Genomic DNA, 41,646 nt, shown 5'->3' with positions numbered 1-41,646 from the left:
CCACATGGACGGCGAGAAAGGACAAGTGGCTCCCGCCGGGCGACAGTTGGAATCCCGTTCGCTCTGGATACCGGAAAAAATCGCGGACGTCGTAGGACTTGATAGCCGACGCAATGCATGCCGGATCTGATTGAGACCGATTCATGTTTCGTTGAGTCCGTTGTGGCAGTGACCTGCTCGGATTTTTCACCCCACCGGGATTTGCAATCTAGCTTCGGTTAGTAATCCTGCCGCAGTGACTTGGGCGGCCTGCTGCGGTGTCAAATAGCTCAGACTGGAATGCGGTCTGACGGTCTTGTAGTGCTGGCGCCAGTCCTCGATCACGATGCGTTCCTCGGTCCTGTTGCGGAACCACTCCAGGTTCAGGCACTCGTCGCGCAGCTTACCGTTAAAACTCTCGGTCGTGCCGTTCTGCCAGGGCTTGCCCGGGTCGATCAGTACGGTCTCGATGCCCTGATCCACTATCCATTGCAGCAACGCGCGCGAGACGAATTCCGGACCATTGTCCGAGCGCAGGCAGCGCGGTGCCCCTCGGTCGCTGATGATGCGGGTCAGTATCTCGATCACGCTGCGCGAATGGATCGACCCGGCCACATCAACGACCAGGCATTCTCGCGTGTACTCATCGACCAGCGTCAGGCACTTGATCTGCTGGCTGTGGCGGTCAAAAAGATCTCATCGTCGGGATTGCTTCTGCCGCTATCCCGACGATGCATTGCCATCACCCCCCGGCGTACGGCGGCAGAATCATCGTCCGGTTCACCAGCACATTGAACGTGTAGCCTGGCCGGATGTTGAGCGTCGGCTGGATGTTCAGGTTCTTGTTGAGCAGGTTCGTACCGACGGTGTTGATCTGCTGCGCAAGGGCTCCCGCTGCCTGCTGGCTGGCGCTCGGTGTGGTGAGCGCGTTGCCGGTCTGTGGCTGGCTCAACTGCGCGCCGACCCCCAGCATGCTCATCAGAATGGCGCTGCCGAAGATCCGCGCATAGTGGTTGTCCACCTGGTCGTGCAGTCCGCTCTCACCCTGCCCGTCCGCGCCGACCATGCCTTTCAGGTCGATCATCGACCCGTTCGGGAAGATCAGCCGGTTCCAGGCCACCAGTACGCGGCTCTGGCCATAGGCCACATCACTGCTGTACGCGCCGATGATCTTGGTGCCTTGCGGGATCAGGACAACGCTGGGATTCAGGCTGTCGTACACGGTCTGCCGGACCATGCCGGTAATCGTGCCGGGCAGGTCACTGTCGATCCCGGTTTGCAGAACGGCGGGGATGACCGAACCGGCGAACAGTTCGTGATTGGACGCCTTGGGCTGCACGGCGGCCTGTAGATAGCCGTTGTCAGCCTGGTTCTGCTGGGCGTTCAGGAAGCTTTGATTGCCAGATTGCGCGCCCGCGCCCCCCATGCCATTCATGCCATTCATGCCACCCAGCGAGGCCAGCAACTGGCGCACGTTGGGGTCATTCGCGGCCTGCGGATTCTGCGCCATGTCCTGCGCCAGTTTGCGTTGCATCGCGAGCAGGTCTTCCGGGCTGGTCTGAGTCCGGCTCGCTCCTGCGGTTTGCATCAGGCCCTTGCCGCCGACGCCGGTCTCGGAGAGGTGCGCGCTTTGGTCCGCCAGCACAAGACCTTCCAGACGCTTGTAGTGTTGCTCGACAAGCCACTGGTGATATTTCTGTGCGGGCGTCAGGGCCGTGGACTGACCGGGTTGCAGCGTCACCCCCTGCGGATGGGCCAGCGCATCCCCTGCCCCGCTGGCTGCCAGCGCGGGTGTTGACGCGGCCACAGCCGGCACGACGCCGCCGACTCCACGCACGGCAAAGGCGCTGGACTGAGATGCGGTCGGCGTCGGCGCGGCACTCATGCCAACCTGATCGGTGCTGCTGGCCGACAAGCCGTCCGAAGGCGCGGACTTGTTGCCCGACGTGGCGATACCGATCAGGATCAACGCGCTGAGCACGGTCAACCCGCCGAACATCATCGTCTTGCTTTTCTTGGACAGGCGCTTGCCCTGCTTGGGCTCGGCCTTGAGCTTCATGCCTTTGCCTTTGCCCTCTTTGGCGGTCTTCCCAGGCCCGATCACGTCGGCGATGGGCGGAAGCGCGGCAGAAGGCGCCCCCTCGATCGAGCCCGCGGGCTTGCTGTTTTCGTCAACCATCATGAATGCCCCTTGTGTGTTGTGGACTGTGGCTTAACGCGCCCAGCCGAAGAACCCGCTGTCCTGCCCGCCGTGCTGGCAGACCACCGTGCGGGCATCCTTGCCGACACCCAGCGTCAGATTGAATTTGCTCGGCAGGCCGTCGATGACGTAGTAGCCATGCACCAGGCGGCTGTTCATCAGTTCGGTGGCCCCGTTGCTGGTGTTGAACACCGCAGGCGCATCGGTGAACTTCATCGATTGCGGCATTTGCAGGTAGGTGTGACCGCCTCCGGCGAACACGCGCACGGGCAGCATGCTGGTGTCGTTGTCGCCGTTGTCCGCCTTGCAGGTGAAGTCGAAGTCCAGCTTGGCGGGGTCGATGTCACCCAGCGGCGCAACCACGGCCTGTTTCTTCGCTTCAGCTTTGGCCTGCTCGGCGGCGCGCGCCTGGGCGGCCTGCTGCTGCATATTGATGACGAGTTGCTGCGGGTCGTAGTAGCCGACCAGCGGCACATAGTCGTGGGCGTCGCTTTTCAGGGTCATGTAATAGACCCGCCCGGCGTCGGTCGTCACGACCAGGTTGGTGACCAGCCCGGCCTGCGTCGGCTTGACGATGACCACAGGCCGATCTCCTGCGTTGGTCGGCTGCACCAGCCAGCGCACGCTGTCACCGATGCTCAGGCTAGTGATGTGCTCGCCAGGCAGGAGGTTGATGACGCAGACATGGAGCGGCGCGCAGGTGATGGTTGGGCGGCTCTGCCCGTAGGCGTACATGACCTGGCCGTTGGTGCCGATGATGTCGTTCGCCACCCCGGTTTGCAGCCACTGCTGCGCAGCGGCGTCGGTGGCGCGGTAGGACAGTGGCACAGGCGGAGTCTGGTTCACCAGTTCATGGCTGGTCCGCCCGTTGTCGGGCGTGCCGACCGGGGGAATCGTGCCTGCTGCAAAGGCAGGGGCAAGGAAAGAGGCCGACAGGGCGGCGGCAAGAAGGGTGCGTTTCATGGGAATCACTCCGGGTGAGATGGAAATGGGGTGGATCAGGACACGCTCTGCGTCCAGTTGAGGGACTGAATGAAGATGCCCAGTGGGTTGTCCAGCATGACTTGCGGCTTGTCGGCCAGCTTGGCGTCCACGCCGACCGTGATCTGGGCTTTCCAGTGGGTCGTCGTGCTGTTCTGGCCTGGGGTGGCTTTGACCTCCGTCCAGTTCACCTGATAGGTATTGGCCCCGGTCGGCAACACGCTGTTGACCTGCGGGTTGACGGTGTAGGCGGCGCCAAACGGGCTGTTCGCCTTGAACCAGTCGCTCACGGTGCTGGCCGCGTTGCTCGACAGCATCGCGTAGCTGCGATTGAGCAGGTTCTGCTGCGCGGTCTGGTCGGGCAGCACCATGCGGGTGTTGACAATCCAGTTGGCCAGTTGCGCCTCGATGATCCGCTGGGTCACGCCTGAGCCGTTGCTGGGCTGCGCCACGGCGATCGGGCTGCCCATCTTGTCGATGGCGACCACGAAGGGTTTGATCTTGCTCTGCGCGCCGATGTAGGCCACGCCCGCCACGGCGACGGCGGCCACGGAGAGCGCGGCGATGGCGGCGATGCGCCACGAGCGGGCACGGGAGATTTGATCGCCGTAGCGCTCGTCCCACTCGCGGCGGGCATTGAGATAAGGGTTGGCTTGAGCCATGAGGATTCTCCTTTGTGAGGGTTGCTTGATCGGTTATGTGCGAGGGGCGGCAAAACGCTTTGCGACGCGCTTTGTCGGCCTGCGCTTTGCGGGCATGCCTGGATTCGCAGGCTTGCTGCCGATGCCCCAGGCCTGCTGTAGATCGAAGCCGGTCAGCCAGCCCCATTCGGAAACCTTGCGCTTGGGGCCTCTTGCGACGCCCCGCGAGGTGGGTGGTGTGAGTTGGGGCTTCATTGCAGATACAACTCGAATTCGGGCTCGGCCAGAATGGCGACCACGGACGGTTTCCACAGAATCTGGTAGCCCGAGTGCTTGCCGTTGCTGTAGGGATAGGCTTCGCCATGCAGCTTGCCCGCCTCGGTGAGTTCCCATTCGCCCCGCGCATTGCGCCGTTGCAGGCCCAGGCGCTCCAGCAGCCGGTTGGTGGTGACGGCAGGCTCGGCAATCGCGCGCCCGACGGCGGTCGCGTTCATCGTCGCCATCGGCTCGGAGTTCCGAGGCAGCGCCGCCCGAAAGCCGTCCAGGTGCAGGCCGGTTTCGCGCTCGATCACGCTCAGGGCGACGGCGGCGGCCATCGACGTCTTCACGCCGGGCACCGCAGCGATCATCTGCTGCACTCCGATCAGCGCAGCTACACGGGTTTCCAGGTTGTCGGTCAACCCGCGTTGTGCGCGAGCCTGCCGCTGGATGTCCACCAGGGTCGGGTGAACCGAGTAGGTGCCGGTCTTGCGGATCGCGGGTAGGACTTCGCTGGTCACCCAGCGCTTGAAGCGCTTGGCTTCGGGTTTGCGGCTGCCGAGGATCAGGGCGTAAACACCCGACTCGTTGATGTGGTTCTGACGCTGGCGACCACCCGCCGTAAGGGTGTCCAGTTTCTGGACATCCTCAAGATCGACGTGCGATTCGAGCGCCTGACGCGAATTGCCGAACCCCAAAATGGAGCAGACATCGCTGGCGCTGAACCACGGCAGGCCCGCGTCATCCACCTGCACGCGCACGGCGGTGGATTCAAACTGGAAGGCGATCAGGTCGCCTGGATTGGATTGCATTTCGGCATCTCCGAAAGGGTGGGGATACCGGGATATGCGCCGGGGGCGGCAAAGCGCGATGCGTACCGGGCGCTCAGGTGGGCGATGCTTTCCTTGCCCCTGCTGTTGCCTTTGCAGTTGCCTTTGACTTTGGCGTTCAAGGCGCAGCCGAGAACGCTGCCCTTCGGGTCTCGGGCGGAGCCTGAGCAGGTGGGGACGAGCGCACAAACGCAGAAAAACAAGCACGCCAGTGCGCAGGTTTTCGAGGCTTGTGGGGACGGCCCCCTACCCTGCACTTATTTTCAAACGGCGCATCCTGATGACGGTCGTCACCTAACGGCATGCCTCGTCGGATAACGAGCTTTTTCATCATAGTGCGGTGCAAATCGCGCAACGCAAGGCACCTGAACCCGCCAGGTCTGCTCGTTTCCGCCCTCGATTCCACGATGCGCGCCGACACTCGCCACCGATGCGCAACAAATCGTGCCGCCCTTACGCATATCCAATTGCGGGCATGTGCTCGCTTCATTGGAGAAAGAACATGGGAATCGACACCCTACTCAAAGCAGCACCACCCCGGTACACCGCGCAAGTGGCATCTTGGGCCGACAAGATCGACCGACTGCGTGGCACCGGCTGGTCATGGGGAGACATTGCAACGGCCTTGGCGCCAGACTTGGGATGGAGCTTGCCCGACGTTGACCAGAGCGTTCAGGCGCGTGTCCTAGGCGAGCGATTGCGCATTTCCATGCGTGGCGCACGCGCGGCCCTGGCGGCGGGCAAGCTCAGGCCCATACCGCCCGAGACACCTGCCAAGCCCCAAGACGTCAGGCCGACGCAGGAGCGGTTTGTCCGCTTGGGCAAGCCCGCTGATTCCATCTCTCCCATTCCAGAAATCTGAACGGAGCACGCATCATGACAACGAAGACGATTTACTTCTCCCATGGCGACAAGGGCGGCGTAGGCAAATCCGTGGTGGCCTCGGTCGTGACCGACTGGCTGCTGTCCCGCAATACCACACTGGCGCTCGTGGATGGCGATAACAACAAAGACGTGGCCAGTCGTTTTGCAGGCGATGCTCGAATGGAGTCGGTCTATCTGAACTTGAACGATCCCAGCGAGGCGGATGCCGTGATGGGACGTTTTGGCATCTGGCTGGAGAACAACACGGCAGACAGCGTCGTGCTCAATTTGCCCGCCAATGCTTCCCAGACTCTCGATCAGCAAGCTGAAATTCTGCGCGACATGGCCGATGCCCTGGGCTATCGCCTGGCCGCGACGTTCTCACTCGGGAAAGGGCAGGCTTGCTCCGATGCGCTCCAGGAGTCTCTGGCATCCGGGCTGCTGTCAGTGATCGATCCGGGTAACCGCATGGTGCTCTATCCAGCATTCGATATGAAGCCGGAAGAGTCCAGTTGGTATGACGTGCATCGCAAGCAGTACGCGGGGCATGAAGCGGTGTTTCCAGCGCTCAAGCCCAGAGACGCATTCACAGAGGTGCTCAATCACGCGAAGCCGTATTCGGCGCTGCTGCAGGCCCAGCCTCATGTGCTGCATCTGCATACGCGCAGCGTGCTCGCCCGCTGGGTGGCGTCGGCGCGCCGCGCGCTGGCCCCGCTTTTCCCTGCTTTGGAGGTTTGACATGAACGCACGCGATAAGGTGTTATCCAGTCTGCAACCCGACGTGAAGGAAACAGCGCTGCGCCTGGCGGTGGACGCGCAGTGGAGCGCGGACGATCCGATCTGGGAAATGGCCGCACTGATGCTGCGCACCGAAACGGCAGCCCTGTCGGTTGTCGGTGCGGTGGAACGGGTGCAGTCGTTGGAGAGCGTTCCGGCAAAGCTCGACGCCGCCGCCAGCAAAGCCACGGAACGGATGGCCTCGGCCATTGCCGCCTCGGGTTCCCGTGCAGCAGAGGCCGTCAATGATGCGGCAGATCGGCATGCAGCGCTGTTCAAGAAGCTCTCGGGTGCGGTCAAGGAAGATGCCGCAACCGGCGTCAGCGCGGCGCTACGCAACGGAGAAAAGGCGCTTCATGATGCGTTGAGCGGCGTCATCCGTTCGGCGCAGGCCGCCACAGATGCCCGCGCAGTCCTCGTGGCAACCAACGCCATGGAGCAGGCGGCTGCGGCGCTGAAAATGCGGGCGGTGGTGATGCCGACGTTGTTGGGCATGCTCACCCTGGCGCTGGTGTTTCTCGCTGGGGCCATGTTCAACGCGGTGGTCTTGCCGCTGATGGGGTGGTTGCTGGTTGCCGTGGTCTGCACGATGGGGCTGCTGTCGGTAGTCTGGTCTGAGTCCGGGTCGAAGCTGTTCCGTCTCTGGGCTACCGGTGGATGGGGCTTGGTCATCGCGGTAGCGCTACTGCATACCCTGCTCGCGGCGCGGTAACCGGCGGAAGCGCCGCACGCAGTGCAAAAGCACCCGCCTGCGGCGGCGCAAAGTCAAAAGCAGGGGCAAGGAAAAATCGACACAAACTGCACCCGCCTGTGGCGGCGCACAGGCAAGGGGCAAAGAAAAAAACAGTGGCGGAATTTCTTCGTTCGCTGCTTTTGTCTTGGTCTGCGACGAAGCTCGCAGATGCCGTTGGTTGAAATGTTTCCTTGCCCCTGCTTTTTGTTTTTTTGGGTTCAGGAGACTGGTACCGTCTATAGCTATAGATATTCTTATAGCTATAGACGGTACCAGTTCCATCAAGCCGTCGATTTTTGAGGTGTTGGTGGTTCCACTTGGGAATTCGGCACAGTCGTGTTCAGCCTTGCGATTTCCTGCAACGCAACACGGATCGCCCATTCTGCACGCCTGTCCTTCAGTCCAGCCAGTCGCCGCAGTGTTGCTTGCGGCATGTCGTGCAAGGCCAGACGAAGCGCTGAATCCCGATGTTTGGCGTAAGCCTCGGGGCGCATCGTGACCGCGCAAACTCGCCTGGACGGCACGACGCCGCCTGCCAAGGCGACTCGGAAGGCTTCGACGAGCTTGCGCAATGTGGCTTGCTCCTTTGCGGTGTTGGCGGCCTGTGTGCCCAATCCCCGCCCCTTGTTGTGCCGAAACTCGGCTGGCGACGCGCGCCATTGCGGTGCAATGCCCGTTTGCGCTTCCCAGTCCACCACGATAGCCGACGCAGCCCAGAGCCAGACGGTACGGGTTTCCTGGCTTGAGACGGCGCGCACGCGGCCAACAGCCTGCAGCAGTCGCTGGCGGAACTGGTCTGCCGCCCAGTCGCGCAGCGCAGGGTGCGTCGGCAGGCGGATCGCCGAGCGTCGGCCCTGGAAGACCGCTGGCGCGCGCGCGGCGTCCCAGCGAGGCCAGTCTGTTTCTGCGGCTCCGGCTGCAAGCGCCATAGCGCGCTCACCGAGATAATTCGCCCGCTGCGCATGCGGATGTTCGAGCGGTTCACCAAACACCACCAAATCTCTGTCCTCAAAGGCATTGGTGCCGCGTTCATGTGCAAACCAGTGACCAACCCTGCGCGCCATGCCGCCCAGCCGTTCGGCAACGGGCTCAAAGGTCAGGACGCCGATGTGTTGTGCATCGGTCATCTGCTCATCAGCCGCCAGTTGCCGCGCGGCGCGGACTTCGGTGACGCGCTGTTGCAAGGCTTCCTGGTTGCTGCGGATGTCCTTGCGCAAGCGTGGCGTGTCGGCGTAGATATTGAGGTGCAGGTTTTGCTTGACGCGTATTTCCTCGACTGTTCCGCCATGCGCGCGCACGATATGTTGGATGATGCGCGGTGCCGTGGCATCCAGCAGCAATACAGGGTGCTTGCCTGAAGCGATTGCTTCACCCAATGGCGTGGGTGCAACACATTGGATGCTCCCGGATCGGGCAAATGCGCTGTCCAGTCGCAGACTGAACCCCAGTGCGGCGGCTGCGCGCAAGGGAATAACCCAGTCTCCCGCGTTGTGGCGACTGTCGATGTGCGCCGCTTCCCACAGCGCTGCGCCGTCCTGGATAGTGACGAGGCGATCCTGCGCCCACTGCTGGACGCCTGGCTGCGGGTCGATAGGGCGGTCATCAGCGGCGTGGGCGCTCTCTGCGATCCAGTGCGCCAGCAAGGGGAGCAAGTCTTGCGCCGCCTTGCAAGACGCAAGACGCCTGTTTGCGTCCTTGATGTCGGCCTGGGCCAGCTTCCTGGATTCTTCGCGCTCCGCCATGCGCAGGAGCAGTTCCGCTTTTGTTTGATCGGCTCGGGCGCGTTCGATCGCTGGCCCCAGTTGTGCCGACCATTGCGCAATGTCCTCGCTGGTGATGGTGACGGTCTGGGCCAGTGGCGGCGTTTCATCGATCACGATCAGGCGGGGCAGATCGGGAGGGTTGAGGTCGTCTGCGCTCAAGATGGGTTGGCGCCACTGGGCCAGCGCGCTGGAGAAGCTGGCGTAGTGCGCGGCGACAATGGGTGCGCTGCGGGTGTCTCGCTGGTGCGCTATCCAGTTGCAGGCAGTGGTGCGCTCGATCTCTTCGTGGAACCCGGCGCTCTCGATGACGCTCTGGATGCGCGCGAGTTGCCGATCTGATCCGACGGCCCGGTAGAAATCGCGCTGTTCGCGCAAGCCATGTTTGCAGCGACGGCACAGTAGCGGTTGCTGAATGCGGCGCTTGGCGGCCAGACTGCGCCCGTCCTCAATGCGTTGGCAATGATGCGGCTGTCCTGGGGCGTGGGCACGGCCCGAGTAGGCTTGCGCCTGCCCGCCTGCCTGGCCCACGGCGGCAACGAATGCGTCCCGCAAGTCTCTGGTGGCAGTCAGGAACAGCAGGGGCGTCTGGCGTTGTGCTGCGATCTGCGCGATCTGGTAGGACTTGCCCAGCCCGGTGCTGGCCTGGATCAGGAGCGGCGGCGGGACGCGTGGCTTGGGCGCATTGAACGACGTGCGGGCACGACGCGCCGCCTGCGCCCTGTCTTGCCAGCCTTGCAGATCGAACAACCACTGGTCATGCGCGCCCAGCGCTTGCTGGAGCACTGCAGACAGACGGACACGGGCGGCCTGCGGCGTGCGCAGGGGCGCCATGTCAAAGCTCCTGCAGGCTGTGGCCCTTGCGCGGTCGCCCCCGGCGCGCTGGCTGCGGCAGGGTGATGGGCGTTGCAGCGCCTTCGCCTGTGGCGTGATCCGGTTGCCCGATGCGGGCGACCCAGTTCTCCAGATCGGCGACGCGGTAGCGCAGCGAGGTGTTGATTTTGACGGGCTGAGGCCAGTGCGCGGGTGGTTGCTTGCTGCGGTACGTCCAGTGCCGGATGGTGCTGTAGGAAAACCCGAGCAAATCAGCGGCGGCACGAATGTCGAGCAGGAGAGGCGTGGTGGTGTGCTGTGGGTGCGGCATGGCAATCCCCGAAAGTCTGTATGCAGGGATATGCGCAGGGGCGGCAAAACATGAAAAAGCCCGGCAGTGCGCATGGCTGGCCGGGCAAATCTCCGGGAAATCAGGGACTACAGAACTTGTTGAGGCAACTCATGCACTGGGGGGGCGCTTGCCGCTTTTTGGCACCCTTGGGACATTCCGGGGACAAAAAACGGGGGGATTCTTGGGACACTCCAGGGACAATACGGGGACAAATTGATGTCCCAAAGACGAAAAAAAGCCCACAGTGTCAGTGTGGGCTTGTTCTGTAATTCATTGATTTACTTGATATTATTTGGTCGGGGCGAGAGGATTCGAACCTCCGACCCTCTGCTCCCAAAGCAGATGCGCTACCAGACTGCGCTACGCCCCGACGAAGCTAGCCATTCTACCGGGTGATTTCCCCCGGGTCGGTTTCAGCCTGGGCCAAAGCCCAGCGGACATGCTCTTGCAGCAGCGCTCTGGCATGCGGGAGTGCGCTCTGCAGTGCTTGAGTGGCCGCCTGGCGCCAGGCCGTCTCGTGATTGCCTCGTAGGCCGTTGCCCAAGGCAACGGCGAGGTTGCGCTGCCAGCGCTCGAAGCCGATGCGGCGAATCGGGCTGCCCTCGGTGCGCTGCTCGAACTGCGCTTCGCTCCAACTCCACAGGTCGAGCAGCTGGGCCTGGTCAAAACCGTGGCGGGGATCGAAATCGGGCAAGGAGCTGCGCTGGGCATAACGATTCCAGGGGCAGATCAGCTGGCAGTCGTCACATCCGTAGATGCGGTTGCCGATCAGCGGACGCAGTTCCAGGGGAATCGGCCCTGCGTGTTCGATGGTCAGGTAGGAAATGCAGCGCCGCGCGTCGAGTTGTTCCGGGCCAAGAATGGCCTGCGTCGGGCAGATGTCGATGCATTTGCGGCAGGTGCCGCAGTGGGCACTTGCGGGGGCATCTACCGGGAGGGGCAGACCGATGAATATTTCTCCCAGAAAAAACATCGATCCGCTATCGCGCTGCAGCAGCAGGGTGTGTTTGCCGCGCCAGCCGAGCCCGGCGCGCGCCGCCAGCTCCACTTCCAGCACGGGGGCGGAGTCGGTGAACACGCGCACCACGCCCGGGTCGATCTGGGCGGCGATGTAATCGGCCAGTTGCTGCAGTTTGCGCCTGAGCACCTTGTGATAGTCGCGTCCTCGGGCATAGACGGAGATCGTGGCCGCTTCGGGTTGCGCCAGCCTTTGCCATTCCGCATCGCGCCAGTTGGCCGGGCTTGCGCACGGGAGATAGTCCAGGCGGGCGGTGATGACGCGCAGCGTGCCGGGCACCAGTTCCGCGGGGCGGGCGCGCTTGAGGCCGTGTCGCTGCATGTAGTCCATGCTGCCGTGGTGTCCTGCGGCCAGCCAGTCGAGCAGGGGCGCCTCGGCCGAGCGCAGATCGACCCCGGTGATGCCGATTTGCGAAAATCCCAGCGCACGCCCCTGCTGTTTGATGTCTTGCGCCAGCGCGCGCAGACGCTCGGGCGATGTGCTGAGTTGCTCCATCCGCGCCATTCTAGAAATCTATCCATGCCTCCTGCCGCCCTGCCCCTGCTGCTTGCCAATGAACACGACACCGAAGCGCTGGCGCAAGCCCTGGCTTTGGCGTGGGCGCAACACCCGACGCCCCGCCTACTGATCACCCTCGACGGCGATCTCGGCGCAGGGAAAACCACCTTTGCACGCGCTTTTTTGCGTGCATTGGGCGTGCAAGGGCGCATCAAAAGTCCCAGTTTCAGCCTGCTGGAAGAGTACACCCTCGACATTCCGGACCTACAATTCAAGGGAACTCTTCGGACCTCGGCCTATCACATTGATCTTTATCGCTTTTCAGACCCGCAAGAGTGGGACGATTCTGGACTGCGCGATGTCGTGGGCGGGCCGGGGGTCAGTCTGGTCGAGTGGCCGCAGCGCGCGCAGGATTTGCTGCCCGCTGCCGACTTGAGCGTGCACCTCGAACCGCTGGGAGAGCAGCGCCGGTGCACGTTGCAGGCCGGGACTGAACTGGGACAGCGTTTGTTTCGCGCCTTGCCGGAGGGTTTGAAGTCCGGTTGATGCCGTGGGTGGGCTGCTGCTCCCCCGGTTTTTGAGCAGGAGCCTGAACATGATGACCCCACCGCGCCGGCGTTTTCTCGTGCAATCGTCCAGCCTCGTGCTGCTGCTGACGGCCCCCATGATTGCGCGAGGCGCTACCTTGATGTCCATCCGCGTCTGGCCGGCGCCCGAATACACCCGGCTGACGCTGGAGTCGGACGGCCCCCTGAGCGCAACCCACCAGGTCTTGAGCGATCCGCCGCGACTCGTGGTGGACATTCAGGGCCTGCAGCTCGACAACCAGTTGCGCGATCTGGCGGGCAAAGTGAAGGCGGACGATCCCTTCATCAAAGACGTGCGCGTGGGCCAGTTCAAGCCCGACGTGGTGCGCCTGGTCATTGATTTGAAGCAGGCGGTCAAACCGCAGGTCTTCAGCCTGCTGCCGGTTGCGGCCTATCAAAACCGGCTGGTCTTCGATCTTTATCCCGCCCATTCAGGTGACCGGCTGATGGCGTTCATGCAGCAGCAAGAAGCGCTCGACCGCGAACGCCAGCTCGGCGCCGGTTCCAATACGCCGCCGCAAACCCTCGCTCAGGCCCAGTCACAACAGCCGGATTCGCTTGGCGACTGGATCCGCCAGCACCGCAGTGAACTCGACAGCCCGCAAGCCGGGCAACCGCAGCAGTTCGCCCGCGCCGATGCGCCCCCACCAGCGCAACGCCCCGACCCCGTGCGCCGCGACCGCCGCAACTTTCGCAGCGTGCTGCTGGCGATCGACCCCGGCCATGGCGGCGAAGACCCTGGCGCCACGGGCCCCAGCGGGGTGCACGAGAAGGATGTGGTGCTGCTCATCGCCCGCCACCTGCGCGACCTGGCCATGAGCACACCGCACATGGAAGTGATGATGACGCGCGACAGCGACTACTTCGTGCCGCTGTGGACGCGGGTGGAAAAGGCGCAATCGGCCAATGCCGACCTGTTCACCTCCATCCATGCCGACGGCTGGTTCACGCCCGAGGCGCGCGGCGCTTCGGTGTATTGCCTGTCCGATGGCGGCGCGTCCAGCGTGGAGGCGCGGCTGATGGCGCAACGCGAGAACGCGGCCGACGCCATTGGCGGCATCGACATCAACTCGCGCAGCTATCAAGTGGCCAAGGTGCTGCTCGATATGTCCACTACCGCCAAAATCAATGCCAGCCTGAAAATGGCCCGACCCACGCTGGGCAAAATGGGAGAGCTGGTGCATCTGCATTCCAAGCAAGTGCAGCAGGCAGGGTTCGCCGTGCTGAAGTCGCCCACCATTCCCTCGATGCTGGTGGAAACCGCCTTCATCAGCAACCCGGAAGAAGAGGCGCGGCTACAGACTCCGGCCTATCGCAAGCAAATCGCGCGCGCTATTTTTGAAGGCCTGCGCGCCTACCTCGACACCAATCCGCCCCTGGCCCGCCGTCGCATTCTGACCTGAAGCTGCTCCACGGCGCCCGTGATTTCAGAGCGCCAGCCCGAGCTGCTCGCGGCTGATGATCACGCCGTCTTCATCGGCGTAGAGCCATTCGCCGGGGCGCACGATCACGTCCTGAATCGTCACCGCGACATCGACCCTGCCTTTGCCGTGCTTTTCCGGCGGAGCGGGCATGGATGCCAGCGCCAGCACGCCGATGGGCACCTGCAGAATTTCATGCACATCGCGCACGCAACCATTGACCAGCACCCCGGCCCAGCCGTTCTGGCTGGCCAGCGCAGCGAGGTTGCCGCCCAGGAGCGCGCGCTTCATCGAGGCGGCGCCATCCACCACCAGCACCCGGGCCATGCCGGCCGACTCCAGGGTGGCGCGTACCAGGGCGTTGTCGTCGTGACACTGCACCGTGGCGATCTTGCCGCGAAAACGGCTGATCTTGCCGAAGGAGCGGAAAACCGGCGGCAGCACCCGCAGCGCATCGGTGTGCAGGGCGTCGCGGTGCGCATCGCACAGATCACAAGTTGAAAACAAGGCGTGCATGTCCATTCCTCCAGATGCATTCTCAATGTCTGCAAGCATTGAAGCAGACCCGCTTTGCGCGAAGGCTGTGTCAGGTCAAGTCCTCTACGATGTGGCTCTCAAAGGCTCGCCCTGTTTCTGTCTGATTCCATGCCCATTCTTGCGCTCAAAGTCGATGTCGATACCCTGCGGGGCACGCTCGAAGGCGTACCTGCCCTGTTGCGTCTGCTCGACAAACATCAACTCCGCGCCACCTTTTTATTCAGCCTCGGGCCAGATCACACCGGGCGCGCGCTCAAGCGGGTGTTTCGCCCCGGCTTCCTCGCCAAGGTTCAGCGCACTTCGGTGACCAGCCACTACGGCCTGAAAACCCTGCTGTACGGCACCCTGCTCCCCGGCCCGGACATCGGCCGACGCGCCGCAGATCCCATGCGAGACGCCGACCGCGCCGGCCATGAAACCGGCGTGCACACCTGGGATCACATCCTCTGGCAAGACTACGTGGTGCGCAAAAATGCCGACTGGACCCGCCGTCAGCTTCAGCTCGCTGCCAACCGCTATGGCGACATCTTCGGCCGCCCCCCGCAAGTGCACGGCGCCGCCGGCTGGCAGATGAACGACGCGGCCTATTTGCTGGAGCAGGAACTCGGCTTCACCCTGGCTTCGGACGGTCGGGGCACCCACCCCTTTCTGCCGGTGGTGCAGGGGCGCACACTTGCCGTTCCCCAGTTGCCAACCACCCTGCCGACGCTTGACGAGCTGATCGGCGTGGACGGCTTGAATGAACACAATGTGGCCGATCACCTCCTGCGCCTGAGCACCGACGGGCGCGACCATGTCTACACCCTGCACGCCGAGCTGGAAGGCGGCCGTCTTGCTCCCGTGTTCGACCGTCTGCTGCAAGGCTGGAAGGCGGCAGGCTTGCATTGCACCTCGATGCGCGGTTATGCCGACTCGCTGAACCTGGCCTCATTGCCACACCATGCGGTCCGCCTGGGCAGCATTGCCGGGCGCAGCGGCACCCTCGCCTTACAAGGTGCGGCCGTATGACGCGCACTTCGGTCGCTTCAGCGGGTCAACCCGACGACACGAGCGAGCCCGACACCCCCTGCGTCGGCGTGTGCTCCACCGGGTTCGACGATGTTTGCCGCGGCTGTCTGCGCACCGCGGCGGAGGTCGGTCGCTGGGTGGAGATGAGCCCGGCAGAAAAGCGCGCGGTCTGGGCGCGCATTCTGGCCGAGGGCTATGTTCCGCGACGGCGTGATTGAGTTCTCTTGCCGGGTGGAGTCCAACACCGCATTCCCGGTGGATGACTGCGCCGCAGCATCAATCATTCCCTTGTTAGTATCGATCTCATTTTCGACCCCACCGTCATACTCCCCATGCCCCCGACCATCACCAAAGCTGTCTTCCCCGTTGCCGGTCTCGGCACGCGTTTTCTGCCCGCGACCAAAGCCACTCCGAAAGAGATGATGCCCGTGGTCGACAAGCCGCTCATTCAATATGCGGTCGAAGAGGCCTATGCGGCGGGCATCACCGAAATGATTTTTGTCACCGGCCGCCACAAGCGCGCCATCGAAGATCATTTCGACACCGCCTACGAACTGGAGCATCAACTCGAAGAAGCGGGCAAACAGGCCATGCTCGATGTGGTGCGCAGCGTCAAACCCGACAACGTGCAATGCGTGTTCGTGCGCCAGCCCGTGGCCAACGGCCTGGGCGCGGCGGTACTTTGCGCCGAGCGTCTGGTGGGCGACGAGCCGTTTGCCGTCATCCTCGCCGATGACTTGCTCGTCGGCGAGCCGCCCGTCATGGCGCAAATGGTCGAGATTCACAGCCGCCATGGCCGCAGCGTCCTCGCCACCGAAGAAGTGCCGCGCGAGCACACCAAACGCTACGGCATCGTCAGCGGGCAGGAAATCACACCCGGGCTGACCTCGCTGTCGGGCATTGTCGAAAAACCCGCTCCGGACGTCGCGCCCAGCACCCAGGCGGTCGTGGGCCGCTACATCCTCAGCCCCCGCGTGTTTCATCATCTGCGCAACGGCAAACCCGGCGCCGGAGGCGAAATTCAGCTCACCGACGGCATCTCCGCGCTGCTGCATGAAGAAGCGGTGTACGCCTATCGCTACAGCGGCCGCCGTTTCGACTGCGGGAGCAAGCTCGGCTATCTCGAAGCCACGGTGCAACTGGGCATGTCTCACCCCGAGACCGGACCGGAATTCAGCGCCTATATCAACAATTTGTGCGCAGGCCACGCAGCAAGCTAAAGCTTGCCTAGGAGTCGGGCTCGGGGCGTGGGTAAAAATGGCGTTGCGGCACTCTGGCCGGTGGGCAGACCGAGGCCCTTCGATGCCCTATCGAATACGGGAAGCGCCCTTCGTGGGTGTGTGCGGCACCTTCAGCGCCGCCGCAGCAGGTGGTGGTATTCGCCGCCCTCGGTCTTTTGATCGACCAGGGCGTTGCCGGTCTGACGGGCGAAGGCCTGAAAGTCTTTCACCGAACCGATGTCGGTGGAGACGATGCGCAGCACCTGGCCGCTTTGCATCTGGGCGAGTGCTTTCTTGGCCTTGAGGATAGGCAGCGGGCAGTTCAGTCCGCGCGTATCCAGGTCGACATCAATCACAGGTTGCTCCACACGATTCTCCAGGTTTTGGCGCGATGGAAGCATTTTAGGGGCGCATTGCACGGCCGCACGCGCCTGCCGACAATGGGGGCAATCGCACTGTTCTTAATGCCCCAAAAATGAACCTGAGCTCGCTTTTCTCCATGCCCGGCAACACCGCCACGCTGGACTTCTCCAGCTTGAACGAGCAGCAGTTGCTCGCCCTGGCCATTTCGCTCGAAGAGGATGACGCGCGCATCTACAGCCAATACGCGCAGGCGTTGAACGCCGATTATCCCGACACGGCCGCGCTGTTCCGCGGCATGGCGGCCGAAGAAAACACACACCGGCATCGTCTGCTTGATCTCTACCGCAAACGGTTTGGCGATCGCATTCCGCTCATTCGCCGCCAGGACGTGCGCGGCTTTATCGAGCGCAAGCCGCTGTGGCTGGTACAGCCGATCGATCTGGACAAGTTTCGCGCCCAGGCCGAGTTGATGGAAGCCGAGTCGCGCATGTTCTACGCCAAGGCCGCGCGGCACGCGACCGATACCGGCATTCGCCAGTTGCTCGGCGATCTCGCCGCCGCCGAGGCGGCGCACGAGCAGAAAGCCGAAGCGCTCGGCAATCAGTTCATCACGCCGCAAGCCATACGCTCCGAGCGCGAAACCCAGCGCCGCGCCTTTGTGCTGCGCTTCGTTCAACCTGGCCTGGCGGGGTTGATGGACGGTTCGGTCTCTACCCTGGCGCCGCTGTTCGCCGCAGCCTTCGCCACGCATGACACCTGGGCCACCTTTCTGGTCGGCCTCGCAGCCGCGCTGGGCGCTGGCATCAGCATGGCGTTCGCCGAAGCCATGTCAGACGATGGTTCGCTCACCGGGCGTGGCAGCCCTTGGCTACGCGGCGGCATCACCGGTCTGATGACCGCTTTGGGCGGCCTGGGCCACACCCTGCCCTACCTGATCCCGAACTTCCACCTCGCCACCACGCTGGCCTTCCTCGTGGTCGGCGTGGAGTTGATCGTGATTGCCTGGATTCGCAAGCGCTATATGGATACGCCCTTCGGCTTGGCGGTGCTACAGGTGGTTGTCGGCGGTTTGCTGGTTTTTGCCACGGGCATCCTGATCGGCAGCGCGTAATCACAGCGAATGTTTAGGCTCTGTCAACGCCCTTGGTCTTGATCCACGCGCCGATTTGCGGCCACGCCTCGTCGAGCGTGCGCTTGCCCATGAATAGGCCTACATGTCCGCCAGGCACGATGCGCTTCTCGATCTGGCTGGCGGGTGTGCCGCAGAGGGTTTCAGCGGCGAAGACCTGCTCGTGCGGCGTAATGTCGTCTCTCTCGCCCGCAAGCAGATACAGCGGGCAGGTGATGTCTTTGAGGTGCAGCGCACGGCCCTGGCCGATGAACTGGCCTTTGGCCAGCAGATTGCGTCGGAACAGCTGGTCGATGACTTGCAGATACCAGCGACCGGGCAGGTTCAGCGGGTTTTCGTACCAGCGCTCGAAGGCTTCGGTCTTGCTCAGCCAGACCGGATCGTCGATGTGCTCGTACAGGTCGATGTGCTCCTGCACATAGTGCTGCTCGGGGTGCATGTTCTTCCAGCCGGCCAGCATGTATTTGCCCAACATCAGCCCGCCGCCGCTTTCCACCAGCTCTTCATAGAAGCTCATCGGCGTTTGCTTGACCATTTTCAGCAAGGGGCCGTGGCCGGCGTGGGTGTCGATGGGCGAGCCCGCCAGCACCAGGCTGGCGACCTTGTCGGGAAAGCGCGCGGCCAGCATCGCCGCCATCCAGCCGCCCTGGCACAGGCCGACGAGGTTGACGCGGCCGCCAAGGTCGTCGATACAGGCGAGAAAGTCGCCGAGGTATTGATCGACTTCGAGGTCTTTCATGTCCGGCGTGGCGCTGTGCCAATCGGTGAGGAATAGCGGGCCGACTCCGCTGTTTTTCAACGTCTGCATCAGGCTTTGGCCCTCGTGATAGTCGGCGATCATCGAGGTGTGGCCGGCGTAGGGCGCATTGACCAGGGTGGGAATGCCTTTGGCACCGGGCGCGGAGTAGTCGCACAGATCGAGTGTGCGCAGCTTCAGCCGCACCGTGTGCTCGGTGGCGAGCTTGGGTTTGATGCCCCCGTGCAGAAGCAACTCCTCGTCGAGAAACTTCACATTACGCGCCGCCAGCTCCATACCCTGCTCGGCCATATCGGTCGCGAGTTGCAGCGGCCAGAAAAAAGGCACGTTGAGATTGGGTTTGGCGGGCTTGGGCTTGGGGTCAGACATGGAAAACCTCCTTCAGGCAATGGCAAAGCGGCGGAACAGGGCTCGCTTGATCAACAAATCCAGCAATAGGGTGAAAACGACCGTCGCCAGTAAAACCATGCCCACGACGAATCCGGGCAAAGCGGCCATCAACACGCCGAAAGCCGCCAGCAGACAAACGATGATCACGTCGCCGATACTGGCTGCCGCCATCCACCGCGACGGAGCGAGCGACCATAGCGGGCCGTTGCTGCGCAGCAGATAGATGCCAGCCTGATTGCCGAACACCAGAATCAGGAACACCACGGTCTGCAACTGCGCCAGGCTCAGCCCCTGCGCCTGTGCCCAGACATACATGCCCCAGGCGAACAGCAGGCTCAAGACCGCGAGCACGATGGACGCGCCCATGAGTCGGCGCACCTGCCAGTGCTGCGGCTGGGCCGAGGGGTGGACACGGTCGGTGGCGATACTCATGGTGGCGAAATCGTTGGCGAACAGCATCAGCACGATGAGCAGCGGCGAGATGACGAAATGCCCGGTCAGCAGCAGGCCGAAAGTGAGGAACACCACGATTTCCAGCGTGCGCAGCACCTTGTTGAGGGTGTAGGTGAGCATGCGCCGATGCACCTGCCGCCCGGCGCGCACCACGGTGAGCACCCCGCCCAGCCCCGGGTCGGTGAGCACCACGCCGGCGGCCGCCTTGGCCACATCGGTAGCGCTGGCCACGGCGATACCCATCTCGGCCTGGCGCAGCGCCGGTGCGTCGTTGACGCCATCGCCGGTCATGCCGGTGACATGCCCGGCCTTTTGCAGCGCGGCGACGATGTGGTGCTTGTCCTCGGGCAACACGCGCGCGTAGAGGTCGCATTGCGAGGGGTCGAGTGCCAGGTCTTTCTGGATGTGGCACACGCGCGTACCCAGGCCCAGCTCGCCGCCGACGGCGCGCGCGGTTTCTTCGGCATCTCCGGTAGCCATGCACACGCGCACGCCGAGCTGCTTGATCTGGGCGATGAGGTTGGCAGCGTCTGGCCGGGGTGGATCGGACAAGCCCACCACGCCGAGCAACTGCAGCGCATCATTCGCGCCCGCCGCCACCGCGAGCACGCGCGCGCCGCTGGCGGCGAGCTGTTTCTCCGCCGCGTCCAGCGCAGCCTGCTGCGCGGCGTCGAGATGACACAGCGGACCAATGACCGTGGCGGCGCCCTTCATCGCGCGCCAGGGCTGGCCGTCCACGGTGTAGAGCCCCTCGCTGCGCCGCGTCGCGGGGTCGAAGGGGTGAAAGGCGCTGCGCGCAGGCGCATCGGCCAGCAGCCTGCGTTCGCGCGCGGGGGCAAGGAGGGCCAGATCGAGCGGGTCTTGCGTGGCATCGTCGCTGGCCAGCGCGGCGGCGCGCAGCACGGCGTTTTCATCCGCGCCTTGCACGAGCGCAGTGGCGCCCGCATAGCGCAGACTGTTCTGCGTGAGCGTGCCGGTCTTATCGGACACCAGCGTGTCCATCGCCGCAGCCTCCTCCACTGCGGGCAGCCGCGTGACCAGCACGCCCTGGTGCGCCAGCAACTGGCTGCTAACGGCCGTGGCCAGGGTGTAGGTGGCAGGCAGCGCCACCGGCACCGAGGCCACCAGCAGCATGAGCGCGAACACTGCCGTGTCGAGCAAGGGCAGGTGATGCCACAGCGCGAAGCCGATGACAATGGCCACGAGCACGAGGTCGAATACCACCAGCCGTTTGACGATGGCGAAGATGGTGCTTTGCATGTGGCTAGGTGCGTTGGAGGTACGCACCAGTTCGGCGGTGTGGCCGAAGAAGGTGCGTGCGCCGGTCGCGGTGACGACGCCCGTGGCCTCGCCCTGTCGCACGATGGCGCCGGTGTAGGCCGGTTTGCCCGCACCCGCGTCCACCGGCAGCGATTCGCCGGTGAGCGCCGACTCGTCGAGCGACACGGCGCCATCGAGCAGCCGCAGATCGGCCGGCACGATATCGCCAGCGCGGATGTGCACCACATCGCCCGGCACCACCTGCTCGGCGGCAATCTGCTGCCACTGCGCGTCGCGCCGCACGCGCGCGTTGACGTGCAACTGCTTGCGCAGCAGCGCCAGCGCATCCTTGGCGCGCTGTTCCTGCACGAACGCCACCACGGCGTTGAACACCAGCAGCACGGCGATGACCAGCGATTCCAGCCCGCGCCCGAGCAGTACTTGCAGCACGATAACGGCTTCGAGCATCCACGGCACCGGTGCCCAGAACTTCGCCAGCAGTTGCCGCCACGGCGGGACGGTCTGTTCGGCAATGGCATTGGGCCCGACACGGGCCAGCCGTGCGGCGGCCTCGCTCGCGCTCAGCCCCTTGCTGGGATCTGTCTCAGGCCAGTCGCCCGACTGCACGGGCTCGGCTTCAGCTTGGGCAGGGGTCTTTGCGGCCATCGTGGGTTCCTATAACTTGAAGGCGCGTGCGGCCTTGTTGATGCCTTCGCTGAGCATGGGATGCGGAAACACCGTATCGGCCAGGGCCTTGGCGCCGAGCCCTTGTTCGAGTGCCAGCGCCAGCGGGGCGATCAGTTGCGCGGCGTCCATGCCCGCGATCTGCGCCCCCAGCAAGCGGGCGTCCTGGCGATTGAACACCAGTTTGATGAACCCTTGCGTTTCGGCGTAGATCTGCGCCCGCGAGTCTTCGGCATAGTCGTAGCGCATCACGGCCACGGCGTCGGCGCCCAGCGCCGCTTCGGCCTGCGCTGCGGTCTGTCCTGCATGAGCCAGTTCGGGCTCGGTGAACACCGTCATGGGCACGGCGTGGAACGGCATGCGATCCACCGCCTGCCCGCCAGCAGCGATGCAGTGCGCGGCCACCAGGCTTTGCCGCACGGCGGAATGGAACAACATGCTGCGTCCATTGATATCTCCCGGCGCCCATACCTGCGGGTTGGACGTGCGCAGGGTGTCGTCCACTTTGACATGCCCGCGCTCCATCGCCAGACCGAGGTGCTCCACGCCTTCGGGCAGCACGGCCACGCGGCCGGTGGCCATGAGCACGGCGTCGCCCTGCAGGCTGCGCTCGCCGCCGCCCTGCTTGTAGCGCACGTGATAGCCATCGCCATCGCGCGCGATGCTCAGCACCTGCGCGGAGCATTCGATGCGCACGCGCTGCGACAGACTGGCATGCAGAAAAGACGCCAGTTCGGCATCGAACCCTGGCAGCACCTGAGGCGCATATTCGAGAATGCTGCACTGGGCGCCGAGGGCCTGCAGCATCGACGCCGTCTCCACCCCGATGTAGCCGCCGCCGATGATGACGAGGTGTTGCGGCAGCGGCAGATCGGCGCCGAGGCGGAACAGATCGTGCGAAGTCAGCGCCAGATCAGCCCCGAGTATGGGCAGGCGCGCAGGCGCCGAGCCGGTGCCGAGTATCAATTGGCGAAAGCGGACTTCGCGCGAACCGCTGCCATCGCCAGCATCGATGCGCGCGCGACCCGGCGCGACGATCACGCCGCGCCCCTGCACGAAGGCGACGCCGCCCGCGGCGATCTCGCGCGCATGCTGCGCGTAGCGGGTGTTCTGCACCCGATCCTTGTGCGCCAGCACCGCGCCCCAGTCCACCGCGGGCTTGCCGCCGCGCAGACCGAAGCCGTCGAATTTGTCTGCCAGACTGCGCACCAGCGCCGCCTCGCGCACCGCCTTCGAAGGCACGCACCCCTCGGCCAGACAGTCGCCGCCGAGATTGCCGATCGGGTCGACCATCAGCACCGACCACCCGGCTTTGGCGAGAAAAAAGGCCCCTGGATACCCTGCGCCACCGGCGCCGAGCACGAGCACATCCACGTCGTCGCTCAGGGCGGTCAGCGGGGTTGAAAATTCGAGTGCCATTCCATCCTCCAGACTCTATGCAGAATGCAAAGCATTGGATTGCGGCGGCGCAACATGGCGTTTGACTTGCATCAAGCTCGCCAGACCTGCGAATGTCAGACACGCTCCAAAATGCAACGTCGTTAATCGTTGCCCGGCGGCATGTTTTCAGGTTGTTCCAAACCCAATGCAGCGCGTCGGCGCAACGCCAGCCAAGCCAGCACACAGCCAACGATCCACGCCACGGCGCGCGCGGCCAGCAGCATGCCCGGCGAAAACCCGGTCAGCGAGTCGCCCCCGAATTCCTGAACCCAGCGTGGATCGACCGCGCCCGAGGTCAGCGCGCTGATCAGTGCAATCAGCAGCAGGCTGATGCCCCACACGGCCCAGGTTCGGGCGATAAAGGCATACAGCAGGCGAAACGCCACCGCGCCCAATAGGGCAAACAACAGGCACTCGATGATCAGCACGCGCAACATGATGAGGTCTCCTTGGGAATCACCCCATCAGTCCATGCGGTGACGGAACAGCCAGGCGGCAAACGCCATGCTGACGACGCCGATCAGCGCCAGCGGCCAGTATTGCGACATCAGGTCGCTCACCCCATAGCCTTCGAGATAGACCCCGCGGGTGATGATGAGTGGCAATGGGCGTGGCAAAGCCGGACAGAATGATGGACGGCACCAGGAACATGAACACGCCCAGCAAACCCTGCTGCTGGGTCACGGCGATGGACGAGATCATCAGCCCGATGCCGGTGGCGGCGAGCAGGAAAAAAAACAGCCCGACTCCCAGCGCCAGCACGCTGCCCACAAACGGCACCCCGAACCAGAGTATGGTGACGATGGCGATAAAAGCGGCCTCCAGCCCGCCGATGATGAAACCTGGCAACGCCTTGCCCAGCAGAATTTCCACCGGACGCAGGGGCGTGACCAACAACTGATCGAAGGTGCCCATCTCGCGTTCGCGCGCCACCGACAGCCCGGTGACCAGCAAGGTGACCACCAGGGTGAGCAGAGCCACGATGCCCGGAAGAATGAACCAGCGCGACAGCAGATTGGGGTTGAACCAGGAGCGAATTTCCAGCCTCGCCGGCGGGCCGCGCCAGCCGTGTTGCGCAGCCCATTGCTCATTGAAAGCGAACAGCACACTATTGGCATCGTTCAGCGCCAGCGATGCGGTGTTGGAGTCTCGGCCATCGACCAGCAGTTGCACTTTGGCCGGTTGATGCCGCAGCAAATCGCGGGTGAAGTGCGGGCCGATGTGCAGCACCAGCAGCGCATCCTTGTTGTCGATCAGCGGGGCGATCTGCGACTCGTGGGTGATGGTGGCCACCTGGCGAAAGGTGTCCGTGCCGGAAAAGCGCGCGATCAGTTCGCGCGAGGCGTAGCCCGGGTCTTCGTTGTAAACCGCATAAGGAATGTGGTTGAGGTCGAAGCTGGCTGCATAGCCGAACACCAGCAGCTGAATGAGCGGCGGGCCGATCAGCACCGTGCGGCTGGCCGTGTCGCGCAGCAGCATGAGCAGTTCCTTGATGACGAGTGCAACGACGCGGCCCCACATGGTTCAGTCCAGTCTCTTGTGCGATTTGCGCCAGGCAATGCCCATGAATATCGCCCACATCACCATGAGCGCGGCGCTGTTGCCCAGAATCACCGGCCAGACATTACCCGCCAAAAACACGGTCTGCAAAATGGCGACGTAATAGCGCGCGGCGACCAGATGCGTGAGAAACTGCACCACCGTCGGCATGGAGTCGATGTCGAAAATGAACCCCGACAGAATGAAGGCCGGCAGGAAGGTGACGATGACCGCCACCAGCGCGGCGACGAACTGGCTGTTGGCCAGAGTGGAAATCAGCAGCCCCATCGCCAGCGCCACCAGCAGGAACAGCGCCGAGCACAGCACCAGCAGCCACAGACTGCCGACCAGCGGCACGGCGAACAGCCACACCGCCATGGCCACCGACAGCGCCATGCCCCCCATGCCGAGCACGAAATAGGGAATCAGTTTGCCCAGCAGGATTTCCGCCATGGTCACCGGGCTGGCCATGAGCGCTTCCATGGTGCCGCGCTCGCGTTCTCGCGCGATGACCAGCGCAGTGAGCAAGGCGCCGATCAGGGTCATGATGACGGCAATCAGCCCCGGCACCAGAAAGTCGCGGCTGCGCACCGCCGGGTTGAACCAGATGCGCGCCTGCACGCTGACGGGCAGGAGCAAGGGCTTGCCCTGCCGCTCGGCTTCGAGCTGCAGCCAGTTTTGCCAGACGCCTTGCAGATAGCCCTCCATGATGCGGGCGTTGTTGGCGTCAACGCCGTTCATCCACACCGCCACGGGGGCCGAGCGGCCGGTGAGCGCCAGCCGGGTGAAGTCGCCCCGCAGCCAGACAATGCCGTCCACCTGGCGGGACATCAGCGCATGACGAGCAGCGGCGATGTCGGGGTAGGTCGTCGGTGCGAAGTACGCCGATTGCTCCAGCCCGCCGACAAAACTGCTGGTCTGCGCACTGGGCTGATCGACCACCACCGCCAACGGAACGCCACGGGCGTTGAGCGACACGCCGTAGCCGAACAGCAGCAGCAGCAGTACCGGCAAGACAAAAGCGATGGCGATGGCGGAGGGGTCGCGGATGATCTGCAAAAACTCCTTGCGCACCAGTCCGCGCAGACGTTGCCGGTTCATCGGGCCTGTCTCCTCATGCCGCGCGGCGAATCTGCGCCTCGTGCGACTGAATCAGGGCGATGAAGGCGTCTTCCATCGTCGGATCGGGCAGCGCGTCGGTGCGAATGCGCCCGCGAATCTCACGGGGCGTGCCAAAAGCCAGGATCTCGCCCAGAGACATCAGCACCAGATGATCGCAATACTCGGCCTCGTCCATGAAGTGGGTGGTGATCATGACGGTCACCCCCGATTCGGCCAGATGGTTGATGCGCTGCCAGAACTCGCGCCGCGCCAGCGGATCGACGCCGGAGGTCGGCTCATCGAGAAACAGAATGGACGGCTCATGCATCAACGCGCAAGCCAGCGCCAGCCGCTGCTTGTAGCCCAGCGGCAGGTCCATGGCCTCGGCATCGGCATACTCGCTCAGGTCGAACTCATCAAAGGCCCAGGCCAGCCGCTGTTTGCGCCGTGCGCCGCGCAGGCCATAGGCCGAGGCGAAAAAATTCAGGTTCTGCCGTGCAGTGAGATTGCCGTAGAGCGCAAATTTCTGCGACACATAGCCGATGCGCTCGCGCGCGTCTGCGCTGGCCGTGCGCAGATCGGCGCCCGCAACACGCAGCGTGCCGGAAGACGCTGGCAGCAGGCCGCAGAGCATGCGAAAAGTCGTGCTCTTGCCCGCGCCATTGGCACCGAGCAAACCGAAAATCTCGCCCTTCCCCACGTTGAAGCTGATGCCCTTGACCGCCTGAAACGCCCCGAAAAAGCGGCGCAACTCTTTCACTTCGATCACGGTGGACGCCGCATCATCGGGCTTGGCCGCGATGGCGACAGTAGCAACGGCCGCCTCAACCTTGGGCGCAGCCTGCGTCTGCGGGGCAGGCAGACCCGTGTGCAACAAACTGACAAAGGCATCCTCGAAACGCGGCTCGACGGCCTGCCAGTCTTCGCCGGGCTGCTGCAGGGGCTGGGTGTCCTGCAACACCACCCGCACCCCTTCGGCCTGCACCAGCGCGTCGACCACTCCGGCGCGCGCATGCAGCGATTCCTGCAACGTGCGGCGATGCCATTGCGCATGCCGCACTACAAACACATGACCTTTCAGGGGTGCCCGAAAAGCCAGGGGCGGCTGATGCGCCAGCACATTGCCCTCGTGCAGCAGCACGATGTCGTCGCACTGCTCGGCCTCGTCGAGATAGGCGGTGCTCACCAGCACGGCGACATTCTGGCTGCGCAAGAGTTTGATGATGCTCCAGAGCTCACGCCGCGAAATGGGATCGACCCCGACAGTCGGCTCATCGAGCAGCAGCAGCCGCGGCGCGCGCAGCAGGGTGCAGGCCAGCCCCAGCTTTTGCTTCATGCCGCCGGAAAGCGCCCCCGCCCGTCGATGCGAAAACGGGCCGAGCGCGGTGAGCTTGAGCAAATCGTCGAAGCGCGATTGCCGCTCTGTGGCTTTCAAACCTTGCAGATCGGCATAGAGGTCGAGGTTTTCCTGAACGGTGAGGTCTTCATAAAGACCGAAGCGCTGCGGCATGTAGCCGATCATCTGCTGAATGGCCGAGGCCGATTGCCGCACGTCCAGGCCCAGCACCCGCACCTCTCCAGAACTGGGCAGCAGCAAGGCGGCGGCAAGGCGGATCAGCGTGGTCTTGCCCGCGCCGTCTGGCCCGAGCAAGCCGGTAATGCGGCCCTGCTGAATGCGCACATCGACGCCCTTGAGCGCATCGATCACACTGTTGCCCTGCCTGAACTGCTTGTGCACCGCCGCGAATTCAAGCGCCGCGTCGGACGGCACTGCGACCTGCTCAGACCGGGCCGAAGTCTCAGTGTTGGCAGACATGCTCGGGAACCGATTGCGGCGCGTTGTTCAACAAAGGCACCTGCACGGTAACCGGCATGCCCAGGCGCAGTTTCTGATCGGGATTGCAGGCATACACCCGCACCCGATACACCAGTTGCGCACGCAACTCGGTGGTCTGCACCGACTTGGGCGTGAACTCCGCCGTGGGGGAGATATTGCCGATCCAGCCCTTGAACGGCTGGCCGGGAAAGCTGTCGGTCAGAATGTCGGCGCGCATGCCTGGAGCGATTTTGCCCAGCTCGGTTTCCGGCACATAGGCGCGCACCCAGACCGGGTTGTTCACCGCGATGGTCATCACCGGAGTTTGCGGTGCGGCCATGTCGCCCACCTCCAGAATGCGGTTTTCCACCACGCCATTCTCGGGCGAATACAGCACCGCATCGGTCAGTTGGCGCTGGGCCAGCGCGAGCGCGGATTCATCGGCCTTGACCATCGCCTCAGCCGCGGCGATGTCTTCCTTGCGCGGGCCTTGCACCGCCAGGCTCAGCGCCTGGCGCGCGCGCTGCACACCGGCGGCTGCCGTATCGAGCTGCTGGGTGACGTTGTCCAGACTTTGCCGAGGCAGGAAGCCCGATTCCACCAGCGTCTTTTGCCTGGCATAAGTCGCCTTGGCGTTGGCTTGCGCCGCCAGCGCCGCGTCCACCCCGGCTCGCGCCTCGGCAATTTCCTGCGGACGGCTGCCCGCCTTGAGCTTGGCCAGCACATTCTGCTGCGCGAGCAATGCCGCCTGCGCACGGTTGACCGCGTCTTGGTAGCGCACCGCGTCGATGCGGGCCACCACTTGCCCCTTGCGCACGGCATCACCTTCCTGCACCAGAAGTTCAGACACCCGCCCGGCATCGTTGAACGCGAGCTGCACCTGCCGAATGTCGATGTTGCCGTAAAGCGTGAGCGTGTTCGAGACCGGCTTCGCCCGCTGGGTCCACCAGTAAGCGCCACCGGCGACGAGCACGATGAGGAGCAATACCACAATGATCAAGGGCCGCTTTTTGTTTTTCATGGGAGTGCGAAGACTGTGTTGAGACGGGCGAGCGGACGGATGTTTCATTGTCGCGCCAGCTTGCCGCCCGGGCATGACTTACATCAATCATGCCTGTGCCGTGGGGCGTAGCATCGATTGCACCACTCCTCTTCCCAACATTCCCGATGGCAACGTCAGTTTCCTCTGCCCGCCGCTGCGCGCGTGGCCTGCGTCACGTTCGGCTCCTGCGCGTCGTCTGTTTTATCGCCGGCGTGGTCGGCGGCGGCTTGGCCTTTGCGGGAGCGTCCAGCGCAGAAACTCTGGCGCAGGTCTTCACGCTGGCGCAGCAGCACAACCCGGCGCTGCGCAGTGCGCAGGCGAACTATCAAGCCGCCTTGTCCGGCGTGCCGCTGGCGCGGTCGAAGTTATTGCCGCAACTGGTGGCGGGCGCCAATTTGAGCGCCAATGCGCAGGCCAACAGCGACAACCCGCTGCTGCAGAAATTCGGCATGCCCACCCAGTGGAACTACACCTCGCGCGATGTCAATCTGGTGGCCACGCAGGCGCTCTATCAACCCGCCGATCATCTCGGCGTTGAACAGGCGGATGTCGCCGCACGCATCGCCTACCTGAAATTCGTGCAGCAAGACCAGGATCTGATGCTGCAAGTCGCTGCGCGCTACTTTGACGTGCTGGCCGCGCAAGACAGCCTGCATTCGCTCGAAGAACAGCAAAAAGCGGTGATCCAACAGGTCAAATCGGCACAGGCCAATTTCGACGCGGGCAACGGCACCATTGTCGATGTGCGCGATGCTCAGGCGCGCGTCGATCTCACCGCCGCACAAGTGCTGGCGGCTGAGAACCAGCTTGAACTTACGCGCAACAGCCTGCAACAGTTAGTGGGCACCACCGTGCAAACGCTCGCGCCGCTGCCCAGCAGCACGGCACTGCAGGCGCCGCTCGGCGACATGCACGCGTGGAGCCGCAAGGCCGAAGAACATAACCTCGGCGTCGATGAGGCGCTATTGGGCGTGAAGCTGGCGCAACTCAGCGCGAAAAAGGCCGACACGGGTTATCGGCCTACCGTCGCCGCCTATGCCCGCCTCGACCACAACGCGACGACGGGCGGCAGTCCGCTGTTTCCCTTCAGCAACCGCGCCAATGTCGCCAGCGTGGGCGTGCAGATGCGCTGGCCGTTGTTCACCGGCTATGCGGTGCAAAGCGATGTCGAACAGACGGCGCATCTGCTCGAAAAATCGCAATCCGATCTGGATTCGGCCCGCCTCGCTGCCGCGCAGCAAGCGCGCGCTGCTTACCTCAGCGTGCAATCCGGGCTGGCGCAGGTGAAGGCGCTCGATGCGGCCATTGCCTCCAGCCGTAGTTCACTGCAGGCGAATGAAACCGGGTTCAAAGTGGGCATGCGGGTGAATATCGACGTGCTCAACGCGCTGTCTCAGCTCTACGAAACCCAGCGTCAGGCCGACAAGGCACGTTATGACGTACTGGTCAACACCCTGCGCCTGAAAAACGCGGCAGGTGAGCTTGACCGCCGGGACATCGACACCCTGAGCGCCCTGCTCGAACCAGCGCGCGAATAAAACAGGGGTTGATCGAAATCAAGCCAGCTTGAGCGCAGCACGTTTGGCTGCGGGCTTGTGGCAAGACGATGCGGGCAGAGTCGCTGCCCCGTCGAGCCAGGTGCGCAATGGGTCTTCACTAAGAATCTCGATCAATCGCTTGTCCACCCGCACTACACCCAGCTCTTGCAAGTGCGAAAGAAGGCGGCTGATGGTTTCCATGCTCAGGCCAAGGTAGCTGCCGAGTTCTTCTCGGGTCATCAGCAACTCGAACTGATCGCACTCTTCCCCGGCTTGACGCAATTGCTCCTGCCTGTGCAGCAGAAAGCTGGCGATTTTTTGCGTGGCACTCATGCTGCCGAGCCTGAACTGGTCATGCTCGGCCCGCGCGAGGCTCTCGGACGCATACGCCAGCAGATGATTGAGCAAGCTGCGGTCAGCGCCAACGATGGACTCCACCGCAGCCACCGAAAACTCGCAGATCAACGAGGGCGCCAGCGCGATCAGGTCGGTCGTGTAGCGTTGCTGTGCAAACCCGCTCAAACCCATTAGGGCCTGTTAACGCTATTGATGCCCCCGCGCCGGGGGTCTGGGCGGAGGCAATGCGAGGCGCAGGCCGCGCCGTGGTGTGTTGCACCACAAGCGGACTGCAACGTGGCAGTGCGCCGCCCAGACCCCCGGCCCGAAGGGTTGCCCCCAGACGGGGCGTCTGCGGCGTTGTCAGTGCGAGGCAAGGCGACCAGCCTTGCCTCGCACCTCCGCCTTGCATCCCTCCCCGTCTGGGGGCAACGCGGGGGCATAAATAGCGTTAACAGGCCCTAGTTCGCGTGCGTAGTGAAAGCTGACGATCTGCGACTGCCCGTTTTCGCCAATCTCTACCGCCTTGAAACCCCCGCTCACCACCAGGTAGAGATGTTTGAAGGGCATGCCGCTGTGCACCAGGGTTTCACCCCTGCTCAATTCCAGCGTCGCCTCGGCGGCTTCGGTCACGCGCTGCCGCAAGACCGCGTTCAGGTCTGCAGGCAGATTGCCGTCACAGGGATGCGGATGATGCGAGCGAAACTGAGCGGGAATGGGATGCCGTTTCATGTGCGAATCCAGAGAATTCGCGCATCCTAACAAGCCCTTTCCAGAACAATGTGACCAAAGGTGCGCCGCGCGCTGGTCAAATCAAACCTTGGGTTCGCCCGCGTGCACGATCAATACCGGAACCGTGCTGCGCTGCGACACGCCCTCGGCCACGCTGCCCAGAATCATGCGGCGCACGCCGCTGCGGCCATGGCTGCCGATGACGATCAGATCGGCGCCCCAACGATGCCCTTCCGCCAGGATGGCGTCGGCCACGCGCGGCAAGGCCTGCGTGGTTTCCACCACGGCGGAGCTGACATCCATACCCGGAGCGCGGGCTTCATTCACCCAGCGGTCGAGCAATAGCCGGGCATCGTTGCCCAGCACATTGAGAAATTCCGGGGAGGAACTCAGCAGTCCGTTCGCCTCCACCACCACCACGAAGCGAATGGCGGCCTGCTGGTCGCGCGCCAGCGCAGAGGCCTGGGCGGCGGCCGATTGCGCGGTCTGACTGGCGTCTATGGGAACCAGGATTTTTTTGTAGGTGGACATGATGCCTCGTCGGGTGAATAGAACAGGAGCACAAAAAGAGGGGAAACCCCATCAAATGCCGAGCATCTGGTCTTTGGCTTTGAAGTAATGCCGGGCATGGGCGACGAGCTGAGCGTCGGTCGGATGATCGGCCGACTCCAGACCCAGCACATGCTCGGCCACAGCGGGGTCATGGTGCTGCAGATGCTTGAACAAAGCCAGCTTGGCCTGCCCAGGGCCGGTGATGAGCACCTCGGGAACGCCGACCAGGGCTTGCGCCACCTTGTGATAGAAGTGCTGGTCTTCCGGCGCCTTGCCGCTGCCGATCGTGCCGCTCATGACGTGCAGGTGCGGATGCTCCTTGGGCATGATGATGGATTTTTCGATATCCGCCGGATCGATGAACAGCACGCGGGCCTGAGCATGATCGACCCAAACGACTGCATGACGATGTGCCATGATGAAACTCCCTTTGAAAGTGAATACACAAGAACAACATTAGCAGCGCTCACCCACCATTTCATTGACCTTGCTTGAATGTGCGCTGTTTGAGCAGATGCAAAAAACTAAGGTGCCGCGGCGTGTTGCGATCGAAGTGGCGATAGACCGCGAGCTTGGCCTGGTCTTCGACGAAAGCCCAGAACACGCAATAGACCCAGATCAATCCGACCGCCGACCAACTGATGGGCGCAATCAGCCCCAGGGGAAACACCACGAACAGCGTCGCCAGCGCTTTGGTGAGAATGGCCGACCACAGCAAAGCGGGTGACGGCCAGGGCTTTTTCCAGAAAGCTTTTCTGCTGCGCGCGACAAACAGGGTGAGGTGCCCGGAGACCGTCAGTTTGAGGAAGATGAAGGTCTGAATGCTGCCCATGTCGAGCTTCATCACGTCATGCGCGAACCACAGCAGCAGCAGGGTTTCGCCCACGCCGATCAGCCCCAGCACCGTGGACACGGTGATGACGCGCCGCATGTCCCAGCGCACCGGCTGCGGATCGACCGCAGCGCGGTCGTAGGCGATGGTCATGATGGGCACATCGTTGAAGAAGGCCAGCAAAATAATCATCACTGCGGTGATGGGGTAGAAGTTGTAGGCGAGCATGGCCGCCACCACGAACACCATGATGCGAATGGTTTCGGTGATGCGGTAGATGGCATAGCTGTTCATGCGCTCGAAAATGCGCCGCGCCTCTTCCACCGCCTTGACGATGGTGGACAGCCCCGGCGCGGTGAGGATGAGCGCGGTGGCCGCCCGCGCCGCGTCGGTGGCGCCGGATACGGCGATGCCCACATCGGCCTGTTTGAGTGCGGGGGCATCGTTGACGCCGTCGCCGGTCATGGCCACGCGATGTCCCGCGTCCTGCAGCGCCTTGACGATGCCGTATTTGTGTTCGGGGAAGACCTGGGCGAAGCCGTCGGCGGCATCGATTCGCTCGGCCAGACTCACGCCCGGCTGCTGCTTGTCGGCATCGAACACATCGCCCGCGGCCACGATGTGCGTGCCGATACCGAGCTGCCCGCCGATTTCGCGGGCAATCGCTACGTTGTCGCCGGTGACCATTTTCACCGCCAGGCCGTGGCTGCGGGCGTCGGCGATGGTTTGTCTGGAGTCGCTGCGCGGCGGGTCGAACAACGAGAGTAGCCCATCGAGTTGCCACGCGCCGTCAGCGGTTTTGCTGGCCACGCCGAGGGTGCGCAGCCCTTTGACGGCCTGGGCGTCGATCCAGGCAGTGGCCTTGCTGCGGGTGGCGTCATCCAACTTGCACAGATCGAGAATGACCTGCGGCGCGCCCTTGGTGGCGGCCAGCGGCGTGCCCTGCGCGTCGGTCCAGCGGCCTTCGCTGCGCTTGCCCACCGGATCGAAGGGGGTGAAGCCAGCGGCGGTGAAACCGGCGGGCGTGGCGGTTTGCACGGGCTGCGCGGCGTACACCGCCTGATCGATGGCGTCGCCGTTGTCGGGCTGGCTGGCGAGCGCCGCGTGCAGGTTCAGCGTGGCGGCATCGGGCACGGTCAGCAGCAGCGGGTCGCCCAGAGTGAGCTTGTTCTGCGTGAGGGTGCCGGTTTTGTCGGAGCACAACACATCCACCGCGGCCAGTTCCTCGATGGATTCCAGCCGCGAGACGATGGCCTTTTCTTTCGACAGCACCAGCGCGCCCAGCGCCATGGTCACCGACAGCACCGCAGGCATGGCCACCGGAATCGAGGCCACGGTGAGGATGAGAGCGAATTGCAGCAGGTCGATCCACGGCAGGCCACGCTGCAGTTCGACCAGCACCAGAATCGCCACCAGCCCAAGGCTGACATAGATGAGGTAGTCGCCGATATTGAGCACGGCCTTCTGGAAGTGAGATACCGCGCCAGCCTTCTGCACCAGTTGCGCGGTCTTGCCCAGATAGGTGTTGACCCCGGTGGCATAGACCACGCCGACCATCTCGCCCTGCTTGGCAATCGAGCCGGAATACACCACCTCGCCCAGCTTGCGGCTGACCGGCAACGACTCGCCGGTCAGCGCGGATTGATCGACGCTGAGGTAGTCGCCCGCGATCAGCTTGAGGTCGGCCGGAAGAATGTCGCCCAGACGCACGCGCACCACATCGCCGGGCACGAGCTGCGCGGTGTCGATCTGCGTCCACTGGCCGTCGCGCTTGACACGGCACTTGAGCGCGAGCTGCTTTTTCAGCGCATCGAGCGCGCTGCTGGCCTTGAACTCCTGCCAGAAACCGATGCCCGCGTTGAACAGCAGCAACAGCACGATGATGATGAAATCTGGCCAGTGCCGCACCAGCGCCGAGAGCAGCGCGGCGACCTCGATCATCCACGGAATCGGCCCCCAGAAATAGCGCAGCAGGCGCATGAGCAGGCTGACATGCTGCTCCGGCAGGCTGTTGGGGCCGCCCTGCGCCAGACGCTGCGCAGCTTCGGTCTGGGTGAGGCCGCCCGCCTTGCTGTGCAGAGATTGCAGCAGCGCGTCGGCCGACATCGCGGCAACGGCCTTGGCATCGAGCGTTGGGTTGGCCGGATTCATGTTCTACCCCCCGTTGGGGATGCGAGCAGTGCAGCCTTGGGGCGACGCCTCGGCAGAGTTTGCGTTTGATGTTGTTCGAGCGTGAGGCCGTGGCCGTACATGCTGAACGCCCAGGTGCTGAGCAGTCCGAGCAGGCTCACCCCCGCCATCATCGCCAGCACCGTCGGCACGCCCAGGGAAGACTTGATCAGCGGCAAGGCAAACACCCCGAGCGTGGCGCCCACCTTGGCGACCGAGGCGGCAAAGCCCGCGCCCGTGGCGCGCAACTGCGTGGGGTACAGCTCGGTGGGCAGGATGTAGGTGGTGCTGTTCGGCCCCATATTCATGAACAGGTTGAACACCACGAAGCCGAAGAACACCAGCCCCGCATGCGCCGCATCGCCGCCCGCGAGCACCGTGCTCAACCACAACGCCGCCATGCCGAACACCATGCCGCCAAAGCCGATGAGCTGCATGCGAATGCGCCCGAACTTCGCCACCGCCCACAGGCCGATGACAAAGCCGAGCAGCAAGAACACATCGATCAGCCCCGTGCCGCGCGCCAGCGCCGCCACATGAGGCACCAGATAAAGCCCCTCGCCCGCCACATGCATCTGCGCCAGCAGCACGGCGGTGAACAGCCCCACGCCATAGGTGGCGATGTCCATGAGAAACCACGGCACGGTGCTCAGCAGCGTGCTGCGCAGATAAGCCGGGTGAAACAGCAGGCCGTAGCCCTGGGGCTTGGCCGACTGCGGCACACGGGCAACGAAGTGCACCGTATCGCCCAGGCGCGAGGCCATGCGTTCGAGCTGGCGACGGTCCGAGGGCACGAAGCGTTCGAGCATGTGTACCGCTTCGCGGTTGCGCCCCTGCCCGATCAGCCAGCGCGGGCTTTCCGGCAGATTCAGCCGCCCCAACAAAAACAGCAGCGCAAACAGCATTTCCGTGGCGAAGAACCAGCGCCACACGCTGGGCTCGGGCACAAGATGCAGCAGCGCCAGGGACAGCAGCGCCGCCACAATGAGCCCGACGGACTGGCAGGCGATGGTGGCCACCATCATGCGGCTGCGCTTCTCGTGCGGCATGCATTCGGCGACATAGCTGCCGCTCACCGGAAAATCCATGCCGATGCCCACCCCCACCACGAATTGCGCGGCAATTAGCCCCCAGGCATTCCAGGTCAGCGCGCTAAAGCCCGCAGCGACGGCCAGAATGACCATGTCGATCAGAAACACCGATTTGCGGCCATAGCGGTCGGCTAGCCGCCCGCCCCACGCCGCACCGCCGATGGCCCCGGCCACCAGCGCTGCGCCAAGCAGCCCGGTTTGCAGCGCAGAAAGATCCAGGCCCACCGCCAGCAGCGGAATGGCCATGCCCAGCATGAACACCGAGAGACCGTCGATCAGCGTTCCCCCGCTGGCCAGCGCCCAGGCCAGATAGTGCGGCAAGCGCATGGGCGCGGCATCGAGCAAGGCGATGATCTGCGCGTGATCGGGGTGAACGGCAGCGCCCTGCGACGCGGCCTGGATGGCGGTCGCCATGCGCTCGGCCTTCAGGCCGCCACGCGGCCTTGCTCCACCGCGTCGTGGGTGTAGTTGAACACCACGTCGGGATCGGGGCAGAGCAAGGCGTGATCCTTGTCCTTGTAATCCAGCCGGGTGAGCAGATCCATGATGAGGTTGAGCCGCGCCTGTTTTTTGTCGTTGGCGCGCACGATGGTCCAGGGCGCAGTGGGCGTGTGCGTGCGGGCGAACATGGCGTTGCGGGCGGTGCTGTAGTCTTTCCAGTGCTTTTGCGCGGCGGCGTCGATCGGACTCATCTTCCACTGCTTGAGCGGATTGGTCAGCCGATCCTTGAGGCGCTGTTTCTGTTCGGCCTTGTCGATGTCGAGGTAGTACTTGAACAGTTGAATGCCCGAGCGCACCAGCATCTGCTCGAACGTCGGCACCGTCTCCATGAATTCCTCGTACTGCGCCTCGGTGCAAAAGCCCATCACCCACTCCACCCCGGCGCGGTTGTACCAACTGCGGTTGAACAGCACGAATTCGGCGGCCGCCGGCAGATAAGGCACATAGCGCTGGAAGTACCACTCCGACTCGTCGCGGGTGGAGGGTTTGTTCAGCGCCACCACGCGGGTATCGCGCGGCGAGAGGTGCTCGATGACGCGCTTGATGGTGCCATCCTTGCCCGCGCTGTCGCGCCCTTCGAGCAGGATGAGAATGCGGTCGCCCTTGGCAATGAGGTGTTTCTGGAACTTCACCAGCTCGATCTGCAGGGCTTCGAGGGTTTTGCCATAACCGTGATCGGGGTGGGATGCAGATTTTTTTTGCGTGCTGTTTTTTGCCATTTCAGTCTCCTAAACCCAAGTCAGATTTCAGCGGCGGATCGGCAGGCAAATGTTCCGGCAAGGCATCGCTGCCAACGGGGGTGAGGTAATCGGCCATCTCCTCCCAAGGTTTGCCTTCGGCCAGTTCTTCATAGTAGGCCCGCGCGATCTGGCCGAGTTCGCTCTCGGGGTCGAGCAGATCGCGCGACTCGCTGCCATCCAGCCGTCCCATGGCACGCCAGATGAACTCTTCAAACTCCCGCATCTTCTCGGGCGACAACGGCGCTTGTTTCATGCACTACACCTAAACCGCAGCAGGCAGACCGAATTCATCGAGCGCCTTGAGCAAGGGCGTCATGTACATCATCGCCGGGCCGCCGTGCATGAGCACCGCCAGGAACCCGGCCTCGATCAGTTCGTCGCGTTTCGCCCCGGCATGCGCTGCCTGCTTGACGTGAAACGCGATGCACCATTCGCACTGCGCCGCGACCGACAGCGCCACATTGACCAGTTCTTTCTGCTTGCCCGACAGCGCAGGGCCGGATTCTGCCTTGCCCATGAAGTTCATGAAAGCCTGCACTTCGTTGGGATGGCTTTTGCCGAGCGTGGACAGCAAGGACTCGACTTCATGCAGACGCTCACGCATCGGGGATTCCGTCATGGTTCTTCCTTTCGTTTCAATGGTTTCAATGGAGTGACACTCACTTGCGGCGCGCAGCCGATGAAGCCGACGTCCGGCTGGCTACGGCGGTTGGCTTCGGCGCTTGGGCGCTCATCAGCCTGACCGCCTGCTGCTGCGTGTCTTGCAAGGTGTTGAGCGCCTGGGTGGTCCAGTTCATGGTGCTTTGCAGCAAGGCCTGCATCGGCTCAACCCCGGCGGGCGCTGCTGCGCTCGCGTTCTGCCCAAGGCTGTCGTGCAGGCTGTTTTGCAGGCGCTCAAGTCTGGACTGCAGGATCTCGGTCATTTCGGCCTGGGTCGCAGAGGCGATCTGCCCGAATTTCTCGACGTAGCTCATGACGTTTTCGCCCCCTGCGCGCGCGGCATCCGCCCAGTCAGCGCCGGGCGCAGACGGCACCTCACCCTTGCCGACTGCCGATTGCAGCGTCTGCGCCGCTTGCTGCGCCATCAGACGCATGGTTTGCATCTGCAACTGGGTCAGTTGCTCATAGCCGCGAAAAAGCACCTGATTCAACGCGACGGCGGTTTCCAGCTCGGCCTTCTGCAAGTCTTTCAGCGATTCGGTCGGATTCATGGCAACTCCCCAATGTGAATGTGAGTTTGCAGTGTGCTACAGCACAGCAGCGGGAGCTTGACTTGCATCATGTTGGTGCGACCCGATTTGCCATACCTGTAAGCAGATTTTGCTGCAGCGCACACTGCACAGAGACAGCCGCCCGCCAAACTGGCATGACCCCAAAAAGCACTTGCCTTAATTTCCACGTTTCCATAAACTTTGAAATATGGAAACAAAAGCTGCGCTCCTGGTTCTCGCCGCCCTGTCGCAAGACTCGCGTCTGCGCGTGTTTCGCGTCTTGGTGCAGGCGGGCCCCGAAGGGCTGGCTGCGGGCAAAATTGCCGAGCTCACCGCCATTGCGCCCTCGTCGCTCTCGTTTCATCTGAAAGAGCTCGCCCACGCCGACCTGGTCGAGTCTCGCCAAGCGGGGCGCTTTGTGATCTACACCGCGCGCTTTTCCACCATGAATGAACTGATCGGCTACCTCACCGACAACTGCTGCGGCGGCAATCCCTGCGGCCCGGTCGAGGCGAACTGCACCCCACCCGTACGCTCAACTGTTGAGGAGACCCACCCATGAAACGCTTTCATGTTCACGTCAGCGTGCCCGCGCTGGACGACGCCATTCGCTTCTACTCCGGCCTGTTCGCCGCCGAGCCCACGGTGCGCAAGGCCGACTACGCCAAGTGGATGCTCGACGACCCGCGGGTGAACTTCGCCATTTCGCAGCGCGGCGCCGCGCCCGGCTTGAACCATCTGGGCATTCAGGTGGAAAGCGATGCGGAACTGCTGGAGATGCAGCAACGGCTCGAATCCACCGAGGCAGGCTTCATCGAAGAAACCGGCGCCGCCTGCTGCTATGCCCGCTCCGACAAATACTGGGCCAACGACCCGGTCGGCATCGCCTGGGAGACCTATCACACCCTGGACACGATTCCCATGTTCAATGAGTCGCCCGATGGCAGCGCTTGCTGCGTGCCCGCTGCGGCGGTTGCCGTGCCGTCACCGGCGCCGCGCCCGGCGACCTCGCGCTGTGGCGGCGCCTCCGCTTCCAAATCATCCTGCTGCTGATCTTTTACCCACTTGGAGATGTTCATGGACAAGGTTTACAACGTATTGGTGCTGTGCACCGGCAATTCCGCCCGCTCGATCATGGGCGAGGGACTGATCAACACCCTGGGCAAGGGCCGCTTCAAGGCCTATAGCGCGGGCAGCCATCCGGGCGGGGTGGTCAACCCCTTCGCCATCGAGCAGCTCAAAAGCATCGGCTACCCGACGGACACCTTGCGCAGCAAAAGCTGGGACGAGTTCGCCACGCCCGATGCGCCGCAGATGGACTTTGTTTTCACCGTCTGCGACAAGGCCGCGGGCGAGACCTGCCCCATCTGGCCCGGACACCCGATGACTGCGCACTGGGGCTTTGAAGACCCAGCCGCCGTGGAGGGCAGCGACGAAGAGAAGCGGCGCGCCTTCCAGACCATCTTCCGCCAGATCATGTGCCGGGTGCGCGCCTTCATCAGCCTGCCGCTGGATCGGCTGGACGCAGCCGCGATCAAGCGGGAAATCGTGGACATCGGCAAGACCCAGGTCATGCCTTTGCCGGAGTCCTGCGCCAAAGACGATCTCGACCCGGTCGTTCAATAATCGGTTTGCACACGCCCAACGGCAGGCAGAACGGCCTGCCGTTGGCGTTTCGATTGCGTCCATTTCCCAACAAAAACTCCACGCCCATGATTGCCGCCCTGCTCATTTTCATCCTCACCCTGGTGTTCGTCATCTGGCAGCCGCGCGGTCTGGGCATCGGCTACAGCGCCCTGGGCGGCGCGGCGATCGCGCTGATGTTCGGCGTGATCAACTGGGGCGACATTCCAGTGGTGTGGCACATCGTCTGGGATGCCACTTTCACCTTCGTCGGGCTGATCATCATCTCGCTCATCCTCGACGACGCCGGGGTGTTTCACTGGGCCGCGCTGCATGTGGCGCGCTGGGGCGGCGGGCGCGGACGGCGGCTGTTTCCGCTGATCGTGGTGCTGGGTGCGGTGATTTCGGCGTTCTTCGCCAACGATGGTGCGGCGCTCATCCTCACGCCCATCGTGCTGGCCATGCTGCTGGCGCTGGGCTTCGGTCCGGCAGCGGCGCTGGCGTTCGTCATGGCCTGTGGTTTCGTCGCCGACACGACCTCGATGCCGCTGGTGATTTCCAATCTGGTCAACATCGTCACCGCAGGCTATTTCAACATTCCCTTCGACCGCTACGCCGCGGTGATGGTGCCGGTCGATCTGGCCGCGCTGGCCGCCACGCTGGTTGTGCTGATGCTGTTTTTCCGCCGCGACATTCCCGCAGGCTACGACCTCGCCCGGCTCGACGCGCCATCCAGCGCCATCAAGGACGCGCTGGTGTTTCGCTGGACCTGGCCGGTGATGGCCGTGCTGCTGGTGGCGTATTTCGTCACCGCCGCGTGGCAGGTGCCGGTATCGCTAGTCACCGGCATCGCCGCGCTGTTTCTGCTGGCCCTGGCCGGGCGCTGGTGGCGCGGCGGCCGCGGCGCGGTCATCGATCTGCGTCACGTCATCAAGGGCGCGCCGTGGCAGATCGTGCTGTTCTCGCTGGGCATGTACCTCGTGGTCTATGGTCTGCGCAATGCCGGGCTGACCGACTACCTGGCGCAGGCGCTCGAAGCGCTGGCCCGCCACGGCACCGTGGTCGCGGTGGTGGGCACGGGCTTCATCAGCGCGGTGCTGTCCTCGGTGATGAACAACATGCCCATGACCCTGGTGGGCGCCCTGGGCATCCACCACGCGCAGGGCATAGCCCCGGCGGTGCGCGAAGCCATGATCTACGCCCACGTCATCGGCTGCGATCTCGGCCCCAAGTTCACGCCCATCGGCAGCCTGGCCACGCTGCTGTGGCTGCATGTGCTCGACCGCAAGGGCGTGCACATCGGCTGGGGTTATTACATGCGCATCGGGCTGGCGCTGACCACACCGGTGTTGCTGATCACCTTGCTGGCGCTGGCCTGGCGTTTGGGCTGAATGGCGCTGCCTCGCAGAGGGTGAACAACGGTTTGCGCCAAATTTCCCGTCCCCGTCCTCTTGAAAAAACCACCATGACTTCCTCAGCCGCATTTCCTGCCGCGCATGAATTCCACATGAGCCTGCGTGTGGCCGATCTGGCGCGCAGCACGGCGTTCTACACCGCGTTTTTCGGCCTGCCGCCCAAAGACCGCACCGCCCGCTACAGCACCTTCATCGTGCCGCATCTGCACCTCAATCTGGTGCTGCTGGTCAATGATCGCGGCGAGACACTCGACACCTACAGCCTCTACCACCTCGGCCTGGGCGTGGCGGGCAAGGCCGAAGTCATCGCGGCCCACCATGCCGCCGTGGCCGCGGGGGCTGAGGTCGTCAAGCCACCGCGCACCACCTGGCGCGGCACGCCGCTGCACGAACTGTGGCTGCGCGACCCCAGCGGCTATCTGCTGGAGGTCTATGCCCGGCTTACCGATGCTGAA

Annotated in this window: 43 protein-coding genes, 1 tRNA gene and 1 pseudogene; 15 read left to right on the top strand and 30 right to left on the bottom strand. The window is 63.7% G+C overall.

Going from position 1 to position 41,646, the window contains the following annotated elements; genetic code table 11:
- Positions 1 to 186: 186 nt before the first annotated feature.
- From ABT24_RS11645 to ABT24_RS11620, 6 genes and pseudogenes are all read right to left on the bottom strand, one after another.
- Positions 187 to 660 (bottom strand): annotated as a pseudogene (locus tag ABT24_RS11645) (integrase core domain-containing protein); the annotation flags it as partial.
- Between the two features lie 61 nt (positions 661 to 721).
- Positions 722 to 2,038, bottom strand: a complete 1,317-nt coding sequence (locus ABT24_RS11640; RefSeq protein WP_286737860.1) for a TraB/TrbI/VirB10 family type IV secretion system protein — start codon at positions 2,036 to 2,038, stop codon at positions 722 to 724.
- 153 nt (positions 2,039 to 2,191) lie between these two features.
- A complete protein-coding gene (locus tag ABT24_RS11635; RefSeq protein ID WP_276731364.1) occupies positions 2,192 to 3,142 on the bottom strand; it encodes a TrbG/VirB9 family P-type conjugative transfer protein in 951 nt (316 codons plus the stop codon).
- Between the two features lie 35 nt (positions 3,143 to 3,177).
- Positions 3,178 to 3,822: a VirB8 family type IV secretion system protein gene (locus ABT24_RS11630; protein WP_276731367.1), complete on the bottom strand. Its 645-nt coding sequence runs from the start codon at positions 3,820 to 3,822 to the stop codon at positions 3,178 to 3,180.
- 230 nt (positions 3,823 to 4,052) lie between these two features.
- The gene (locus tag ABT24_RS11625; protein ID WP_276731370.1) at positions 4,053 to 4,871 is read right to left on the bottom strand and encodes a BRO-N domain-containing protein; all 819 of its coding nucleotides are present in this window, start codon (positions 4,869 to 4,871) and stop codon (positions 4,053 to 4,055) included.
- On the bottom strand, positions 4,847 to 5,011 hold the full coding sequence (locus ABT24_RS11620) for a hypothetical protein (RefSeq protein ID WP_286737857.1): 165 nt from the start codon (positions 5,009 to 5,011) through the stop codon (positions 4,847 to 4,849). The genes ABT24_RS11625 and ABT24_RS11620 overlap by 25 nt, the downstream gene beginning before the upstream one ends.
- Before the next feature lie 380 nt (positions 5,012 to 5,391).
- Between ABT24_RS11620 and ABT24_RS11615 the strand changes: the two genes are divergently transcribed.
- From ABT24_RS11615 to ABT24_RS11605, 3 genes are read left to right on the top strand one after another with little or no spacing between them, the layout of a single operon-like run.
- On the top strand, positions 5,392 to 5,751 hold the full coding sequence (locus ABT24_RS11615) for a hypothetical protein (protein WP_276731372.1): 360 nt from the start codon (positions 5,392 to 5,394) through the stop codon (positions 5,749 to 5,751).
- 14 nt (positions 5,752 to 5,765) lie between these two features.
- Positions 5,766 to 6,491 carry a P-loop NTPase family protein gene (locus ABT24_RS11610; protein WP_276731375.1) on the top strand — a complete coding sequence of 242 codons (726 nt, stop codon included), beginning with the start codon at positions 5,766 to 5,768 and terminating at the stop codon, positions 6,489 to 6,491.
- A 1-nt stretch (position 6,492) separates the two neighbouring features.
- Complete coding sequence (locus ABT24_RS11605; RefSeq protein ID WP_276731378.1) at positions 6,493 to 7,242, top strand: hypothetical protein; 750 nt, start codon at positions 6,493 to 6,495, stop codon at positions 7,240 to 7,242.
- A gap of 302 nt (positions 7,243 to 7,544) precedes the next feature.
- Here ABT24_RS11605 and ABT24_RS11600 read toward each other — a convergent pair whose 3' ends face one another.
- From ABT24_RS11600 to queG, 4 genes are all read right to left on the bottom strand, one after another.
- Positions 7,545 to 9,857, bottom strand: a complete 2,313-nt coding sequence (locus tag ABT24_RS11600; protein ID WP_276731381.1) for a hypothetical protein — start codon at positions 9,855 to 9,857, stop codon at positions 7,545 to 7,547.
- A gap of 1 nt (position 9,858) precedes the next feature.
- On the bottom strand, positions 9,859 to 10,167 hold the full coding sequence (locus ABT24_RS11595) for a helix-turn-helix transcriptional regulator (RefSeq protein WP_013106174.1): 309 nt from the start codon (positions 10,165 to 10,167) through the stop codon (positions 9,859 to 9,861).
- 314 nt (positions 10,168 to 10,481) lie between these two features.
- Positions 10,482 to 10,558, bottom strand: a tRNA-Pro gene (locus tag ABT24_RS11590).
- Between the two features lie 15 nt (positions 10,559 to 10,573).
- The gene (queG, locus tag ABT24_RS11585) at positions 10,574 to 11,701 is read right to left on the bottom strand and encodes a tRNA epoxyqueuosine(34) reductase QueG (RefSeq protein ID WP_276731389.1); all 1,128 of its coding nucleotides are present in this window, start codon (positions 11,699 to 11,701) and stop codon (positions 10,574 to 10,576) included.
- A 24-nt stretch (positions 11,702 to 11,725) separates the two neighbouring features.
- Here queG and tsaE point away from each other — a divergent pair, with 24 nt between their 5' ends.
- Together tsaE and ABT24_RS11575 are read left to right on the top strand one after the other, a co-directional pair.
- Positions 11,726 to 12,250, top strand: coding sequence for a tRNA (adenosine(37)-N6)-threonylcarbamoyltransferase complex ATPase subunit type 1 TsaE (gene tsaE / locus ABT24_RS11580; RefSeq protein ID WP_276731393.1), 525 nt, complete (start codon positions 11,726 to 11,728; stop codon positions 12,248 to 12,250).
- A 49-nt stretch (positions 12,251 to 12,299) separates the two neighbouring features.
- Positions 12,300 to 13,694, top strand: a complete 1,395-nt coding sequence (locus ABT24_RS11575) for an N-acetylmuramoyl-L-alanine amidase (protein ID WP_276731395.1) — start codon at positions 12,300 to 12,302, stop codon at positions 13,692 to 13,694.
- A gap of 24 nt (positions 13,695 to 13,718) precedes the next feature.
- Here the strand turns inward: ABT24_RS11575 and rraA are convergent, their stop codons facing one another.
- Positions 13,719 to 14,228: a ribonuclease E activity regulator RraA gene (gene rraA, locus ABT24_RS11570; protein WP_276731398.1), complete on the bottom strand. Its 510-nt coding sequence runs from the start codon at positions 14,226 to 14,228 to the stop codon at positions 13,719 to 13,721.
- Positions 14,229 to 14,357: 129 nt separating this feature from the next.
- On the opposite strand from rraA, the gene ABT24_RS11565 reads away from it, so the two are divergent.
- From ABT24_RS11565 to galU, 3 genes are all read left to right on the top strand, one after another.
- Positions 14,358 to 15,257: a polysaccharide deacetylase family protein gene (locus ABT24_RS11565; RefSeq protein ID WP_276731402.1), complete on the top strand. Its 900-nt coding sequence runs from the start codon at positions 14,358 to 14,360 to the stop codon at positions 15,255 to 15,257.
- Complete coding sequence (locus tag ABT24_RS11560) at positions 15,254 to 15,475, top strand: DUF1289 domain-containing protein (protein ID WP_276731404.1); 222 nt, start codon at positions 15,254 to 15,256, stop codon at positions 15,473 to 15,475. The genes ABT24_RS11565 and ABT24_RS11560 overlap by 4 nt, the downstream gene beginning before the upstream one ends.
- 114 nt (positions 15,476 to 15,589) lie before the next feature.
- Positions 15,590 to 16,477: a UTP--glucose-1-phosphate uridylyltransferase GalU gene (galU, locus tag ABT24_RS11555; RefSeq protein ID WP_013106180.1), complete on the top strand. Its 888-nt coding sequence runs from the start codon at positions 15,590 to 15,592 to the stop codon at positions 16,475 to 16,477.
- Positions 16,478 to 16,608: 131 nt separating this feature from the next.
- Here galU and ABT24_RS11550 read toward each other — a convergent pair whose 3' ends face one another.
- Positions 16,609 to 16,878 carry a sulfurtransferase TusA family protein gene (locus ABT24_RS11550; protein WP_423837840.1) on the bottom strand — a complete coding sequence of 90 codons (270 nt, stop codon included), beginning with the start codon at positions 16,876 to 16,878 and terminating at the stop codon, positions 16,609 to 16,611.
- Between the two features lie 98 nt (positions 16,879 to 16,976).
- Here ABT24_RS11550 and mbfA point away from each other — a divergent pair, with 98 nt between their 5' ends.
- Positions 16,977 to 17,951 carry an iron exporter MbfA gene (gene mbfA / locus ABT24_RS11545; RefSeq protein WP_276731409.1) on the top strand — a complete coding sequence of 325 codons (975 nt, stop codon included), beginning with the start codon at positions 16,977 to 16,979 and terminating at the stop codon, positions 17,949 to 17,951.
- Between the two features lie 13 nt (positions 17,952 to 17,964).
- Here mbfA and ABT24_RS11540 read toward each other — a convergent pair whose 3' ends face one another.
- From ABT24_RS11540 to ABT24_RS11505, 8 genes are all read right to left on the bottom strand, one after another.
- Complete coding sequence (locus ABT24_RS11540; RefSeq protein ID WP_276731412.1) at positions 17,965 to 19,095, bottom strand: alpha/beta fold hydrolase; 1,131 nt, start codon at positions 19,093 to 19,095, stop codon at positions 17,965 to 17,967.
- A gap of 12 nt (positions 19,096 to 19,107) precedes the next feature.
- Positions 19,108 to 21,495: a plasma-membrane proton-efflux P-type ATPase gene (locus ABT24_RS11535; protein ID WP_276731414.1), complete on the bottom strand. Its 2,388-nt coding sequence runs from the start codon at positions 21,493 to 21,495 to the stop codon at positions 19,108 to 19,110.
- A gap of 9 nt (positions 21,496 to 21,504) precedes the next feature.
- Positions 21,505 to 22,932, bottom strand: coding sequence for a dihydrolipoyl dehydrogenase (locus ABT24_RS11530; RefSeq protein ID WP_276731416.1), 1,428 nt, complete (start codon positions 22,930 to 22,932; stop codon positions 21,505 to 21,507).
- 122 nt (positions 22,933 to 23,054) lie between these two features.
- Complete coding sequence (locus ABT24_RS11525; RefSeq protein WP_013123412.1) at positions 23,055 to 23,390, bottom strand: hypothetical protein; 336 nt, start codon at positions 23,388 to 23,390, stop codon at positions 23,055 to 23,057.
- A 19-nt stretch (positions 23,391 to 23,409) separates the two neighbouring features.
- Positions 23,410 to 24,474 carry an ABC transporter permease gene (locus ABT24_RS11520; protein WP_286737853.1) on the bottom strand — a complete coding sequence of 355 codons (1,065 nt, stop codon included), beginning with the start codon at positions 24,472 to 24,474 and terminating at the stop codon, positions 23,410 to 23,412.
- Positions 24,475 to 24,477: 3 nt separating this feature from the next.
- Complete coding sequence (locus ABT24_RS11515; RefSeq protein ID WP_156052941.1) at positions 24,478 to 25,593, bottom strand: ABC transporter permease; 1,116 nt, start codon at positions 25,591 to 25,593, stop codon at positions 24,478 to 24,480.
- Between the two features lie 13 nt (positions 25,594 to 25,606).
- Entirely contained in the window at positions 25,607 to 27,409 is a 1,803-nt protein-coding gene (locus tag ABT24_RS11510) for an ATP-binding cassette domain-containing protein (RefSeq protein WP_276731424.1), read from the bottom strand.
- Positions 27,393 to 28,430, bottom strand: a complete 1,038-nt coding sequence (locus ABT24_RS11505; RefSeq protein WP_276731427.1) for an HlyD family secretion protein — start codon at positions 28,428 to 28,430, stop codon at positions 27,393 to 27,395. The genes ABT24_RS11510 and ABT24_RS11505 overlap by 17 nt, the downstream gene beginning before the upstream one ends.
- 146 nt (positions 28,431 to 28,576) lie before the next feature.
- Here ABT24_RS11505 and ABT24_RS11500 point away from each other — a divergent pair, with 146 nt between their 5' ends.
- The gene (locus tag ABT24_RS11500) at positions 28,577 to 29,989 is read left to right on the top strand and encodes a TolC family outer membrane protein (RefSeq protein ID WP_276731429.1); all 1,413 of its coding nucleotides are present in this window, start codon (positions 28,577 to 28,579) and stop codon (positions 29,987 to 29,989) included.
- Positions 29,990 to 30,007: 18 nt separating this feature from the next.
- Here ABT24_RS11500 and ABT24_RS11495 read toward each other — a convergent pair whose 3' ends face one another.
- The 10 genes from ABT24_RS11495 to ABT24_RS11450 all read right to left on the bottom strand — a co-directional run bounded on the left by ABT24_RS11495 (position 30,008) and on the right by ABT24_RS11450 (position 38,153).
- The gene (locus ABT24_RS11495) at positions 30,008 to 30,511 is read right to left on the bottom strand and encodes a Crp/Fnr family transcriptional regulator (RefSeq protein WP_276731432.1); all 504 of its coding nucleotides are present in this window, start codon (positions 30,509 to 30,511) and stop codon (positions 30,008 to 30,010) included.
- Positions 30,512 to 30,688: 177 nt separating this feature from the next.
- Positions 30,689 to 31,057: a cyclic nucleotide-binding domain-containing protein gene (locus ABT24_RS11490; protein ID WP_276731435.1), complete on the bottom strand. Its 369-nt coding sequence runs from the start codon at positions 31,055 to 31,057 to the stop codon at positions 30,689 to 30,691.
- Positions 31,058 to 31,138: 81 nt separating this feature from the next.
- On the bottom strand, positions 31,139 to 31,588 hold the full coding sequence (locus ABT24_RS11485) for a universal stress protein (RefSeq protein ID WP_156052944.1): 450 nt from the start codon (positions 31,586 to 31,588) through the stop codon (positions 31,139 to 31,141).
- A gap of 51 nt (positions 31,589 to 31,639) precedes the next feature.
- The gene (locus ABT24_RS11480; RefSeq protein ID WP_013123420.1) at positions 31,640 to 32,026 is read right to left on the bottom strand and encodes a hypothetical protein; all 387 of its coding nucleotides are present in this window, start codon (positions 32,024 to 32,026) and stop codon (positions 31,640 to 31,642) included.
- Positions 32,027 to 32,087: 61 nt separating this feature from the next.
- Positions 32,088 to 34,592, bottom strand: a complete 2,505-nt coding sequence (locus ABT24_RS11475) for a plasma-membrane proton-efflux P-type ATPase (protein ID WP_276731438.1) — start codon at positions 34,590 to 34,592, stop codon at positions 32,088 to 32,090.
- Complete coding sequence (locus ABT24_RS11470; protein ID WP_276731441.1) at positions 34,589 to 36,115, bottom strand: MFS transporter; 1,527 nt, start codon at positions 36,113 to 36,115, stop codon at positions 34,589 to 34,591. Before ABT24_RS11470 ends, ABT24_RS11475 begins: the two co-directional genes overlap by 4 nt.
- A gap of 11 nt (positions 36,116 to 36,126) precedes the next feature.
- Positions 36,127 to 36,921 carry a polyphosphate kinase 2 gene (gene ppk2, locus ABT24_RS11465; protein ID WP_276731442.1) on the bottom strand — a complete coding sequence of 265 codons (795 nt, stop codon included), beginning with the start codon at positions 36,919 to 36,921 and terminating at the stop codon, positions 36,127 to 36,129.
- A gap of 1 nt (position 36,922) precedes the next feature.
- Positions 36,923 to 37,195 (bottom strand): hypothetical protein, encoded by a 273-nt coding sequence (locus ABT24_RS11460; protein ID WP_276731443.1) that lies wholly within the window; start codon positions 37,193 to 37,195, stop codon positions 36,923 to 36,925.
- Positions 37,196 to 37,204: 9 nt separating this feature from the next.
- Positions 37,205 to 37,561 (bottom strand): carboxymuconolactone decarboxylase family protein, encoded by a 357-nt coding sequence (locus ABT24_RS11455; protein ID WP_276731445.1) that lies wholly within the window; start codon positions 37,559 to 37,561, stop codon positions 37,205 to 37,207.
- Positions 37,562 to 37,601: 40 nt separating this feature from the next.
- On the bottom strand, positions 37,602 to 38,153 hold the full coding sequence (locus tag ABT24_RS11450; RefSeq protein WP_276731447.1) for a phasin family protein: 552 nt from the start codon (positions 38,151 to 38,153) through the stop codon (positions 37,602 to 37,604).
- 208 nt (positions 38,154 to 38,361) lie between these two features.
- On the opposite strand from ABT24_RS11450, the gene ABT24_RS11445 reads away from it, so the two are divergent.
- The 5 genes from ABT24_RS11445 to ABT24_RS11425 form a co-directional block, all read left to right on the top strand.
- Complete coding sequence (locus ABT24_RS11445; protein WP_276706452.1) at positions 38,362 to 38,715, top strand: ArsR/SmtB family transcription factor; 354 nt, start codon at positions 38,362 to 38,364, stop codon at positions 38,713 to 38,715.
- Entirely contained in the window at positions 38,712 to 39,206 is a 495-nt protein-coding gene (locus ABT24_RS11440) for an ArsI/CadI family heavy metal resistance metalloenzyme (protein ID WP_276731448.1), read from the top strand. The genes ABT24_RS11445 and ABT24_RS11440 overlap by 4 nt, the downstream gene beginning before the upstream one ends.
- A 24-nt stretch (positions 39,207 to 39,230) precedes the next feature.
- Entirely contained in the window at positions 39,231 to 39,779 is a 549-nt protein-coding gene (locus ABT24_RS11435) for an arsenate reductase ArsC (protein ID WP_276731450.1), read from the top strand.
- A gap of 86 nt (positions 39,780 to 39,865) precedes the next feature.
- Positions 39,866 to 41,167 (top strand): arsenic transporter, encoded by a 1,302-nt coding sequence (locus ABT24_RS11430; RefSeq protein WP_276731452.1) that lies wholly within the window; start codon positions 39,866 to 39,868, stop codon positions 41,165 to 41,167.
- Between the two features lie 74 nt (positions 41,168 to 41,241).
- On the top strand, positions 41,242 to 41,646 hold a 405-nt coding region (locus tag ABT24_RS11425), incomplete at its 3' end, for a VOC family protein (RefSeq protein ID WP_286737848.1).

Source organism: Thiomonas sp. SCN 64-16, assembly GCF_001725585.1.
GTDB lineage: Bacteria > Pseudomonadota > Gammaproteobacteria > Burkholderiales > Burkholderiaceae_C > Thiomonas > Thiomonas arsenitoxydans.
Note: the sequence above shows the minus strand (reverse complement) of the source record. Positions and strands in the feature narration are given on the sequence as shown.

Coding starts and splice junctions, on each gene's coding strand:
- ABT24_RS11480 (WP_013123420.1), bottom strand. CDS start 32,026: ATGGCACATCGTCATGCAGTCGTTTGGGTCGATCATGCTCAGGCCCGC.
- ABT24_RS11515 (WP_156052941.1), bottom strand. CDS start 25,593: ATGAACCGGCAACGTCTGCGCGGACTGGTGCGCAAGGAGTTTTTGCAG.
- ABT24_RS11460 (WP_276731443.1), bottom strand. CDS start 37,195: ATGAAACAAGCGCCGTTGTCGCCCGAGAAGATGCGGGAGTTTGAAGAG.
- ABT24_RS11455 (WP_276731445.1), bottom strand. CDS start 37,561: ATGACGGAATCCCCGATGCGTGAGCGTCTGCATGAAGTCGAGTCCTTG.
- ABT24_RS11525 (WP_013123412.1), bottom strand. CDS start 23,390: ATGTTGCGCGTGCTGATCATCGAGTGCCTGTTGTTTGCCCTATTGGGC.
- mbfA (WP_276731409.1), top strand. CDS start 16,977: ATGCCCGGCAACACCGCCACGCTGGACTTCTCCAGCTTGAACGAGCAG.
- ABT24_RS11490 (WP_276731435.1), bottom strand. CDS start 31,057: ATGAAACGGCATCCCATTCCCGCTCAGTTTCGCTCGCATCATCCGCAT.
- ABT24_RS11600 (WP_276731381.1), bottom strand. CDS start 9,857: ATGGCGCCCCTGCGCACGCCGCAGGCCGCCCGTGTCCGTCTGTCTGCA.
- ABT24_RS11485 (WP_156052944.1), bottom strand. CDS start 31,588: ATGTCCACCTACAAAAAAATCCTGGTTCCCATAGACGCCAGTCAGACC.
- ABT24_RS11445 (WP_276706452.1), top strand. CDS start 38,362: ATGGAAACAAAAGCTGCGCTCCTGGTTCTCGCCGCCCTGTCGCAAGAC.
- rraA (WP_276731398.1), bottom strand. CDS start 14,228: ATGCACGCCTTGTTTTCAACTTGTGATCTGTGCGATGCGCACCGCGAC.
- ABT24_RS11640 (WP_286737860.1), bottom strand. CDS start 2,038: ATGAAGCTCAAGGCCGAGCCCAAGCAGGGCAAGCGCCTGTCCAAGAAA.
- ABT24_RS11475 (WP_276731438.1), bottom strand. CDS start 34,592: ATGAATCCGGCCAACCCAACGCTCGATGCCAAGGCCGTTGCCGCGATG.
- ABT24_RS11560 (WP_276731404.1), top strand. CDS start 15,254: ATGACGCGCACTTCGGTCGCTTCAGCGGGTCAACCCGACGACACGAGC.
- ABT24_RS11535 (WP_276731414.1), bottom strand. CDS start 21,495: ATGGCCGCAAAGACCCCTGCCCAAGCTGAAGCCGAGCCCGTGCAGTCG.
- tsaE (WP_276731393.1), top strand. CDS start 11,726: ATGCCTCCTGCCGCCCTGCCCCTGCTGCTTGCCAATGAACACGACACC.
- ABT24_RS11595 (WP_013106174.1), bottom strand. CDS start 10,167: ATGCCGCACCCACAGCACACCACCACGCCTCTCCTGCTCGACATTCGT.
- ABT24_RS11470 (WP_276731441.1), bottom strand. CDS start 36,115: ATGGCGACCGCCATCCAGGCCGCGTCGCAGGGCGCTGCCGTTCACCCC.
- ABT24_RS11540 (WP_276731412.1), bottom strand. CDS start 19,095: ATGTCTGACCCCAAGCCCAAGCCCGCCAAACCCAATCTCAACGTGCCT.
- ABT24_RS11505 (WP_276731427.1), bottom strand. CDS start 28,430: ATGAAAAACAAAAAGCGGCCCTTGATCATTGTGGTATTGCTCCTCATC.
- ABT24_RS11450 (WP_276731447.1), bottom strand. CDS start 38,153: ATGAATCCGACCGAATCGCTGAAAGACTTGCAGAAGGCCGAGCTGGAA.
- ABT24_RS11625 (WP_276731370.1), bottom strand. CDS start 4,871: ATGCAATCCAATCCAGGCGACCTGATCGCCTTCCAGTTTGAATCCACC.
- ABT24_RS11635 (WP_276731364.1), bottom strand. CDS start 3,142: ATGAAACGCACCCTTCTTGCCGCCGCCCTGTCGGCCTCTTTCCTTGCC.
- galU (WP_013106180.1), top strand. CDS start 15,590: ATGCCCCCGACCATCACCAAAGCTGTCTTCCCCGTTGCCGGTCTCGGC.
- ABT24_RS11565 (WP_276731402.1), top strand. CDS start 14,358: ATGCCCATTCTTGCGCTCAAAGTCGATGTCGATACCCTGCGGGGCACG.
- queG (WP_276731389.1), bottom strand. CDS start 11,701: ATGGAGCAACTCAGCACATCGCCCGAGCGTCTGCGCGCGCTGGCGCAA.
- ABT24_RS11550 (WP_423837840.1), bottom strand. CDS start 16,878: ATGCTTCCATCGCGCCAAAACCTGGAGAATCGTGTGGAGCAACCTGTG.
- ABT24_RS11435 (WP_276731450.1), top strand. CDS start 39,231: ATGGACAAGGTTTACAACGTATTGGTGCTGTGCACCGGCAATTCCGCC.
- ABT24_RS11510 (WP_276731424.1), bottom strand. CDS start 27,409: ATGTCTGCCAACACTGAGACTTCGGCCCGGTCTGAGCAGGTCGCAGTG.
- ABT24_RS11500 (WP_276731429.1), top strand. CDS start 28,577: ATGGCAACGTCAGTTTCCTCTGCCCGCCGCTGCGCGCGTGGCCTGCGT.
- ABT24_RS11610 (WP_276731375.1), top strand. CDS start 5,766: ATGACAACGAAGACGATTTACTTCTCCCATGGCGACAAGGGCGGCGTA.
- ppk2 (WP_276731442.1), bottom strand. CDS start 36,921: ATGGCAAAAAACAGCACGCAAAAAAAATCTGCATCCCACCCCGATCAC.
- ABT24_RS11615 (WP_276731372.1), top strand. CDS start 5,392: ATGGGAATCGACACCCTACTCAAAGCAGCACCACCCCGGTACACCGCG.
- ABT24_RS11630 (WP_276731367.1), bottom strand. CDS start 3,822: ATGGCTCAAGCCAACCCTTATCTCAATGCCCGCCGCGAGTGGGACGAG.
- ABT24_RS11530 (WP_276731416.1), bottom strand. CDS start 22,932: ATGGCACTCGAATTTTCAACCCCGCTGACCGCCCTGAGCGACGACGTG.
- ABT24_RS11430 (WP_276731452.1), top strand. CDS start 39,866: ATGATTGCCGCCCTGCTCATTTTCATCCTCACCCTGGTGTTCGTCATC.
- ABT24_RS11520 (WP_286737853.1), bottom strand. CDS start 24,474: ATGTGGGGCCGCGTCGTTGCACTCGTCATCAAGGAACTGCTCATGCTG.
- ABT24_RS11605 (WP_276731378.1), top strand. CDS start 6,493: ATGAACGCACGCGATAAGGTGTTATCCAGTCTGCAACCCGACGTGAAG.
- ABT24_RS11440 (WP_276731448.1), top strand. CDS start 38,712: ATGAAACGCTTTCATGTTCACGTCAGCGTGCCCGCGCTGGACGACGCC.
- ABT24_RS11575 (WP_276731395.1), top strand. CDS start 12,300: ATGATGACCCCACCGCGCCGGCGTTTTCTCGTGCAATCGTCCAGCCTC.